The 57671-nt window shown below is 64.9% G+C and carries 51 protein-coding genes (1 of these 51 running past the window's edge); 33 read left to right on the forward strand and 18 right to left on the reverse strand.

The annotated features are described in order from the left end of the window. From AC1DMA_RS21105 to AC1DMA_RS21120, 4 genes are all read right to left on the reverse strand, one after another. Window positions 1-1517, reverse strand: a 1517-nt coding sequence (locus AC1DMA_RS21105) for an AMP-binding protein (RefSeq protein WP_478145408.1), incomplete at its 3' end; no start/stop codon positions are given. Continuing rightward, window positions 1508-3064 (reverse strand): ABC transporter substrate-binding protein, encoded by a 1557-nt coding sequence (locus AC1DMA_RS21110; protein WP_478145409.1) that lies wholly within the window; start codon window positions 3062-3064, stop codon window positions 1508-1510. The genes AC1DMA_RS21105 and AC1DMA_RS21110, both read right to left, overlap by 10 nt. Before the next feature lie 86 nt (window positions 3065-3150). After that, window positions 3151-3924 (reverse strand): SDR family NAD(P)-dependent oxidoreductase, encoded by a 774-nt coding sequence (locus AC1DMA_RS21115; protein WP_478145410.1) that lies wholly within the window; start codon window positions 3922-3924, stop codon window positions 3151-3153. A 289-nt stretch (window positions 3925-4213) separates the two neighbouring features. Next, window positions 4214-5791 carry an FAD-dependent oxidoreductase gene (locus tag AC1DMA_RS21120; RefSeq protein WP_478145411.1) on the reverse strand — a complete coding sequence of 526 codons (1578 nt, stop codon included), beginning with the start codon at window positions 5789-5791 and terminating at the stop codon, window positions 4214-4216. Between the two features lie 235 nt (window positions 5792-6026). Between AC1DMA_RS21120 and AC1DMA_RS21125 the strand changes: the two genes are divergently transcribed. After that, the gene (locus AC1DMA_RS21125; protein WP_478125965.1) at window positions 6027-6257 is read left to right on the forward strand and encodes a biotin/lipoyl-binding carrier protein; all 231 of its coding nucleotides are present in this window, start codon (window positions 6027-6029) and stop codon (window positions 6255-6257) included. Window positions 6258-6263: 6 nt separating this feature from the next. Here the strand turns inward: AC1DMA_RS21125 and AC1DMA_RS21130 are convergent, their stop codons facing one another. Together AC1DMA_RS21130 and AC1DMA_RS21135 are read right to left on the reverse strand one after the other, a co-directional pair. After that, window positions 6264-7040 (reverse strand): enoyl-CoA hydratase/isomerase family protein, encoded by a 777-nt coding sequence (locus tag AC1DMA_RS21130; RefSeq protein ID WP_478145412.1) that lies wholly within the window; start codon window positions 7038-7040, stop codon window positions 6264-6266. Window positions 7041-7050: 10 nt separating this feature from the next. Further along, the gene (locus AC1DMA_RS21135; RefSeq protein WP_478145413.1) at window positions 7051-8586 is read right to left on the reverse strand and encodes an acyl-CoA carboxylase subunit beta; all 1536 of its coding nucleotides are present in this window, start codon (window positions 8584-8586) and stop codon (window positions 7051-7053) included. Window positions 8587-8789: 203 nt separating this feature from the next. Between AC1DMA_RS21135 and AC1DMA_RS21140 the strand changes: the two genes are divergently transcribed. From AC1DMA_RS21140 to AC1DMA_RS21150, 3 genes are read left to right on the forward strand one after another with little or no spacing between them, the layout of a single operon-like run. Continuing rightward, entirely contained in the window at window positions 8790-10361 is a 1572-nt protein-coding gene (locus tag AC1DMA_RS21140) for an ABC transporter substrate-binding protein (RefSeq protein WP_478145414.1), read from the forward strand. A 53-nt stretch (window positions 10362-10414) separates the two neighbouring features. Next, window positions 10415-11971 (forward strand): ABC transporter substrate-binding protein, encoded by a 1557-nt coding sequence (locus AC1DMA_RS21145; protein WP_478145415.1) that lies wholly within the window; start codon window positions 10415-10417, stop codon window positions 11969-11971. An 18-nt stretch (window positions 11972-11989) separates the two neighbouring features. After that, window positions 11990-13429: an acetyl-CoA carboxylase biotin carboxylase subunit gene (locus tag AC1DMA_RS21150; protein WP_478145416.1), complete on the forward strand. Its 1440-nt coding sequence runs from the start codon at window positions 11990-11992 to the stop codon at window positions 13427-13429. Here the strand turns inward: AC1DMA_RS21150 and aqpZ are convergent. Further along, window positions 13372-14100, reverse strand: coding sequence for an aquaporin Z (gene aqpZ, locus AC1DMA_RS21155; RefSeq protein WP_478125971.1), 729 nt, complete (start codon window positions 14098-14100; stop codon window positions 13372-13374). The two genes, AC1DMA_RS21150 and aqpZ, sit on opposite strands and share 58 nt — an antisense overlap. Before the next feature lie 316 nt (window positions 14101-14416). After that, window positions 14417-15994, reverse strand: a complete 1578-nt coding sequence (locus AC1DMA_RS21160) for a SidA/IucD/PvdA family monooxygenase (protein ID WP_478145417.1) — start codon at window positions 15992-15994, stop codon at window positions 14417-14419. A 3-nt stretch (window positions 15995-15997) separates the two neighbouring features. On the opposite strand from AC1DMA_RS21160, the gene AC1DMA_RS21165 reads away from it, so the two are divergent. Continuing rightward, a complete protein-coding gene (locus AC1DMA_RS21165) occupies window positions 15998-16654 on the forward strand; it encodes a DsbA family protein (protein ID WP_478125973.1) in 657 nt (218 codons plus the stop codon). A gap of 11 nt (window positions 16655-16665) precedes the next feature. Here the strand turns inward: AC1DMA_RS21165 and AC1DMA_RS21170 are convergent, their stop codons facing one another. After that, window positions 16666-18057, reverse strand: coding sequence for an XVIPCD domain-containing protein (locus tag AC1DMA_RS21170; protein ID WP_478145418.1), 1392 nt, complete (start codon window positions 18055-18057; stop codon window positions 16666-16668). A 26-nt stretch (window positions 18058-18083) separates the two neighbouring features. After that, window positions 18084-18929 carry a hypothetical protein gene (locus AC1DMA_RS21175; protein ID WP_478145419.1) on the reverse strand — a complete coding sequence of 282 codons (846 nt, stop codon included), beginning with the start codon at window positions 18927-18929 and terminating at the stop codon, window positions 18084-18086. A gap of 68 nt (window positions 18930-18997) precedes the next feature. On the opposite strand from AC1DMA_RS21175, the gene dapF reads away from it, so the two are divergent. From dapF to AC1DMA_RS21310, 27 genes are all read left to right on the forward strand, one after another. Beyond that, window positions 18998-19873 carry a diaminopimelate epimerase gene (gene dapF / locus AC1DMA_RS21180; RefSeq protein WP_478145420.1) on the forward strand — a complete coding sequence of 292 codons (876 nt, stop codon included), beginning with the start codon at window positions 18998-19000 and terminating at the stop codon, window positions 19871-19873. Further along, window positions 19870-20559: a DUF484 family protein gene (locus tag AC1DMA_RS21185; RefSeq protein WP_478125977.1), complete on the forward strand. Its 690-nt coding sequence runs from the start codon at window positions 19870-19872 to the stop codon at window positions 20557-20559. The genes dapF and AC1DMA_RS21185 overlap by 4 nt, the downstream gene beginning before the upstream one ends. Further along, window positions 20556-21173, forward strand: a complete 618-nt coding sequence (locus AC1DMA_RS21190) for a YdcF family protein (RefSeq protein ID WP_478145421.1) — start codon at window positions 20556-20558, stop codon at window positions 21171-21173. The genes AC1DMA_RS21185 and AC1DMA_RS21190 overlap by 4 nt, the downstream gene beginning before the upstream one ends. Continuing rightward, a complete protein-coding gene (locus tag AC1DMA_RS21195) occupies window positions 21148-22197 on the forward strand; it encodes a tyrosine recombinase XerC (protein ID WP_478125979.1) in 1050 nt (349 codons plus the stop codon). The genes AC1DMA_RS21190 and AC1DMA_RS21195 overlap by 26 nt, the downstream gene beginning before the upstream one ends. Continuing rightward, complete coding sequence (locus AC1DMA_RS21200; protein ID WP_478125980.1) at window positions 22194-23396, forward strand: class I SAM-dependent rRNA methyltransferase; 1203 nt, start codon at window positions 22194-22196, stop codon at window positions 23394-23396. The genes AC1DMA_RS21195 and AC1DMA_RS21200 overlap by 4 nt, the downstream gene beginning before the upstream one ends. An 87-nt stretch (window positions 23397-23483) precedes the next feature. Beyond that, the gene (locus AC1DMA_RS21205) at window positions 23484-24536 is read left to right on the forward strand and encodes a CobW family GTP-binding protein (protein ID WP_478125981.1); all 1053 of its coding nucleotides are present in this window, start codon (window positions 23484-23486) and stop codon (window positions 24534-24536) included. 261 nt (window positions 24537-24797) lie between these two features. Continuing rightward, window positions 24798-25715 (forward strand): RNA polymerase-binding protein DksA, encoded by a 918-nt coding sequence (dksA, locus tag AC1DMA_RS21210; RefSeq protein WP_478125982.1) that lies wholly within the window; start codon window positions 24798-24800, stop codon window positions 25713-25715. A gap of 33 nt (window positions 25716-25748) precedes the next feature. After that, window positions 25749-27302, forward strand: coding sequence for an STAS domain-containing protein (locus AC1DMA_RS21215; RefSeq protein WP_478145422.1), 1554 nt, complete (start codon window positions 25749-25751; stop codon window positions 27300-27302). A gap of 59 nt (window positions 27303-27361) precedes the next feature. Beyond that, window positions 27362-27907 (forward strand): ATP-dependent protease subunit HslV, encoded by a 546-nt coding sequence (hslV, locus tag AC1DMA_RS21220; protein WP_478125984.1) that lies wholly within the window; start codon window positions 27362-27364, stop codon window positions 27905-27907. Window positions 27908-27930: 23 nt separating this feature from the next. Then, on the forward strand, window positions 27931-29256 hold the full coding sequence (gene hslU, locus AC1DMA_RS21225; RefSeq protein WP_478145423.1) for an ATP-dependent protease ATPase subunit HslU: 1326 nt from the start codon (window positions 27931-27933) through the stop codon (window positions 29254-29256). A 261-nt stretch (window positions 29257-29517) separates the two neighbouring features. Next, the gene (mraZ, locus tag AC1DMA_RS21230; RefSeq protein WP_478126314.1) at window positions 29518-29946 is read left to right on the forward strand and encodes a division/cell wall cluster transcriptional repressor MraZ; all 429 of its coding nucleotides are present in this window, start codon (window positions 29518-29520) and stop codon (window positions 29944-29946) included. A gap of 8 nt (window positions 29947-29954) precedes the next feature. After that, window positions 29955-30881 (forward strand): 16S rRNA (cytosine(1402)-N(4))-methyltransferase RsmH, encoded by a 927-nt coding sequence (gene rsmH, locus AC1DMA_RS21235; protein WP_478145424.1) that lies wholly within the window; start codon window positions 29955-29957, stop codon window positions 30879-30881. A gap of 7 nt (window positions 30882-30888) precedes the next feature. Next, the gene (gene ftsL, locus AC1DMA_RS21240) at window positions 30889-31230 is read left to right on the forward strand and encodes a cell division protein FtsL (RefSeq protein ID WP_478125987.1); all 342 of its coding nucleotides are present in this window, start codon (window positions 30889-30891) and stop codon (window positions 31228-31230) included. A 37-nt stretch (window positions 31231-31267) separates the two neighbouring features. Beyond that, window positions 31268-33016 (forward strand): peptidoglycan D,D-transpeptidase FtsI family protein, encoded by a 1749-nt coding sequence (locus tag AC1DMA_RS21245; RefSeq protein WP_478125988.1) that lies wholly within the window; start codon window positions 31268-31270, stop codon window positions 33014-33016. Further along, a complete protein-coding gene (locus AC1DMA_RS21250; protein ID WP_478125989.1) occupies window positions 33016-34509 on the forward strand; it encodes a UDP-N-acetylmuramoyl-L-alanyl-D-glutamate--2,6-diaminopimelate ligase in 1494 nt (497 codons plus the stop codon). The genes AC1DMA_RS21245 and AC1DMA_RS21250 overlap by 1 nt, the downstream gene beginning before the upstream one ends. After that, on the forward strand, window positions 34506-35960 hold the full coding sequence (locus AC1DMA_RS21255; RefSeq protein ID WP_478145425.1) for a UDP-N-acetylmuramoyl-tripeptide--D-alanyl-D-alanine ligase: 1455 nt from the start codon (window positions 34506-34508) through the stop codon (window positions 35958-35960). Before AC1DMA_RS21250 ends, AC1DMA_RS21255 begins: the two co-directional genes overlap by 4 nt. 18 nt (window positions 35961-35978) lie before the next feature. Next, entirely contained in the window at window positions 35979-37157 is a 1179-nt protein-coding gene (gene mraY, locus AC1DMA_RS21260) for a phospho-N-acetylmuramoyl-pentapeptide-transferase (RefSeq protein ID WP_478125991.1), read from the forward strand. 4 nt (window positions 37158-37161) lie between these two features. Beyond that, window positions 37162-38823 (forward strand): UDP-N-acetylmuramoyl-L-alanine--D-glutamate ligase, encoded by a 1662-nt coding sequence (gene murD, locus AC1DMA_RS21265; RefSeq protein WP_478145426.1) that lies wholly within the window; start codon window positions 37162-37164, stop codon window positions 38821-38823. Continuing rightward, window positions 38820-40118: a putative lipid II flippase FtsW gene (gene ftsW / locus AC1DMA_RS21270; RefSeq protein ID WP_478145427.1), complete on the forward strand. Its 1299-nt coding sequence runs from the start codon at window positions 38820-38822 to the stop codon at window positions 40116-40118. The genes murD and ftsW overlap by 4 nt, the downstream gene beginning before the upstream one ends. Beyond that, a complete protein-coding gene (murG, locus tag AC1DMA_RS21275; RefSeq protein ID WP_478145428.1) occupies window positions 40115-41188 on the forward strand; it encodes an undecaprenyldiphospho-muramoylpentapeptide beta-N-acetylglucosaminyltransferase in 1074 nt (357 codons plus the stop codon). Before ftsW ends, murG begins: the two co-directional genes overlap by 4 nt. Further along, window positions 41185-42639: a UDP-N-acetylmuramate--L-alanine ligase gene (gene murC, locus AC1DMA_RS21280; protein ID WP_478145429.1), complete on the forward strand. Its 1455-nt coding sequence runs from the start codon at window positions 41185-41187 to the stop codon at window positions 42637-42639. Before murG ends, murC begins: the two co-directional genes overlap by 4 nt. Further along, entirely contained in the window at window positions 42636-43631 is a 996-nt protein-coding gene (locus AC1DMA_RS21285) for a D-alanine--D-alanine ligase (protein ID WP_478125996.1), read from the forward strand. The genes murC and AC1DMA_RS21285 overlap by 4 nt, the downstream gene beginning before the upstream one ends. Further along, window positions 43628-44410: a cell division protein FtsQ/DivIB gene (locus AC1DMA_RS21290; RefSeq protein ID WP_478125997.1), complete on the forward strand. Its 783-nt coding sequence runs from the start codon at window positions 43628-43630 to the stop codon at window positions 44408-44410. Before AC1DMA_RS21285 ends, AC1DMA_RS21290 begins: the two co-directional genes overlap by 4 nt. A 32-nt stretch (window positions 44411-44442) precedes the next feature. Continuing rightward, on the forward strand, window positions 44443-45672 hold the full coding sequence (gene ftsA, locus AC1DMA_RS21295) for a cell division protein FtsA (protein WP_478104541.1): 1230 nt from the start codon (window positions 44443-44445) through the stop codon (window positions 45670-45672). Between the two features lie 261 nt (window positions 45673-45933). Then, on the forward strand, window positions 45934-47139 hold the full coding sequence (ftsZ, locus tag AC1DMA_RS21300) for a cell division protein FtsZ (protein WP_478125998.1): 1206 nt from the start codon (window positions 45934-45936) through the stop codon (window positions 47137-47139). Window positions 47140-47218: 79 nt separating this feature from the next. Next, the gene (gene lpxC, locus AC1DMA_RS21305) at window positions 47219-48142 is read left to right on the forward strand and encodes a UDP-3-O-acyl-N-acetylglucosamine deacetylase (protein WP_478125999.1); all 924 of its coding nucleotides are present in this window, start codon (window positions 47219-47221) and stop codon (window positions 48140-48142) included. A gap of 12 nt (window positions 48143-48154) precedes the next feature. Beyond that, window positions 48155-48331: a hypothetical protein gene (locus tag AC1DMA_RS21310; RefSeq protein WP_478126000.1), complete on the forward strand. Its 177-nt coding sequence runs from the start codon at window positions 48155-48157 to the stop codon at window positions 48329-48331. Between the two features lie 521 nt (window positions 48332-48852). Here the strand turns inward: AC1DMA_RS21310 and ruvC are convergent. The 8 genes from ruvC to AC1DMA_RS21350 all read right to left on the reverse strand — a co-directional run bounded on the left by ruvC (window position 48853) and on the right by AC1DMA_RS21350 (window position 56596). After that, complete coding sequence (gene ruvC / locus AC1DMA_RS21315) at window positions 48853-49401, reverse strand: crossover junction endodeoxyribonuclease RuvC (RefSeq protein WP_478126001.1); 549 nt, start codon at window positions 49399-49401, stop codon at window positions 48853-48855. A 7-nt stretch (window positions 49402-49408) separates the two neighbouring features. Next, window positions 49409-50473 carry a phosphatidate cytidylyltransferase gene (locus AC1DMA_RS21320; RefSeq protein ID WP_478145430.1) on the reverse strand — a complete coding sequence of 355 codons (1065 nt, stop codon included), beginning with the start codon at window positions 50471-50473 and terminating at the stop codon, window positions 49409-49411. Next, complete coding sequence (locus tag AC1DMA_RS21325) at window positions 50474-51268, reverse strand: lysophospholipid acyltransferase family protein (RefSeq protein WP_478145431.1); 795 nt, start codon at window positions 51266-51268, stop codon at window positions 50474-50476. 143 nt (window positions 51269-51411) lie between these two features. Beyond that, a complete protein-coding gene (locus tag AC1DMA_RS21330; protein WP_478145432.1) occupies window positions 51412-52161 on the reverse strand; it encodes a transglycosylase domain-containing protein in 750 nt (249 codons plus the stop codon). Then, window positions 52158-53000 carry a shikimate dehydrogenase gene (aroE, locus tag AC1DMA_RS21335; RefSeq protein WP_478145574.1) on the reverse strand — a complete coding sequence of 281 codons (843 nt, stop codon included), beginning with the start codon at window positions 52998-53000 and terminating at the stop codon, window positions 52158-52160. The genes AC1DMA_RS21330 and aroE overlap by 4 nt, the downstream gene beginning before the upstream one ends. A gap of 22 nt (window positions 53001-53022) precedes the next feature. Then, on the reverse strand, window positions 53023-53880 hold the full coding sequence (locus AC1DMA_RS21340; protein WP_478126005.1) for an energy transducer TonB: 858 nt from the start codon (window positions 53878-53880) through the stop codon (window positions 53023-53025). Window positions 53881-53896: 16 nt separating this feature from the next. Further along, window positions 53897-55957: a ribonuclease catalytic domain-containing protein gene (locus tag AC1DMA_RS21345; protein WP_478145433.1), complete on the reverse strand. Its 2061-nt coding sequence runs from the start codon at window positions 55955-55957 to the stop codon at window positions 53897-53899. Between the two features lie 48 nt (window positions 55958-56005). Continuing rightward, a complete protein-coding gene (locus AC1DMA_RS21350; protein WP_478145434.1) occupies window positions 56006-56596 on the reverse strand; it encodes a YqiA/YcfP family alpha/beta fold hydrolase in 591 nt (196 codons plus the stop codon). 103 nt (window positions 56597-56699) lie between these two features. Between AC1DMA_RS21350 and rodA the strand changes: the two genes are divergently transcribed. Beyond that, a protein-coding gene (rodA, locus tag AC1DMA_RS21355) for a rod shape-determining protein RodA (protein ID WP_478126008.1) crosses the window boundary here: on the forward strand, window positions 56700-57671 show its 5' portion. Its footprint extends 183 nt past the window's final position; only the first 972 of its 1155 coding nucleotides appear in the window; it begins with the start codon at window positions 56700-56702; its stop codon lies beyond the right edge, outside the window.

Consider the following 57671-nt stretch of genomic DNA (forward strand, 5'->3'; position numbering starts at 1 on the left):
CCCACCTCGCCCAGGCGCCGGTCCGGCACGCCCACCACCACGGCCTCGCGCACGCCCGGGTAGGTCTTGAGGAACACCTCGATCTCCTGCGTGGCCACGTTGAAGCCCCCGGGCTTGATCATTTCCTTGACCCGCCCGCGATAGATGAGGTAGCCCTCCGCATCCAACTCGCCCAGATCGCCGCTGTGCAGCCAGCCTTCGGCATCGAAAGCCTTCGCATCTTCTTCGGGGCGCTTGTAGTAGCCCTTCATGAGCACGTACCCGGCGATGCAGATCTCCCCGACCGTGCCGCTGGGCAGCGTCTGGTTGGTCTCCACGTCGGCAATGCGGATGCGAACCCCCTCGACCGGGCGACCGTTCGTGCCGGCACGCTTGTCCAGCGGATCGCTGCAGCGCGTGCGCACCACCGCATTGGAGGTCTCGGACATCCCGTAGGCGCTCACCAGTTGCGGTATGCCAATGACGTTCGTGAGCCACAGGAAGGAATCCGTCGGCAGCGGCGCACCGGTGCCCGTACGCAGGCTGGAGAGGTCATAGCGGCCGATGTCCGCGAAGGCCCGCAGGTCCTGCACGATGGTCTCGACGAAGAAGCTCAGCGTGATGCGTTCGCGCTCCACCGTCTCGCAGAACAGGCGCGGCTCGAAGTGGTCGACGATCACCATGGTTGCGCCCGAGAACCAGGTCGCCAGCGTGTAGAAGGTGCCGGTCGCGGAGAACAGCGGCACGCATGACAGGTAGCGGTCCGCCGGCGTCAGCGCGAGGCAGGTGCTGGCGTAGTAGTTGTTCTGCAGCAGAGGCCCATGGCACACCATGGCGCCCTTCGGGAATGACGTGGTCCCCGAGGTGTAGAGGATCTGTGCGACGTCCGAGCCGCGCACTGCCGCGGCGCGAGCCCGCAGGCGCTCGTCCATGCCGTCGCTTGCATCGGCCTCGGCCAGTCGGCGCCGGCCCAGCGTTTCAACGCCCTGGAAGCCCTGCATGCCTTCGGGTGCCGGTGACGCGGTGCACAGTGCGATGACCCGGCGCAGCGCCGGCAGGGCGCTGGTGGACCATGCGCCCTGCGGCTGCGTCTCGTAGTCCGGAACGACCTTGGCGAGGATGTCGAAGTAGCGGGTGCCGCGCGCCTCGTCCTGCATGATCAGCGTCACGCAGTCGGACTGCGCCAGCACATAGCTGACGTCGTTGTCGCGAAAGCGCGTGTTCACCGGCACCAGCACGGCGCCGATCAACGGCACAGCCCAGCGCGCGACCAGCCATTCGGGCCGGTCGCTCATCCACAGGGCCACGTGCTCGGCCGGCTGCACGCCAAGCTCGATCAGGCCGCGCGCAAAGGCGCGCACCCGCGCGGCGAGCTGTGCGAAGCTGTAGCGCTCGTTGCCATAGACGAGCGCTTCGCGGTCGCCGTGCACGGCTTCACCATGGGCCAGCGCGTCGGCGAAGGAACGCCCGAGCCAGGGCTGTTCCAGCGCGGCATCGCACGCGAGGGAGGGGCTGTCGATCACTGCGCTCACTTCCATCGCACGTTGCGCAGGTTGTAGTAGCCGCTCCCGGTCTGCGGGGCCCATTCGAGCTTGGCGTCCTGTGCAAAGGTGTAGTAGAGCTCGGTCAGCAGCACGGCATGTCCGTCGTCGTGCAGCACGTGGCCGATCTTGCGGAAGAGCTGGTCGCGCTTGGCGCGGTCGCTCTCCGCATCGGCTTCTGCGATCAGCTTCTCCACTTCGGGATTGCTGTAGTCCGACCAGGAGCCGTCCTTGCTGGCGGCGCCGAGGATCGGATGGATCGGGTCGTAGATGGCGTTGGAGAACTGCATCATCGACATCGGCCCGCCCTTGTGGGTGTTGTTGAGACGGCTCCATGCGGTGTAGTCCATGACCTTGACGCTGGCGCGCACGCCGATGGCCGACCAGTACGCCGAGATCACTTCGCACAGATCCTTCGGGATGTCGCTCGGGCACAGCAGCTCGCTGTCGAACCCCTTCGGGTAGCCGGCCTCGGTCAGCAGGCGCTTGGCGAGCGCGGGGTCGTAGGTGTAGGGCTTGAGCGCGGGATCCGCGCCATACGGATAGGACGACGAGATGTACGAGCCCAACGGCGCGCCGATCCCGTGAAGCACGTTCTTGATGATCGCGTTGGTGTCCAGCGCATGGTTGAGCGCCAGCCGCACCTTCTGCTTGGACAGGGGCGTGCCGGGCACGTTCGAGTAGAGCCGCACCGCCAGCGGGCTGCCGACCGGCACCGGCTTCACGATCAGGCCCGCATTGCCGCGCAAGCGCTGCGCATCGGCGGTGGGCACATAGTCGACGATGTCGGCCTCACCCGAGACAATGGCGTTGACACGGCTCGACGCGTCGGGGATCAGCTTGAAGACCAGCCGCTTGATGCCCGGCTTCGGCCCCCAGTAGCCGTCGAAGCGTTCCAGCTCGACCGACTGTCCGATCTTCTGCGACACGAACTTGTACGGCCCCGAGCCGACCGGCGCACGCGCAAAGGCTTCGGGATTCGGGAGCGACTCGGTGTACTCCTTGGGCACCAGCAACAGGTAGCCCGCCAGCTTGTTCACGAAGGCGCCGTCCGCACGCTTGAGGTGAAAGACGACCGTCGTATCGCCGGCAGTCTCGACCTTGTCGATGAGGTTCACGAAGTAGGGGCGGCGCGTGCTCTTGATCTCCGGCTGGAGAATTCGCTCCATCGAGTACTTCACGTCCTTCGAGGTGAGCGGCGCGCCGTTGTGGAACTTCACGTCCTTGCGCAGGGTGAAGGTGTAGGTCAACCCGTCGTCGGAGATCTTCACCGCCGTGGCGACGCTCGGCTGCAGGTTGCCCTTGAGGTCGAACGCATAGAGCGTGTCATACAGCTGGAAGCCATAGCGCTGCGAATCGCCGGTGGCGGCGACCTGCCCGTCGAGGTTGCCGATCTCCTTGCCGATGCCGAAGACCACCGTGTCGCGGTCCACCGCGGGCTTGCCGTCGATCGCAAGGGCCGGGCTCGCCATCAGGGTGAAGGAAGCCGCCACGGCAGCCCATGCTGCCGCGCGTAGGGAGAAAGAGAAATCGGGAAACGACATGGATGGATTTCCGGCGCAACGGCGCAATGGCTATTTCGTGAACAGAAAGCAGGCGGCCGTCGAAGGCCGCGCGCGGACGGAGGTTTTCAGCGCACCGTCTCCGGACCACCCTTGACGTAGAGGATCTGGCCCGAGACGAAAGAGGCTTCCTCGCTGCAGAGGAAGGTGATGACGTTGGCGATGTCCTTGGGCACACCGACGCGGCCGAGCGCAATGTTCTTGGCGCGCATCTTCATGTACTCCTCGGGATCGATGCCCCGGCGCGCGGCGGTCTGGCGCGTCATTTCGGTGTCGACGAAACCGGGCGCCACCGCATTCACGTTGATGTTGTAGGGGCCGAGCTCGATGGCCGCGGTGCGGGTGAAGGCCTGCAGGCCGGCCTTGGCCGACGAGTAGTTGGCCTGGCCGCGATTGCCGAGCGCCGAGGTGGACGAGAGATTGACGATCTTGCCGCTGCGCTGCTCGACCATGTGGCGTTGCGCCGCGCGCGTGCAGAGAAATGTGCCGCGCAGATGCACTCCCATCACGAGGTCCCAGTCGGTCACGCTCATCTTGAAAAGCAGGTTGTCGCGCGTGATGCCGGCGTTGTTGACGAGGACGTCCAACCCGCCGAGTTCGGCGACCACGCGTGAGACGAAGGCATCGACCTGGGCTTCGTCCGCCACGTCGCAGGCCAGGCCGAGGGCGCGCACGCCGTAGTCGGCAGTCAGGCCAGCGGCGGCGCTCACCGCTGCATCTTGCGCCAGGTCGCAGACCGCGACGGCCGCACCTTCCTGGGCAAAGGCCTGGGCCGTCGCGAGGCCGATGCCTCGGACGCCGCCCGTGACGATGGCCACCTTGCCTTCGAATCGCTTGCTCATGAATCTTGTCTCCAGATCGATGCAGATGCTTGCTTCGGAACGAGTCTAGGCGGGTGCATCTTGGAGTGTCAATATATGAAATTCAGATATCGATAGGTAGTTTTCCGGAGCCTCAAAAAAAGGCTGATCGCGGGCAGCGAAACTGCCACCGGCTTCGACCTGCCTCGAACTGCACGGTTCATTGGGGAAATATCCCTGAAGATCGGGGGAGATGAGCACTCGGCGCGGCCTGTATTCCGTCTGGATTCCGAGCGCTTTTTAAGCATCTACTATGTGGAACAGTGCAAATTCAGTTGTACAAAACGTCGTCGACGAGCGGCTCTTGCAAGACCGCACGCGCCGCGTTTCGGCCTCCGACGAAGCACTCGGCCAGATTCCCGCCGGCCATGTAGACGTGGCCGAACACGCTGCCGAGTTCGCCGGCGGCGTAAAGCCGGCGCACGGGTTGCCCGAAGGGATCGAGCACGCGCTGGCTGGCGTCGTGCACGGGGCCCCCTTGCGTGTTGATGACGACCGGCCAGAGCTTCGCGGCATAGAAGGGAGGTGTGGCGAGGTTCATCATGGTTTCGGGTCGCCGGCCGAAGTCGCGATCGGCGCCCGCCGCCACATTGGCGTTCCAGCGTTCGACCGTGGCAATCAGCGCGGCGGCGTCGAGCCCGAGCTGCGCAGCGAGTTCCTCCAGCGTGTCCGCGCGCACCAGGATGCCGTTGTCGACTTCGCGCAGGTTGTCGGCGCTCCACTCGTAGTAGGCCTCGCGGTCATTGGTGATCGAGCGGCCCATCGGATAGAGCTTGCGGCCCGCCTCGTCGAACAGCAGGAATGACGGCAGGCGCGTATGGCGGCCGGTCGCGGGGTCGAAATGGTCGAACTGCCGCACACCGGTGTCCGACATGTACGGCGGGTATTCGTCGACATAGCGCCGTGCCTTCTGGTCCACGATGATCCAGGCCATCCGGGGCAGCGGGCGTCCCTTGCGCTCCGGCGTCCACATGGGCAGCAGCTTGACGTAGAGCCCGAACGGAAAGTCCGGATCCGGATGCCGCATGCCGTAGGGGCCGTGGCAATGCCACATGTGCCAGAGCGCCGCATTCGCCGCCTGCGCCATCCGGATGCCGTCGCCGGTGTTGCCCCTGAAGCTGCCGGTCAGCACCGGCGTCGACACGAGGTATTGGCGCTTCATCTCCTCGTCGGCCTCGAAGCCGCCGCAGGCGAGGACGACGCCGCGCCGAGCCCGCACACGCACCGCTTCGCCGTCGCGCCGTGCCGCAACGCCCAACACACGGCCCTGCGCATCCTGGAGCAGACGCTCCACGGACGTGGACAACCAGACCTCGATGCGCCCGGCCGCCGCGTGATGGTCGACCTGGTCGGCCAGCACCTTGAACAGGAAGCAGCCGGGCCGAAGCGGGCGCGCGGCCAGGTAGCCGTCGGCCTCCGGTCCGCCGGGCTCGCCGAAGCCGGGGATCGATTCGATTTCGGCATAGCCGAGCGAATCGCACCCGGGGAAGGGATAGTTGCCGACGGCGGGTTCCACCTTCACCCGCGCGCCGTTGATGCGAGCGAGATCGCGAAGGTACTCCGGCATCTCCGCCATTCCCTCTGCCAGCGTGCGCAACACGTCGTCCGGCGTGCGACCGCCGCAGGTGTGCTGCAGGTATCGAAATCCCTCCTGTGGGTCGTCGCAGACGCGGATGCCGCCCGCCGAGAGGATCGATATGCCGCCGGGATCGGCCATCTTCTCGATCAGCAGCACGTGCGCGCCTGCGCGTGCTGCCTCGATCGCGCAAACCGCGCCGGCCGCGCCATACCCCACGACGATCAGGTCGAACGATCGGGCCCTGTCGCGAAGCTCATTTGGTGATTCCATTATGTGGTCCTGTGATTTGAGTATTCGAATGCGAATGTCTTCATCGATCTCGACTTCAGCGAGATTGGATAAACAACATCTTGCTCGAAAATGCGCGATTCTGCCAATGGAGAAGCCAACTTCATCCCGCGATAACCCGTGTCGGGTTATAGTTCTTCAACGCTGGTCGGAGTGATTCTGGCGATTCCACATAGTTTTCATTTGCTCAAACATTCCATCTTTGGAGACATCAGAAATGGCATCGATCAAGATCACGTCCGACATGGCAGGCACGGTCTGCAAGGTCTCGGTCGAAGTGGGCAGCCAGGTCGGCGAAGACGACACCCTCGCGATCCTGGAGTCGATGAAGATGGAAATCCCGGTGGGCACGCCCCGGCCCGGCCGTGTCGCTTCGATCCACGTCACCGAAGGCGACATGGTCAACGAAGGCGACCTGCTGCTCACCATCGAGACCAGCGCCGGCTGATCCAGCCTAGCGGCCGCGATAGACGGGCTTTCGCCGCGCCGCGAACGCCGCACGGCCTTCGCGGCGATCCTCCGTATCGCGCAGCAAGCCCCAGGTCAAGCGCTCGGACTCGAGCGCCTGCGGCAACGGCAGGTCGAGCCCGCTCAGCACGAGCCGCTTCACGGCGCGCACCGCCAGGGGCGCATTGGCCGCGATGCGCAGTGCGATCGATTCCGCGGCCTGCTGCAATTGCGCGGCCGGAACGACTTTGCTCACCAGGCCGATCCGCAGCGCCTCGGCGGCATCGACCGAATCGCCTGTGAGCAGCATCAGCATGGCGTCCGAGCGGCCGATCAAGCGGGGCAGGCGCTGCGTGCCGCCCGAGCCCGGCAGTGTTCCGACGCGCACCTCGGGCAACGCGAAGCGCGCACCCTCGGCCGCGATGCGGATGTCGCAGGCGAGGCCGATCTCCAGGCCGCCGCCGAACGCCAGCCCGTTGAAGGCGCAGATCAACGGCTTGTGCATCTCGATGCCGTGGGTCAGCGAGCCGTTGCTCGCATCACCGAAAGCCTCGCCGGCAAACGACTGCGCTGGTTGCGCCGCATCCTTGAGGTCCGCTCCCGCAGAAAACGCCCGATCGCCGACGCCGGTGACGATGACGACCTGGACGTGGTCGTCGGCGGCCAGCTGCCGCCATGCGGCCTGGATGTCGCGGCGCATCCGGCTGTCGATCGCGTTGAGCGCCTCCGGTCGATTGAGGCGCACCGTGGCGATGCCGTCGCGGACCTCGATGTCGATGCTCATGGTTCGTCCGTCAGGGATCGATGCGATGCTTGAAGCCCGGCGTGCGGGCGGCCTTGACTTTGGCAAGCGAGCGAATGATGACCTCGCGGGTTTCGCCGGGGTCGATGACGTCATCGATCAGCCCCATGGCGGCAGCCTCGTAGGCGCTCGATTCGACTTCGAGTTTCTGCATGATTTCGGCGCGCCGCTGCACGGGATCCTCGGCCGCGGCGATGTCCTTGCCGTGCGTCAGCTCGACGCCGGCTTCGGGGCCCATAACGTCGAAATGCGCCATGGGCCAGGCCACCAGCGTGTCGGGGTTCATCACCCGCCCGCAGAGCGCGAGGTAGGCCAGCCCGATCGCCTTACGCGCGACGATCGTGATCTTCGGCACTGACGCCGCGCAGACGACGTTGAGCAAGCGCCCTGCGAGGGCGACCATGCCCTGGCGCTCGATGGCCGGCCCGACCAGAAAGCCCGGCGCGTCGGTGATGAAGACAAGCGGCACATGGAAGGCGTCGCACAGCTCGATGAATTTGCGTGCTTTGCGCGCGGTCTTCTCGTCGAGCACGCCGCCGCGCACGATGGGGTTGGAGGCAACGAAGCCGACAGGCTCGCCCTCGATGCGGCCGAAGGCGGTGATCAGGTTGCCGCCGTAGCGCGGGCGCAGCTGGAAGAGCTCGCCGCCATCGACGATGAGCGCCAGCACCTTGCGCATGTCGTAGGCCTGGCGACCGAGGTCCGGGATCAACGCGCGAAGACGCTCGCGGCCTTCGGGCGTGTCCAGCGCCGCGGGCCGCGGCGGGGCGACTGGCGGCAACTCATCGCAATGGCTCGGAAGAAAGGATAGAAAAGTGCGGATGGCCGCCAGGCTCTCCCGCTCCGTTTCGCCGACGTGATCGGCCAGGCCCGTGACCTCGCTCGACATCTCAGCGCCGCCGATCTCGTCACTGGTCACGACTTCGCCGGTGCCGACCTTGACCACCAGCGGACCCGACATGCCGAGAAAGCCGGTGCCGCGCGCCAGCGTCACGAAGTCCGATTGCGCCGCAGTGAACGAGGGTCCGCCGAACGCCGAGCCCAGCGCGGCCGCGACCTGGGGCACACGCCCCGACATGCGGAAGTGGTCGCCGAAGCGCGACCCGACACCGGCCGCCATCGCGCCGAACGTTTCCTGAGTGCGTGCCGCACCGGCCTCCATCAGCGCAATGAACGGTGCGCGGTGGGCGAGCGCAGCCGCGCGGATGCGGCTGATCTTGACTTCGCCCACCCTGCCTCGCGTGCCGCCGATGACCGCCGCATCGTCCGCGGCCACATACACCACGCGCCCATCGATCGTGCCGTGGCCGACCACGACGCCATCGGCCGGCGTGCGATCGCGCAACGCCGGGTGGCCACTGCGGCCGAGCAGGCCCATCTCGACAAAGCTGCCCGCATCGAGCAGGGCATCGATGCGCTCGCGCGCACAGAGCTTGCCGAGCGCATGCAGCTTTTCGAGCGCCTCGGGGCGGGTTTCCTGGGCTTCGCGGCGCCGCGCGCTCAGTTCGTCTAGAACACTCTTATCCATGGATTTCCATATATTGATATTTGCTTTCCGACTATGCGGCTGAGGCACCATATAGGCCTGAACGGTGTGAGATCAGAGGGTATTCCAGTGATTGACATCGTGCGGACAAGATTTTAGGGTCAGGCCCCTTGTCATGAACAGCGCCGATTCAAGCCATCATAGACTTTATAAGTCCACTTAGTGGACCTAGAAGGAGACAGTGAATGATCACAGCGACTCGTCATGGGCGCATGCGCGCGTGGGTCACCGGATGGATGTTCGGAGCCGCACTGTTGCTCGGGCTGACGGGCGGCGGTGCCGCTGCCGAGTACGAACCGGCCATCGATCGCGACACGCTGGTGGTCGGCCTCGAGAAATCGATCAGCAACCTCGATGCCCAGGTCACCTCCACCGGCGATTCGCTGCTTTATGCATGGCAGGTCTACGACACGCTCTATGGCTTCGATCAGGTCGGGAATCTCGTTCCGCGCATGGCCAGCGCGGTGAAGGTGGCGCCCGACCAGAAGAGCTACACATTCACCCTGCGACCAGGGCTCCGCTTCCAGAACGGCGATGCGCTGACGGCGCAGGACGTGAAGTACTCGCTGGAGCGCATCCTCGACCCGGCCACCAAGAGCACGCGCCGCGTCTATTTCGCGCCGGTGGTAGAGCGTGTGGATGCCAGCGGCAACGCCGTCACGATCGTGCTCAAGCAGCCCGACGGCGCCTTCCTCAACAAGGTGGCCGGCTTTCTCTTCATCGTTCCCAAGGACTACACCACGCGTCTTGGAACCCCGGAGGCATTCGCCGCCGCACCCATCGGCTCCGGGCCCTTCCGCGTCAAGGAATTCAAGGTCGGCCAGTACCTCGAACTCGAGCGCTTCGATGGCTACTGGGGCAAGGATGCCGGCGAGATGCCCGGCGTGAAGCGGTTGGTGCTGCGCTTCATCCCTGAGGCGGCCAGCCGCGTCAACGCGCTCGTGAATGGCGAGATCGACCTGGCGACCGTGCTTCCCCTCCAGGACGCCAGCCGCCTGAAGGCCGACAAGCGACTGGAGGTCGTCACGAATCCGAACGGCGGCCCGCTGCACGTGCGGCTCTATTCGAACGTGGCCGGCCATCCCTTCGCGAATCGCGATGTGCGCCGCGCGCTGAACTACGCGGTCGACAACGACGCGATCATCAAAGGTGTTCTGCACGGCGTCGGCAGCCCGATGGCGTCCTTCATCTCACGCTACTACCCGTACGGCGCCGATCCCGACCTGAAGCCCTATCCGTACGACCCGGCCAAGGCCCGCGAGCTGCTGCGCAAGGCGGGCTACGCGAACGGCATCGACGTCAAGCTCTACAACGGTACCGACCAGCCGAAGGAATTCGCCGAAGCCATCGCCGCTTACTGGACCCAGGTCGGCGTACGGACGGAACTGGTGCGCATGGACTATCCGGCATTCATCCGCCTCAACAACACGCACAAGGCCGGCCCGGCGACGGTCACCATCTTCTCGAACGTGATCTACGACCCGGTGCATCCGATCGTCGGCACCTTCTCGAAGGAAGGCACCTGGTCGGACTACTACAACCCCGAGGTCGAGGCGCTCATCGGGCAGCTCGAAGGCACCCTGGGGCCCGAGGCGCGCGGCGCCATCTTCCGCAAGATCGGACGGCTCCTCCACGAGGACGCGGCATCGGTCAATGTCTCCGAGCAGTTCTACGTCTATGGCCGCAAGAAGAACCTGCAATGGCAGGTCCAGCAGGGATCGGGCTTCCTGAACTTCCGCCGCGTCGCATGGCAGTGACGGCATCGCGCGGCCACCCCCATTCATCCATTCCTCACACAGGAGCATTACGCATGAACCGATCGACATCGCGGGCGCGCATCGGCCGCTTCCTGGCCGGCGCCGCGCTGGCCCTTCTGGCGCCGGCCTTTGGCGCCATGGCGGCCAGCAAGACCGCACCGGCCGTGAACAAGGAAACGCTGGTCGTCGCGCTCGACAAGGAAATCCAGAACCTGGACGCGCAGATCACTGCCAGCGGCGACTCGCAGCGCTACGCCATGCAGATCTACGACACGCTCTACGGCTTCGACCCCAAGGGCAACATCGTTCCGCGCATGGCCGACGCCTACAAGATCTCGCCCGACGGCCTGACCTACACCTTCACGCTGCGCAAGGGCATCAAGTTCCACAACGGCGACATCTTCAGCTCGGCCGACGTGAAATACTCGATCGAGCGGATCATCGACCCGGCATCGAAGAGCACGCGCCGGCCCTACTTCGCGCCGGTGGTCGACAGCATCGAGACACCCGATGCGCAGACTGTCGTCATCAAGCTGAAGCAGCCGGACGGCGCCTTCATGAACAAGATCGCCGGCTTCCTCTTCATCGTCGGCAAGAACTACACGTCGAAGCTGCCGAATGCCGAAGCCTTCGCGGCAGCCCCCATCGGGACTGGTCCCTTCCGAGTGAAGGAAAACAAGATCGGCCAGTACCTGGAATTGGAGCGCTTCGACGACTTCTACGGCGAGAAGCCCGGGATCAAGACGCTGACCTTTACCTATATTCCGGAGCCGGCCAGCCGCGTCAACGCCATCCTCACCGGCGAGGTCGATGTGGCTTCGATGGTGCCGCTGTCGGACGTCGAGCGCCTGCGCAAGGACCCGGCGTTGAGCGTCATCACCAATCCGGTGTCCTCGCCGATGCACGTGCGCCTCTATTCGAACGTGCCGGGCACGCCGCTGTCCAAGGTCGAGGTGCGCAAGGCCCTCAACCATGCGGTGGATGCCAACGCGATCATCAAGGGCGTCTTCCATGGCGTCGGCGCGCCGATGGGAACCTTCATCTCGAAGTACTTTCCCTACGGCAGCAGCCCCGACATCGCGCCCTATGCCTACGACCCAGCGAAGGCGCGGGCGCTGCTCAAGCAGGCTGGCTATCCGAACGGCTTCGACATTGAACTCAACGATGCCGTCGGCACGCCCAAGGAGTTTGCCGAAGCGGTGGCGGCCTATCTCGGGCAAGTCGGCGTGCGCGTCAAGATCAACCGCATCGACTATGCGGCCTGGAGCCGGCTCAACAACACGCACAAGTCGGGTCCGATGACGACCACGCAGTTCACCAACGCCATCTACGATCCGATCCATCCCGTGGCGGGCTCGTTCTCCAAGAACGGCACCTGGTCCGACTACTACAACCCCGAAGTCGAGAAGCTGATCACCGAACTCGACAGCACGACCGGCGCCGAAGCGCGCGGCGCGCTCTTCCGCAAGATCGGCCGCGCGCTGCACGACGATGCTTCGGCGCTGCTCGTGACCGAGTTGTTCAATGTCTTCGCAAAGAAGAAGGACCTGTACTGGCAGGTTCAGGAAGGTTCGGGATTCCTGGATTTCCGCAAGGTGGCCTGGCGATAGGAAGGGGAAGGCGACCGAATGACCAAGCCCACACTGCTCATCGCCAATCGCGGCGAGATCGCCTGCCGCGTGATTCGCGCGGCGCGGAAACTGTCGCTTCGAACGGTCGCGATCCACTCCGAGGTCGACCGGGACCTGCCGCACGTCGAGATGGCCGACGAGGCGGTCGCGATCGGACCGGCGCGCGCTTCGGAAAGCTATCTGCGCAAGGATGTGATCCTGGAGGTCGCCCGGCGCACCGGCGCGACGCTTCTGCATCCCGGCTACGGCTTCCTGGCCGAGAGCGCGTCATTCGCCCGCGCATGCCAGGAAGCGGGCGTCCGTTTCGTCGGCCCGAGGCCCGAAGTCATCGCGCTGATGGGCGACAAGGAACAGGCGCGGCAATCCGCTGTCCGCGCCGGTGTCCCGGTGCTGCCCGGCACCGGAAAGCTCGACCCGACCGACGAACCGGCGCTGCACGCCGCCGGTGCCGCGACGGGGTTTCCGCTGTTCGTCAAGGCGGCGGCCGGCGGTGGCGGCATCGGGATGCGCCTGGTCACGCAGCCGGACGAACTCGTGGCTTCGGTGCGCACGGCCAGCAGCTTGGCGCACAAGGCCTTCGCCGATGGCGCGGTGTACCTGGAGCGCGTCGTTCAGCGCGCGCGCCACGTCGAAGTGCAGGTCTTCGGCTTCGGCGACGGCACCGCCGTGCACCTGTTCGATCGAGATTGCTCGATGCAGCGGCGCCACCAGAAAGTCCTGGAAGAAGCCGGTGCGCCGCTGATCGCCGACGAGATTCGCCGCAAGATGGCGCAGGCCGCGATCGGCCTGGCTGCATCGTGCCGCTACGAAGGCGCGGGCACGGTCGAGTTTCTCTTCGACACGGTGACCGGCGAATTCTTCTTTCTGGAAATGAACACCCGCATCCAGGTCGAGCATGCGGCGACGGAGATGCTCACAGGTGTGGACCTCGTGGGTGCGCAGTTGCGGCTGGCGATGGGCGAGGTGCTCCATGCCGAACTCGCCCAGGAGAACATCCGCGCCGAGGGCCACGTGGTCGAAGCCCGTGTGTATGCCGAGAATCCGGCCAGGAACTTCATGCCCAGCCCGGGACCGCTGACCGAACTGGTGCTGCCGGCCATGGCGGGCGTGCGCATCGACTGCGGCTATCGGCAGGGCAACGTCATGACGCCTTACTACGACCCGTTGGTGATGAAGGTGCTGGCCCACGCCGCCGACAGGCTGACAGCGATCGACAAGCTCCGCTCGGCGCTGGCTTCAGTCCGCCTGAGCGGGCTCACCAGCAACCTGGGCTATCTCGATGCCGTGCTCGCGCATCCGAGATTTCGCGAAGGCGACGTGCACACCGGGCTCCTGGCCGAACTGCATGGCGCCCTACACGGTGAACGATCGAGCCAGCTTCAGGCGGCCCGTATTGCCGGTGCTTCCGTCCGCGCTTCGGCCAGTGCCAATCTGTAGATCACCGCACCGACAAGCGCGCCGACGAGCGGAGCGACCCAGAACATCCAAAGCTGATCCACCGCCCATGCCGGCGCGAACAAAGCCGGGCCGGTGCTGCGCGCCGGATTGACCGACGTGTTGGTCACAGGAATGGAAACCAGGTGAATGAGCGTGAGGCAGAGTCCGATCGTCAGGCCTGCGAAGCCCGGCGCCGCGCGCTTGGCGGTCGCGCAGAGAATCACGATCAGGAACACGGCCGTCAGCACGACTTCGCAGAGCAACGCGGCCGCCATGCCGTATTGCCCTGGCGAGTGCTCGCCAAAACCGTTGGCCGCAAATCCGCCCAGGTCGGCGTCGGGCTTCCCCGAGGCGATGAGGTAGAGGACGCCCGCGGCAAAGCATGCGCCCGCCACCTGGGAGACCACGTAACCCGCAAGCTGGCTGGCGGGCATGCGGCCGGCCGCCACCAGGCCGAGCGAGACGGCGGGATTGAAGTGGCCGCCCGAGATCGGCCCGAACGCATAGGCGCCGGTGATCACAGTCAGCCCGAATGCGACCGACACCCCGAGAAAGCCGATGCCCAGGTCAGGGAAGGCCGCGGCGAGGACTGCGCTGCCGCAACCGCCGAAGGTGAGCCAGAAGGTGCCGAGGAATTCGGCCGACCAGATTTTGAAATTGTTGTTGTTCATGAGAGCTCCCGAAAACATGACCGGCAACCGCACGTCTGAAGACGCGCTGATCACCGGCAATTGACTGCGTTTGAAAAAGCGCCAGCGCCACGTTGGCCATGGGTGGCCGTGACAGGCCGTGGCGTGCGCCGAGATGCGGAGGGCAGGCGTTGCCCTCGCTTGAAGCGTGATTCGTTCTTTTGTCCTTCCTGGTTCCGAAACGGCTTACGTGGAGCGCAAGCCGGGCCTGGAATATAACGAGCGCGGGGCGCCGACTTCGCCGAGAAGAAGCGCCGATCGCGCGCAAATGTCACGAAAGCCGCTGGGCGGCTCTGGCTCATTCGTTCGGCGTGCCTGGTACGTACCAGCGTGTCGCGATCAGTTCGGGCTCATCGTGTGCTTGCAGGCGCTCCCAGTGCCGGTCGGCGTCTTCCACGAACAGGTCGCGCGCGATGGCCTGCGCCAGCCGCGTCGCGCCGATGGCGAGGCCCGGAATATCGCCGGCCAGTGCGCCATGGCTCATGGTCGCGCCCCAGTTGAACAGGCGCATTCGCGCCAACGCATCCGCTTGCGGGCTCGACGGATCGGCACTGCGCAGTTCAAAGCCAGGGCCCAGGTACGGAAAACGCGCCGGCTCGGGGTGATGCTCGGCTTCGGTCGCCGAAACATGGTTTGCCCAGGTGTCGATCTGCGATGTGTACGCGGCGATTTCGGGCCGGTCAAGCAGGTCGACGTCGAAGCCGGTGCCGAAGATTACCGCGTCGAAGCGCTCCATTCCGCCGTTCGGCAGGGTGACCGTCACGCCGTCCTCGTCGGGTGCGACATCGTCCCACGGGGTTCCGAGGCGCAGATCGAAGGCATCGTGCGCATCGCAGCGGCGCACCGTTTCCCAGGGCGGCGGGACTTGCTCGTCGAAGATGTAGGTATAGACGCGCCACTTGCGCGCGTCGTCCAGTCCCTCGAAGCCGCGCAGGAAGCCGTGGCTGGATGCGGCCTTGCTCTTGTTGACTTGCGGCAGTTGGGCGCGGCGCGCGAAGAGTGTCACCTTTGCGGCACCCGCTTCGAGCGCGCAGGCGGCGTTGTCGAACGCCGACGCCCCAGCGCCGAGCACGCCGATGCGTTGGCCTTCGAAAGCCGCGAAATCGATCGTATCGGCGGAATGGAATACGCGCCCGGCTGCGAAGGGATCGTCACGCTGCAACGAAGGAAACGCAGGCCAGCGCGCCGCGCCGCTGCCGTCGCGTCCCAGCGCCAGTACCAGTTGCCGCGTGCGCACCGATTCGCGCCTGCCGTGGGCGTCTTCGACTTCGACTTCAAGCACCCGTCCGTCCTGCGTGTGCGACACGGAGCGCAGCGAGACGCCGTTTTCCACCGCAAGGCCGACCGTTTCGCGCACCCAGAGCAGGTAGTCGCGCCAGTCGACACGCCCGATCTTGTGCAGCGCCTCCCAGCCGGGCACGCCCTCTTTGGACGTCGAACCGCCTTCGCCGTGCTGCGCCTCGTACCATGCACGAAAGCTGAGCGAGGGCACGCCGAGTTCGGGGCCGCCCACGTGCTTGGGGCTGCGCAGCGTGAGCATGCGCGCGTAGGTGCCCCACGGGCCTTCTTCGCCCCGCGGGGCGCGGTCGATCACGCGTACCCGCGTGACGCCTTCGCGGCGCAACGCGTAGGCAGCCGTTTGGCCGCACATTCCGGCGCCGGCAATCAGGACGTCGAGAATCGGTGCCTCGGCAGTGGACGATTCCGCTGGAAGCACCCATGCCGGCGGCGGCACGTTGATGCGTTCGAGATCGGCGCGTGCCTGGGCCGCGAGGCGCTCGAGCGCGGCGGTGTCGCGCGGACTTGCGATGAATTGCAGCGGCACCGGCGGAAGTTCGCCGGAGCGTGCGTCGGAAAAAGAGTCGTCTGAGGCCATGGCGTGAAGATAATCCAGAACATGATCGCGCTCGACTGCTACTACAGCCTCTCTTCTCCCTGGGCCTACCTTGGAGGGCCGCAACTTCAGGACATCGTCCGCCGACACCATGTGCGGCTCACGCTCAAGCCCTACGACTTCCAGGCGGTGGTCCCGCAGACCGGCGGCATTCCGCTCAAGACCCGGCCGGAACCTCGGCGCACTTACCACGCGCTTGAACTTGCGCGCTGGCGCGAGCACCTGGGCATGCCGCTCAACCTTGAGCCCGCGCACTACCCGAAGGGGCAGGCGAGCGATCCCAACTGGAACAAGTACCCCGGCTGGATGGTGATTGCGGCGCAGTTGCAGGGCCTGGACGCCCAGCCGCTTTCGCATGCGCTGCTGCGTGCCCTGTGGGCGGAAGAGCGCGACACCGCGGACGCCGCGGTGCGCATCGCGGTGGCCGACGAGAACGGCTACGACGGCGCCGCGTTGCAAGCGCTGGAGCAGACGGCCGAGACACAGGCCACTTACCGGGCGAACAGCGCTGAAGCCGTCGACAGGGGAGTCTTCGGCGCGCCCACATACATCCTGCACGAGGAGCGCTTCTGGGGCCAGGACAGGCTCGTGTTCCTGGACCGTGCGCTGGATCGGCTGCGCGGTTCGGGTCCTGTTGTTTAGGGGCTTGAGGGCTAGAGCCTCATTGCCCGTGCTTCGCGCTGCGTGGTCTGCGGGTGGTCCAGCGCTCGGTCCTGGACTTGTTGCCTGTTCAGTTCAGATGCTTGCTCGCACGCCTGCGTACTTAGGGCGATGGGCGTGTTGAGGGCCTCCACCGTCGGAATACTGGCGATCCGCTTGAGAGCCGAGTCCAACGCGCCTTCGACGGCGAACACCTTCGAAGCGTCGGTGCTCAGGACCACATGGTCGATGCGATTGATTCCGTTTGTACGGGCAGCCACGACCAGGGCGGCAGCCAGCTGATCGCTCTTCTGATCGGGCGTGCGGCCTACCTTTGCGTCGAGCAAATTCACTCCCGCTTGGGCTTGGCCGAATAGCTTGTGATCGGGATGCGTCGCCTCGTCAAGTCGGGCGGCCGGCGGCTCGCCATTCAACCGCAGAGGCAGTTGCGTCGGACTTGGCAGGCCGTGGATCGGCAGGTGCTGATGGCTGTCTGCAGTGTGGTCGAAATGTGCTGTGAGGTTTGGAGCGCGCACGTCGTAGTAAGGACAACGCGCACCGGACTTGCCGAGCGAAATGCCGTTCCGCTCGAGCAGTTTCTCCTCCAGCTTGAGCCCGCGCATGTCCAGTTGTACCTTGGCAGCGAAGGCGGGATTGTTGATTTCATACTGGCAGATCGATCCGACCAGGCCGACCGCATAGTAGTTGGTGTAGTCGGAATCGCCGCCGAGGCCCAGCCGAGCGTCCCTCGGCTCCTTGTCGAAATAGTGCTTTCCGGCCGCCTCGATGTTCAGCGGATCGGGCGTGATTGAAAGATCGGCGTTGAGGGTAAAGCCGTCCTTCACGACGAATTGCTGACGCCCGTCGATTTCCTTGCTCTCGACAAACTCGTTCACGTAGTCGACATGCACCAGCAATCTGGCGACATCGAACAAATCGGCTTGAGGATTGGCGTGCTTTACACGGCTGACCAGCGCATTCCAGCCAGCAATATGCGCACTGGCTTCGTCGCTCCGATTGATTGCGAGCATCTCGTCCAGCGCCGAGCTGTAGTCATGGACCGCGCGACCGCTCTGCAGCACACGTCGGACGTCGCCATCAAACTGTTCGAGGGCTTCTCTGGTGCGCTCACGGTTGACGCCATGCTGGATTTCGTGGCCCAGCAGGAAGGTGAGCACATCGCGTCCACTGGCTTCCGAGAGATTGATGTGCTTCAGATTGATGGTTTGCGTGTCAGGGCTGTAACTGGCGCCGGCGTTCTCGCCGGTGGGCATAAGGGCGAAATGCTTCAGATGACCTTTCTCTACAGCATCGTTCATTTGCCGCATCAACACGGGGGATTCTTCGATGACAGCACGAAGGTTTTGATAAGCCTGTGATGTGGGCTCTCCGAGTTCGCGGAGCACGCTCTCGAGCTTGGGGCTCACGGCGCTCATCGGGTGGCTGCTCGGCCTGCGAATTCCGCACGGAAGCTCACGTGGACTCTCTTGATGCAATCATGTGAAATCTTCTCGAGACTTTCACTGCTTTCGCCAACGATGCCGATCTCAACCTGAACCAGGCCGCGCTGGTACTGTCTGGCCGGACTTGCGCGACGAGTGTTGCCGACATGCCGGTAGCCCATGTCCAGGAGCGCGGCGTGAAACTCAGCGACGTCAAGTGCGCACACAGCCGTCATGGGAAGACGTCGTTTGGGATCTCGTTCATAGAACCCCAGGCCCAGATCGGGCAGGCGCGTCGCGCTGTTGGGCGCCCAGATGTACCAGTACCTCCACAGCTCCGTCAGTGGCTGCCATATCTCGTACGCGTCATTGGTGGGCTTGTCGGAAAACGGCGTCATGGCGTAGCCAGTGAATTGCTCGACCCGTTCAGTCGTCAGATCTTGCGGTTGATGCAATGTGTCGATCAGCGCCAGCAACCGGCGCAGCACTTCGGGCGCGTCGGGGATTGGTTTCGCTTCGATGGCGGGACTGGACATTTTTTTTTCTTCCGGATGAAGTTGGTGTGTGCCGGCCGCAACCGAGCAGGCGCCCAGCACAAATCCCGCCGACAAGCCAAGGAGACCGCGAGCCAGATACCCTGGCGAGGGTCCTGGCGACTGCCTTTGTGAATCGTAAAAATCGTTCGAGCCGAGAGAATCCGCGAAGCGCTCGGTTCGTGGTTCGCGTCTGAACGTTGATTGAAGCTTCCGCAGAAGCTTCCGGCCAGCCATGCCGTGGCCCACGGCGATGCGTTGAATCACCTTTTTCCTCCCTGCACTTGAAATCGTTTGGATCATTCTAGGCAGCGCCCTCGCCATTCAGCGGGATGCAAGAGCATCCGACGCGAGCAGCAGATAATCCCCCGATGCGAATTCGCTTCACCAAGATGCAAGGAGCCGGCAACGACTTCGTCGTGCTGGACGAAACCCGCAATCCGCTCGGCCTCAAGTCAGCGCAATACCGCTTCCTGGCCGATCGCCACTTCGGCGTCGGCGCCGACCAGATCCTTTCGGTGCGACCGTCTACGGGCGAAGGCATCGACTTCCAGTACGTGATCCACAACGCTGATGGCGGCGAAGTCGAACAGTGCGGCAACGGTGCGCGCTGCTTCATGCGCTTCGTACGCGAGCATGGCCTGACACCCAAGGACACCGTGCGCGTGCAGACGCTTTCGGGCGTGATCGAGCCGCGGATGGGCGCCGATGGCCGCGTCACGGTCGACATGGGCGCGCCCATCTTCGAACCCGCGCTTGTGCCTTTCGACACTGCAGGGCTCGATCCGGTGCACGAGGGCGGCTGGCAGAAATGGCATCTGGCGCTCGGCACGCATGCCGGAAGCGCCATCGTGTCGGTGGCAGTGCTGTCAATGGGCAACCCGCATGCCGTGCAGATCGTCGACGACGCCGACACGGCGCCTGTTCAAGCTCAAGGGCCACTGATCGAGCACCATCCGCGATTTCCGCAGCGCGTCAACGCCGGTTTCATGCAGGTGGTCGATCGCTCACGCGTGCGCCTGCGGGTCTATGAGCGCGGCGCCGGCGAAACCCTCGCTTGCGGCACCGGCGCGTGTGCCGCAGTGGTCGCAGGCATCCGGCTCGGCCTGCTCGACCCCCGTGTCGATGTCGAGACCCACGGTGGCCTGCTCACCATCCAATGGGCCGGCGACGGCGCTCCGGTGCTGATGACAGGTCCGGCAGTCACGGTGTTCGAAGGCGAGATCGAGGTGCCGGACCAGCCATGAACCATTTCAACCAAACCCCCATGAATCCGATCACCGAAGACGACATCGCCAACTACCTGGCCAACACGCCGGACTTCTTCGAACGCCATGCACAGCTGTTGAGTCAGGTGCAGCTGACGAGTCCGCACGGTAACCGCGCCGTGAGCCTGCAGGAGCGTCAAGCGGAGATGCTGCGCGAGAAGATCAAGGCGCTGGAGCACCGGGTCATGGACATGGTGCGGCATGGCACCGAGAACATGGTGACGGCCGACCGTCTCCAGCGATGGACCCGCGGGCTGCTGACCCTGCGCGACCCGCGCCATCTGCCCACGCAGATCGCCTCACAGCTGGAGACGCTTTTCCTGGTGCCCCAGACCGCCATCAAGATCTGGGATTGCGACAGCGCCTACCTGAACGAGCCCTACGCGCAGTGGGTGAGTGACGACGTGAAGGCACTCGCGACTTCGCTGACGGCACCTTATTGCGGCCTGAATTCCGGCTTCGAGGTGTCCGGCTGGCTCGCCGAGCCGCATGCGGCCGTGTCGATCGCCCTGATTCCGTTGCGCCCGGAACCCGAGGCGCCGGCTTTCGGCTTGCTGCTGCTCGCGTCGCCTGACGCGCAGCGCTACAACCCCGACATGGGCACCGACTTCCTGGATCGCATCGCCGAGCTCGCCTCGGCCGCGCTGTCGCGGCTGCGGCCTTGAACCGCGCGCTCCGGCGCGGTTTGTGGGGCGCGCTGCTGATCCTGCTGGTCGGCTATTTCGCGATCGCTTTCATCGTGTGGCGGCACGCCCGCTGGGTGCTGGACCATCCGCCTCAACGCGCCGCCGATGCGGCCTTGATCCTGGGCAATCGCGCCTACCGCGACGGAAAGCCCAATCCGTGCCTGACCGGCCGCGTCGATGCCGGCATCGCCCTCGCCAATGCGGGTCAAGCGCAGCGGCTGCTGCTGAGCGGCGGCGTGGACTGGGAAGACGGCCGCGTCGAGGCTGAGGTCATGGAACGGCACGCGCGGGCCGCCGGCTACGGCGGGCCCTTGCTGCTGGAGTCGGTCTCGTCGTCGACGAGGGAGAACCTTTCGATGTCGCGCAGCGTGCTGCAGACAGCCGGCGTAAAGAGCGTGATCATCGTGACCGAGCCCTACCATTTGTGGCGCGCGGAACGGCTCGCCCGGGCCAGCGGCTTCGACCGGGCCTTCGAGGTCCAGTACGCTGCGGCGTCGACTTCCTGCTGGCAGCGCTGGGGCATGGTCTTCAAGGGTGCTTTGCGCGAGCCCCTGGCCATCGTGAACAATGCGGCCCGTGGATACCTCTTCTGAAGCCGCGCCGCGCATGGACTTGATCGAGAGATATCTCGAGCACGTGCGCGTCGAGCGTCGCCTGGCGCCGCGCACGGTCGAGCTCTATGCCATTCACCTCAAGACGCTGGCCGAGAAGGCGCAGGCAGCGGGGCTGGCGCTCGACAAGGTCCAGACGGCGCACGTTCGTCGCTGGACAGCCCAATTGCATGGCGCCGGTCGCGAGTCGCGGGGGATCGCGCTGGTGCTTTCGTGCTGGCGAAGCTTCTACCGCTGGCTGGGCAACGAGCGGCTGGTGGGTTCGAACCCCGTGCAGGACGTTCACGCGCCCAAGTCCGACCGGCCACTGCCGAAGGCGCTTGCCGTGGACGACGCGGTCCGATTGGCGGACCTCCACGATGCGGACGCCGACCCGTGGTCCGAGGCGCGCGACAGTGCGATCGTCGAACTGCTCTATGGATGCGGTCTGCGCGTCAGCGAGCTGACCGGGCTGGACGTGCGAGCGAGCGGCACGGCGCGGGGCTGGATCGACCTCGACGCCGCGGAAGCCAATGTGCTGGGCAAAGGCAGCAAGCGAAGACTGGTGCCGGTGGGCAGCAAGGCAATCGAAGCCTTGCAGGCTTGGCTGGCGGTGCGAGAGGATTGCCCCGCGCTCGAATCGGCGCGGCTGCGCGAGCCTGCGAGTGCGGCGGCGCTCTTCATTGGCCGCAACGGCCTGCGCTTCTCCAACCATTCGGTATGGAAGCAATTGCGGCGGCGCAGCCTCAAGGCCGGCTTGGCGACGCCGGTGCATCCGCACATGCTGCGGCACTCGTTCGCAAGTCACGTGCTGCAATCGAGCAGCGATTTGCGCGCGGTGCAGGAACTGCTGGGGCACGCCAACATCTCCACGACTCAGGTTTACACGCGGCTGGATTTCCAGCATCTGGCGAAGACCTACGATGCGGCGCATCCCCGGGCTCAGGCGCGCGAGGAACCCGCTCGTCAGAACAGCGTGAACAGCCAGAACAAACAAAACAATCAGAACAAGGGCAGGAAAGCATGAAGAACCTCCGTCTCAGGCCCGGCAAGGAGCGCTCGCTGTTGCGGCGGCATCCCTGGGTGTTCGAATCCGCGATCGCCAAGGGCGGCGGCGATGCGGGTGAAACGGTGCGCATCGAATCTGACGAAGGCAATTTCCTTGCATGGGCCGCTTTCAGCCCCCATTCCAAGATCCGCGCGCGTGCATGGAGCTTCGATGAAAAGCAGCGCATCGATGCATCCTTCTTCTCGGGGCGTGTGGCGAGTGCGGTCGCGGCACGCGGATTGTTCGACATCCAGAGCGACGGCGTACGCTTGATCCACGGGGAGGCCGACGGCCTGCCGGGCCTCATCGTCGACCGGTATGGCGACACATTGGTCGCGCAATTCCTGTCGGCCGGCGTCGAGCGCTGGAAGGCCGTGCTGGCGGATGCGCTGCTCGCAGCGACCGGGCTTCAGAAGCTCTATGAGCGCTCCGACGCCAGCGGCCGCGAGCGCGAGGGATTGCAGCCCGTCACAGGCTGGCTGCGAGGGACGGGCGCAACCGAGCTCACGATCCGCGAGCACGATTGGCAACTCGGGCTCGACGTCGCGACCGGCCACAAGACCGGCTTCTACCTGGACCAGCGCGACAGCCGCAAGCGATTTGCCGAACTGGCCGCGCAACGCCGTTTTCGGCGGGTGCTCAACTGCTTTTGCTACACCGGTGGTTTCACCGTCGCGGCGCTTTCGGGCCTGAAGGCGGCCGGCGCCATAGAGGGTGCCGAACTCACGTCCATCGATTCGTCGATGCCCGCGCTGGAGCGCGCACGGGCGCATCTGGCGATGAACGGCTTCAGCGATGTGCAGGCGCAGTTCCTCGATGCCGACGTCAATGCTTCATTGCGCCGCTTCGTCGAAGAGGGACGAAGCTTCGACGCGATCGTGCTCGATCCGCCTAAATTCGCGCCCACGGTTGCACATGCCGAGCGTGCCGCGCGCGCCTACAAAGACCTCAACCGTCAGGCGTTCAAGCTGCTCGCGCCGGGTGGGCACCTTCTGACCTTTTCGTGCTCGGGCGGCATCGGCGCAGACCTGTTCCACAAGATCGTGGCCTCCGCGGGTATCGACGCCGGTGTGGACGGCTACATCACCGAGCGCCTCGGCGCCGCCCCCGACCACCCGATGACGATCGAGTTTCCGGAAGGGGAGTACTTGAAGGGGCTGGTGGTGGTGCGCAAATAGCGGTTGACCCTGGCAGCGCATGGCCGGCTGGCCGTGGCTAAACTTTCTGTCCCCGATCTCTCTCGATCCTGATCCCCGGAGCATTCAATGGCCCTCATTCCCGCCACCATCCTCACTGGCTTCCTCGGCGCCGGCAAGACCACGTTGCTCAAGCGCATCCTGAGCGAATCCCACGGCCAGAAGATCGCCGTCATCGAGAACGAATTCGGTGAAGAGAACATCGACAACGACATCCTGGTGACCGAATCGAAGGAGCAGATCGTGCAGATGAGCAACGGTTGTATCTGTTGCACCATCCGTGAAGACCTGCGCGAGGCCTTGCAACTGCTGGCGGCCAAGAAGCGCAAGGGTCTGCTGGATTTCGATCGCGTGGTGATCGAGACGACCGGCCTCGCCGACCCCGGTCCGGTGGCGCAGACCTTCTTCATGGATGACGAAATCGCCGAAAGCTACCTGCTCGACTCGATCCTGACGCTGGTCGATGCCAAGCATGCCCCTCAGCAGCTCAACGACCGGCAGGAAGCTCGCCGCCAGGTGGGGTTTGCCGACCAGATCTTCATCAGCAAGAGCGACCTCGTCGCCGCCGAAGAGACCGAGGCGCTGATCCATCGGCTCAAGCACATGAACCCACGCGCACCGCAGCAGAAGGTGCACTTCGGTGAAGTGCCCCTGAAAGACGTGTTCGACCTGCGAGGCTTCAACCTCAATGCCAAGCTGGACATCGACCCGGACTTCCTGAAGGAGGAAGACGAGCACGGTCACGACCACGATCACGCGCATGGCGAGCATTGCGACCATCCATCGCACGAACACGAAGGCCACGGGCATCACCACCACCACGACGACGACGTGAAGAGCTTCGTCTATCGCGCCGATCGCGCCTTCGATCCGGCTCGCCTCGAAGATTTTCTCGGAGCGATCGTCAACATCTACGGCCCCCGCATGCTCCGCTACAAGGGCGTGCTGCATATGCAAGGCACTGAGCGCAAGGTGATCTTCCAGGGCGTGCATCAACTCATGGGCAGCGACCTCGGACCGGCCTGGGGCCCGGACGAAAAGCGCAACAGCCGCATGGTGTTCATCGGCATCGACCTGCCTCGCGAGATCCTGGAGCAGGGCCTCGATCAGTGCCTGGTCTGAGGCCTGCGCCGGGCCGCCGGTGATTCCGGCGGACGATTACGCCGCCCGCTTCGACTTCTCTATACAATCGCGCGCCTGTTCCGGGGTGACCCTGTCCTTTTTTTAGAGGCGGTGTGTGACTTCCGGTATAGGACTGCACGCGTTTTCGGGCCGTTTTCAGGGGTATAACCCCTGGGTTCGCGAACGGCGAGCGCCCGTGGTTTCCACGGGGGAGACACCACTGAGAATGTGCGTTCGAGTTCGTCGAAGGAGCCAGTCACTGTGAAGCAACCTGTCGCCAAAGCCAAGCCAGCGTCGAAGCCGGCCGTCAAGAAGACGGAGGTTGCCCAGCAGGCTGTGCCCGCCGCGAAGAAGGTTTCCGCCGAAAAGCCCCCCCAGTCCGCAGCGCAGTCCAAGGTCCCCGCCACGAGCAAGACCAAGGTCGTGAGCGCGGGCGTCTCGTCATCCAAACCGGCCGGCCCTCACACCGCGCCACCTGCACCACCGACTCCCATGAAAAAAACGGCTGCCGCCTCCGATTCTTCTTCCGCCACGGTGACCTCTCCGGCAACCGCCACGACTGCCCCGACCCCCACGCCCGCACCCGCGCGCGGCGGACGCGTCTCGCGGCTGTCACAGCTGACCGTGCCTTCCATGCCCCAGACGGTGGCCTCCACCGCGGCGAAATCCAGCTTCGTGCAGATTTCGTCCAACCCGCTGGTGCCGCCGCCGCCCGTCGCGATCAAGAAAGATCCCAAGCTCGCCAACAACTGGAAGTCCAAATCGGCCGAAGAGTTGACCGATGCCGAAGTCATCGCGATGCCGGATTCCGAATACATGAACGAAAAGCAGATGGCGTTCTTTCGCCTGAAGCTGCAGGAACTCAAGCGCGGCATCCTTGAAAACGCCGGCGAGACGACCGAGCACCTGCGTGAGGACACCGTGGTCGTGCCCGATCCGGCCGATCGGGCCACCATCGAGGAAGAGCACGCGCTCGAACTGCGCACCCGCGACCGCGAACGCAAGCTTCTCAAGAAGATCGAGCAGTCGATCCAGCGCATCGATGCCGGTGACTACGGCTACTGCGACGAAACCGGCGAACCCATCGGTGTGGGCCGCCTGCTGGCCCGCCCGACGGCCACGCTGTCGCTAGAGGCCCAGCAGCGCCGCGAACTCAAGCAGAAAATGTTCGGCGACTGATCGCCGCGGCAGGCGAAGGAGAAAACGAAGCGCATGGCCAAGGAAGAAACCGGTCGCCTGCTGTCCAAGGTTGCGAAGTTCGTGCGCAATCCGCTCAAGGATTGGTCCGAACTCGATGCCGACGACTCCTCCACGCTCGAAAACGGCTACAGCCGTGAAATGCTCAAGGAGATGATCGAGCGGCGGCAGCGCAACGACTTCGTGCGCCGCCGTGAATTCGACATGCTCCGCAAGCTCCGGCAGCGCGAAGCGGCCGGCGGAGGCGATGCCGCCGGTACGGCGTCCTCCTTCAACGTCAGCAGCACCTCGGGCAAGTCCGACGGCAGGGCACTCACGCTCAAGAAGATCGACGAGATCGAAGAGCAGATGTCCCAGCAGTGGTGGAAGGCCCGCGGCGGGCAAGGCGAGGCAAAGGCCGACGGTGCTCCCAGCGGCGGGGCGCCCATGGCTGAGCAGCATGCGCGTGCCTACGCCGACACCGTGCCCGGCGTGCCGCAGCGCGGGGTTCCCGGACAGGCCGTCCCGGCTCCGGCTCAGGCTCAAGACGGCTGCATCGAGGAAGCTTCGATCCGCTTCGCCCATGGGGACGATGCCGGAGCCGAGGCGATCCTGCTGCAGGCGCTGGCTCCGGACAGTCCGAGCGCCGATCAGGACGATGTCTGGCGGACGCTGCTCGACTTCTATCGAGCCACCGGCGATGCCGAGAAGTATGTGGTCACCAGCACCCGTTATGCCCAACGCATGAAGCGCTCGGCGCCCGAGTGGATGTCATTTCGGGCGTTGGCAAGCACGGCTCGCGCGGCGACCGCTTCGCAGGCCAGACCCGTCGCCGCTGGCGGCGGCACCGCCGACTGGTCGAGCCCCGCGCGCCTTTCGCGCGAAGGCCTGATCGAGCTCACGCGCGCACTGGCGGCCGCCGGTCCTTTCTGGAAGCTCGACTGGAGCGCGCTGGGCGCCATCGAGGCCGAGGCCGCAGGCCCGCTGCGCGCCTTGTTCAATCATTGGGCAGATTCGGCCGTCCAGCTGCGGTTTTCCGGCGCCGATCAGTTGCTTCTGGTGCTTGCCGAAGCGACACCGGCCAACGACCGAGGCATCGATGCCATCTGGTGGCAGTTGCACATGGCGGCGCTTCGGGTGATGCATCGGGCCGACGAGTTCGAGCTGCTTGCGCTCAATTACTGCATCACCTATGAAGTGTCACCGCCGCCCTGGGAAGATCCCAAGGGCGACTATGCGGCGCTCGACACCCCCAAGATTTCCAAGCCATCCCTGAGCATCACGTCTGGCGAGGCCCACCGTTCTGGGGAGCCGCCCGCCAGCGCGGCGCTGGCGGGCGATCTCGTCGGTGAATCGCTCTCGACCCTGCAGCGGCTTGATGACGAGCTGGGCGACGCGGCGGCGCCGAGCATTTCGTGCGCGGCTCTCGTCCGGGTCGACTTCACAGCGGCTGGTTCGCTGCTGAATTGGGTGACCGGCCGCCACGCGCGCGGCCAGAACGTCCAGTTCACGCAAGCCCACCGCCTCGTTGCATGTTTCTTCGGCGTCGTCGGCATCACCGACCATGCGAGCGTCAAGACGAGGGATTGACCCCTGGCGACGGTAGGCTGCCCTCGGAAGTGGGCAGGCCTCGGGCGGGATAATGCCCCATGGAACAATTTCACGGAACCACCATCATCAGCGTGCGTCGCAAGGGCGCCGGTGGCGACCAGGTTGCAATCGGCGGCGACGGTCAAGTCACGTTGGGCAACATCGTCATCAAGGGCAGCGCACGCAAGGTGCGACGGCTCTATCACGGCAAGGTGCTTGCCGGCTTTGCCGGAGCCACGGCTGACGCCTTCACCCTGTTCGAGCGCTTCGAGGCCAAGCTCGAAAAGCACCAGGGGCACCTGGCGCGCGCGGCCATCGAACTCACCAAGGACTGGCGCACCGATCGCGTGCTGCGCCGGCTCGAAGCCATGCTGGCCGTGGCCGACGCGACGACTTCGCTGATCATCACCGGCAACGGCGACGTGCTGGAGCCCGAGAACGGCATCATCGCGATCGGCTCCGGCGGCGCCTATGCGCAAGCTGCCGCCAAGGCGCTGGTCGATCACACGGACCTGCCCGCCGACCAGATCGTCAAGAAGGCGCTGGAGATCGCAGGCGAACTCTGCATCTATACGAACATGCACCACACGGTAGAGACCCTGTGAAAGCCTGACTGAGAAACGCTCCCATGCCAATGACCCCCCAGGAAATCGTTTCCGAACTCGACAACCACATCGTCGGCCAGCCCGACGCCAAACGCGCCGTGGCGATTGCACTGCGCAATCGCTGGCGTCGGCAGCAGGTCGAGGAAAAGCTGCGCGCCGAGATTACGCCCAAGAACATCCTCATGATCGGCCCGACGGGCGTCGGCAAGACCGAGATTGCGCGCCGTCTGGCGCGGCTGGCCGACGCGCCCTTCATCAAAGTCGAGGCGACCAAGTTCACCGAGGTAGGCTACGTCGGCAAGGACGTGGACTCCATCATTCGCGACCTCGCCGAAATGGCGGTCAAGCAGACCCGAGAAGCCGAAAGCGGCAAGGTCCGCATGCGCGCCGAGGATGCTGCAGAGGATCGAATCCTGGACGTACTGCTGCCCCCGGCCCGCCTCCCTGACGGCGGCGGCGCTTCCGACGCCGGCAGCACGACCCGGCAGGCTTTTCGAAAGAAGCTTCGCCAAAACGAACTCGACGACAAGGAGATCGAGATCGACCTTGCCGAAACCCGCACGCCCCTCGAGATCATGGGGCCTGCCGGCATGGAGGAAATGACCGAGCAGTTGCGCGGCATGTTCGGCCAACTCGGCCAAGTCAAGCGCAAGACGCGCAAGCTGAAAATCGCGGAAGCCATGCGCCTGCTGATCGACGAAGAGGCAGCCAAGCTGGTCAACGAAGACGAAATCCGCAGCCAGGCCATTCAGAACGCCGAGCAGAACGGCATCGTCTTCATCGATGAAATCGACAAAGTGGCCACCCGCAACGAGACGCAGGGCACCGACGTTTCCCGGCAAGGCGTGCAGCGCGACCTGCTACCGCTCGTCGAAGGTACGGCGGTGAGCACCAAGTACGGTGTGGTGCGCACCGATCACATCCTCTTCATCGCCAGCGGTGCTTTCCACCTGAGCAAGCCCAGCGACCTGATTCCCGAACTGCAGGGGCGGTTTCCGATTCGCGTCGAACTGCAGTCGCTGTCGGTGTCCGACTTCGAGAGCATCCTGACGCAGACGCGCGCATCGCTGGTCAAGCAATATCAGGCGCTGCTCGCCACCGAAGGCGTGACGCTCGAATTCGCGCCCGACGGCATCACCCGGCTCGCCAGCATCGCCTTCGACGTCAACGAACGCACCGAGAACATCGGCGCGCGCCGTTTGTCGACGGTGATGGAGCGCTTGCTCGACGAGGTGAGCTTCGATGCGGCCAAGCTCGGCGGCCGGACCGTGCACATCGATGCGGCCTACGTGGATGCGCGTCTTTCGGCACTTAGTCACGACGAAGACCTTTCGCGTTTCATCCTCTGATCGGCACCTGCCCGGATACACGCTTCACGCAACACATTCATTGCGCGAGCTAAGTGCTTCACTTACAACGAAATTCGCGGTTTTGCCGGTTGCAAAAACACCGCTAAGTTGTTGATTCCATTACAAAAAATACAGACGACCGTGGGTTGCGAGGTAGGCGTTTCCTGCTACAGTGCAAAAAAGTGCAGTTAAGTGGGAAAAAGTGTCGGGGAATGCCGCGTTCAGGTACGCGGCGGCCTCCGCAACCGGGGTTTCGTGGTCGTGTTTCAAGGCGCTTCATCGCTCAGTCTGGATGCCAAGGGGCGGCTCTCCGTGCCGACCCGGCATCGTGACGTCCTGAGCGCGACGGCAGACGGCCAACTCACGATCACCAAGCACCCTCACGGCTGCCTGATGGTGTTCCCGCGCCCCGAATGGGAGAAGTTCCGCGATCGCATCGCGGCCCTCCCGATGTCGGCGCAGTGGTGGAAGCGCGTCTTCCTTGGGAACGCCATGGACGTCGAGATGGATGGCACCGGCCGTGTGCTCGTGTCGCCCGAACTGCGCGCCGCGGCGGGCATCTCCCGCGATGCCCTGTTGCTCGGCATGGGCAATCATTTCGAACTCTGGGACAAGGCCACCTACGACGCCAAGGAAGCCGAAGCAACCCAGGGGCAGATGCCCGATGTGTTCCAGGACTTCTCGTTCTGAGGCCCCAAGTGGAACAGCCATGGACCCATACGACCGTCTTGTTGAAAGAGGCGGTGGAAGCCCTCTTTCCCGAAGGATCGGACAGCACCGGCACGTATGTCGACGCAACTTTCGGGCGAGGCGGCCACAGCCGGGAAATCCTGGCAAGGCTGGCGCCGGAGGGCCACCTCATCGCGTTCGACAAGGACGCGGAAGCGGTGGCCGAAGCAGCGCGCATCGAGGATGCGCGTTTTTCCATCCGCCACCAGGGATTCAAGGACCTTGGAGAGCTGCCGCCTGCGAGCGTGTCAGGCCTGCTGATGGACCTCGGTGTCAGCTCTCCCCAGATCGACAACCCCGCGCGGGGTTTTTCTTTTCGTTTCGACGGCCCTCTGGACATGCGCATGGACACCACGCGCGGCGAGAGTGTGGCCGAGTGGCTGGCAACGGCCGAACCACAGCAGATTGCGGAGGTGATTCGTGACTATGGCGAAGAACGGTTTGCTGTTCAGATTGCAAAGGCGATTGTTGCTCGCCGACAAGAACGGGGCCCAGTTTCAACCACCGCCGAGTTGGCCCAGCTCGTGGCTGGCGCGGTCAAAACCCGCGAGCCGGGCCAGAACCCTGCAACGCGCACATTTCAGGCTCTTCGGATTTTCATCAATGCCGAGCTTGAAGAGTTGCAACAGGCGCTAGAAGCGAGTCTCGTCGTGCTGCAACCCCAGGGCCGGCTCGCGGTGATCAGTTTCCATTCGCTGGAAGATCGCATCGTGAAGCAGTTCATCGCGAAGCATTCACGCGAGGTCTACGACCGTCGCGCGCCCTTCGCCGTGCCCAAGGCAATGAAACTGCGCTCTGTTGGCCGGGTCAAGCCGTCCCAGGCCGAGGTCGATGGCAATCCGCGCTCGCGCAGCGCGATCCTGCGCATCGCCGAGCGCACTTCGGACGAGGGCTGAGCAGATCATGGCTCGACTCAACCTGCTCCTGTTGATCGCCGTGCTGGGCTCGGCGATCTATCTCGTGCACACGCAGTACATGTCGCGCCAGCTCTTCACCGAGTTCCACCGGGTCGAGCTCGAAACGCGCCGGCTCGAACTGGACCACGATCGCCTGCAGGTAGAGAAACGGGCGCAGGCCACGCCGCTGCGCGTCGAGAAGCTCGCCAAGGAGCAGCTCAAGATGCGCACGACCACGCCGGCCATCACGCAGTACGTGCGCGAAGACGGCACCGTGATCCCCGCCATCGCTGCGCCCGCGCCCACCGCGTCCGCGCCGCGAACTGCTGCTACGAAGGGGGCGCATTGATGAGTTCGATGTCGAGCCGCCTCAAGTCGGGGGGCCTATGACCCGTCGCAGCGTTCAATACACGACCAGCCCACTGCTCGCCAGCAAGACCCCGGTCTGGCGCAGCAAGTTCATCGTCGGCGGCATCGCGCTGGGCTTTGTCGTGCTCGCGGGCCGCGCCGCCTATGTGCAGGTGATCGGCAACGACTTCTTCCAGCGCCAGGGCGAGGTGCGCTTCACGCGCACGCTCGAGCTGCCGGCCAATCGCGGCCGGATCATCGACCGCAACGGACTGCTGCTTGCGCAGAGCGTGGTTGCGCCCAGCATCTGGGCGATCCCCGAGGACATCGAGCGCGACGATGCCGAGGTCAGGGCCAAGCTCAAGCAGGTGGCCAAGCTGCTCGGTATGCCGCAGAAAGACTTCGACAAGAAGCTCGAAGACGAAGACAAGACGTTCGTCTGGATCAAGCGGCAGGTGGACGAGCCGATCGCCAAGCAGATTGCCGAGCTGAACATCAAGGGCATCTACCAGCGCAAGGAATACAAGCGCCAGTACCCCGAGGGCGAGGCGGCCGCGCACGTGGTGGGTTTCACCAATGTCGAGGACAACGGCCAGGAGGGCATCGAACTCGCCTTCAACAAGGACCTGGCGGGCAAGCCCGGTTCGCGCCGCGTCATCAAGGACCGGCTCGGGCGCGTCGTCGAAGGCGTCGGCGAACAGGTGCCGCCGGTCGAAGGCAAGGACATCCAGCTCAGCGTTGACAGCAAGGTGCAGTTCTTCGCCTATCAGAAGCTGCGCGACGCAGTCACGCTGCACAAGGCCAAGGCGGGCAGCGTGGTTGTGCTCGATGCAATCACGGGCGAAGTGCTGGCGCTGGCCAACTATCCGAGTTACGTGCCCGACAAGCGGCAGAACCTCACGGGCGAGCAGTTGCGCAATCGCGCCATGACGGACGTTTTCGAGCCAGGATCGACCATGAAGCCGATCACTGTTGCCACGGCACTTGAAGCCGGCCGCATTACGCCGAAGACCGTGATCGAGACCTCGCCCGGCCGCTACAGCTTGGGCGGCTTCACCATCAGCGACACGCATAACTACGGCTCGCTGACGGTCGAAGGCGTCATCCAGAAGTCGAGCAACATCGGCGCGCTCAAGATCTCGCAGAAGATGACCCCACACGAGATGTGGGACACCTACACGGCGCTCGGCTATGGGCAGAAGCCGCAGATCCAGTTCCCGGGTGCCGTCACGGGGCGCCTGCGTCCATGGAAGTCATGGAAACCAGTCGAGCAGGCGACGATGGCATATGGCTACGGCCTGTCGGCGTCGCTGTTCCAGATGGCGCATTCGTACACGGCCTTCGCGCACGATGGCAGCGTCATCCCGGTCACCATCCTCAAGAGCTCGGAGCCGGCGGTCGGCGTCAAGGTTTTCTCGGCCCAGAACGCGCTGGCGGTGCGCAAGATGCTGCAGATGGCTGCCGGCCCGGGCGGCACGGGCCCGCTCGCGCAGACCGTGGGCTACTCGGTGGGCGGAAAGTCCGGCACGGCGCACAAGCAGGTGGGCCGGGGCTATGCCAGCAAGCAATACCGCTCGTGGTTCACGGGCATGGCGCCCATCGACAAGCCGCGCATCATCGTGGCGGTCATGATCGACGAGCCGAGCAACGGCCAGTATTTCGGCGGCACCGTGGCCGCTCCGGTGTTCAGCGAGGTCGTGCAGCAAACGCTGCGCATGATGAACGTGGCGCCGGATCTCGCTGTCAAACCCCTGGTCGTGACCACGGGCGTGGATGAGAGCTTCTGATGACGACGATGCTTCGCAACCCCACTGAAGCCGCGCGCTGGCTGCAGGCCCGCGTGCGCGGGGTGCTGCACGCCGACAGCCGTGCCGTGGGCGCGGGCGACGGATTCATCGCGTGGCCCGGCGCCGCCACCGACGGGCGGCGCTTCGTCGCCAATGCCCTTGCGCAGGGCGCTGCGGCTTGCCTCGTCGAAGAAGAGGGCAGCGATGCATTTGCATTCGATGGCGAGGCCATCGCCACCTACGCCGGCCTGAAGGCCGCCACCGGGCCGATCGCAGCGGCGTATTACGACAACCCGTCCGAGCAACTCGACGTCCTCGCCGTCACGGGCACCAACGGCAAGACCTCCACCGCGTGGTGGCTGGCGCAGTCGCTGTCGCGCTCCGGCCGCGCGCCGTGTGCCGTCGTGGGCACGCTGGGCGTCGGTGTGCCGCCCGAACTCACCTACACCGGGCTCACAACGCCCGATCCGGTGCTGCTGCAGCGAGAGTTGCGCGGGTTCGCGGACCGCGGATACGGCGCCTGTGCCATCGAGGCATCGTCGATCGGCATCGTGGAGCGCCGGCTTGACGGCACGCGGATTGCTGTCGCGGTCTTCACCAATTTCACGCAGGACCATCTCGACTATCACGGCAGCATGGATGCGTACTGGCAAGCCAAGGCGGAGTTGTTCCGCTGGCCAGGCTTGCGCGCCGCAGTGGTCAATATCGACGACGTGCATGGCGCTGCGCTGGTGGGCAACCTGATCGAAACCGGCGTCGGCGCGCTCGACGTGTGGACGCTGTCGGCCGCCGGCTCTCCCGCCCGCCTGATGGCGCAAGACATCGGCTATGACGCGCAGGGCCTCACCTTCTCCGTGGTGGAGCAGGGCCATTTGCCGGTGCGGCTTTCAACGCAGTTGATCGGCCAGTACAACGTCGCGAACCTGCTGGGCGTGCTGGGCACTCTGCGCGCTCTCGGCATGTCGCTCGACGAAGCCGTTGCCGCCTGCACGGGCCTGGACAGCGTGCCCGGCCGCATGGAAAGCCTGAGCATCGCCGGCCATCCGCTGGCGGTGGTCGACTATGCGCACACGCCCGACGCGCTCGACAAGGCGCTCGCAGGTTTGCGTCCGTTGGCGCAACAGCGCGGCGGTGAGCTGTGGTGCGTGTTCGGCTGCGGCGGCGACCGCGATACGGTCAAGCGCCCCATGATGGCGGCGGTGGCCGAGGCGCAGGCCGATCGTATCGTCGTGACCAGCGACAACCCGCGCAGCGAAAAGCCTGCCGCGATCATCAGCCAGATCCTGCTCGGCCTGGCGCGTCCGGAGGCAGCGCAGGTCGAACCCGATCGCGCGAAGGCAATTGCAGATGCGCTCGCGCAGGCCCGTCCCGAGGACGTGGTCTTGATCGCCGGACGCGGCCATGAGGCATGGCAGGAGATTGCGGGCGAACGCATCGCGTTCTCGGACCGAGCGCATGCCATTGACGCGCTCACCAGAAGGAGCGAGGCATGAACACCATGTCCGCTTCCGATTCGATGATGACGCTGGCCCAGGCGGCGAACTGGATTCCAGGCGCGCGCCTGATCGGCGACCCCGCCACACCGATCCTTCGCGTCCATACCGATACGCGGACGCTGGCAGCTGGCGATCTCTTCGTGGCGCTCAAGGGCGAGCGCTTCGACGCGAACGCGTTTCTTGCCGACGCGCGCGCGCGCGGCGCGGTTGCCGCGATTGCACACGGCGGCCTCGAAGCGGCCGGTCTCGCCGGCCTGGAAGTGCCCGACACCCTGGCCGCGCTGGGCGCGCTGGCCGCCGGCTGGCGCTCGCAGTTCGACCTGCCTTTGATTGCAGTGACCGGCAGCAACGGCAAGACCACCGTGACGCAGATGATCGCGTCGATTCTTCGCACGGCCTGCGGCGAAGGCGCCCTCGCGACGGCGGGCAACTTCAACAACGAGATCGGTGTGCCGCTGACGCTGCTGCGGCTTCGCGCGCGGCATCAGCGCTCTGTGGTCGAACTCGGCATGAACCATCCGGGCGAGATCGCCCGCCTGTCGGCCATCGCGCGCCCGACGATCGCATTGGTCAACAACGCCCAGCGGGAGCATCAGGAATTCATGGCGACGGTCGAGGCCGTGGCGCGCGAAAACGCTTCCGTCCTTTCGGTGTTGCCCGATGGCGGAACGGCGGTGTTTCCGTTCGGCGATGAATTCACGCCGCTGTGGCAGTCGATTGCGCGCGAAGGTGCGACTCGCCGCTGTCTCACCTTCGGTGAACACGAGGACGCGGACATCGCGCTCGCCACTGCCGAATGGACGCGGGGCGCCTGGCAGTTCAAGGCTCGGACACCGGTGGGCGATGTTCGCTGCGCATTGCGCATCGCGGGCCGCCACAACGTCGTCAATGCGCTGGCGGCCATTGCCTGTTCGCTCGCGAGCGGTGTTTCGCCCGACAAGATCGCCGACGGGCTCGCCGCATTCGAGCCAGTGAAAGGCCGTTCCAAGGCCATCGAGTTGCATGTGGCCGAAGGTCGCACGATCACCGTCATCGACGATACGTACAACGCCAATCCCGATTCGATGCGCGCGGCGATCGATGTACTCGCCAGCCTGCCTGGACCGCGCATGCTGGTGATCGGCGACATGGGCGAGGTCGGCAACCAGGGACCCGAGTTTCATGCCGAAGTCGGCGCCTGGGCCGGCGAGCGCGGCATCGAGACCGTCTATGCGCTCGGCGAGGAATCGAAACACAGCGTGGCTGCATTCGCCGGCAATGAGGCCAGCGAGGCCCGGCATTTCGGTGACATCGAATCGCTGAACGCGGCAGTGATGGCGGGTTTGCCCCGCGCCGCGAGCGTGCTCGTGAAGGGTTCGCGTTTCATGCAGATGGAGCGGGTGGTCCAGGCCATCGTCGCTTCGGCTGCACCACAACAACAAGACAAGGGGGTCGGTCATGCCGCATGAGCCGCGCCCATTCACAGCATGCTGATGACCTTCGCCCAATGGCTGCAGACGGTCTCGCCGGAGTTTGGTTTCCTGCGCGTCTTCCAGTACCTCACCTTCCGCGCGCTGATGGCGGCGTTGACCGCGCTCCTCCTCGGCCTGCTCGCCGGGCCTTACGTCATTCGCCGCCTCGCCGCGCTCAAGATCGGCCAGCAGGTGCGCAGCTATGGCATGGAGACGCATCTCACCAAGAGCGGAACGCCCACGATGGGTGGCGTGCTGGTGCTGTTCTCGATCGCGCTTTCGACATTGCTGTGGTTCGATCTCTCGAACCGCTTCGTCTGGATCGTGCTCTGGGTGACGCTCGGCTTCGGCGCCATCGGCTGGGTCGATGATTGGCGCAAGGTGGTGCGCAAGGACCCCGAAGGCATGCGTTCGCGCGAGAAGTACTTCTGGCAGTCGGTGGTCGGGTTGGTCGCGGGCTTCTATTTGCTCTTCAGCATCTCCGAAAGCTCCAACTGGCGCGTGCTGGAACTGTTCGCCACCTGGGTGCGTTCGGGCTTCGACCTGGACTTTCCGCCCAAGATCAACCTGCTGGTGCCCTTCTTCAAGGAAGTGAGCTATCCGCTCGGCGGCATCGGCTTCGTCATCCTCACCTATCTGGTGATCGTCGGCGCGAGCAATGCGGTGAACCTCACTGACGGGCTCGACGGCCTGGCGATCATGCCGGTCGTGATGGTGGGCTCCGCGCTGGGCGTGTTCGCCTACGTCACGGGCAGTGCCGTGTACTCGCGCTACCTGCTTTTTCCGCACATTCCGGGCTCGGGCGAACTGCTGGTGTTTTGCTCGGCCATGGCCGGCGCGGGTTTGGCCTTTTTGTGGTTCAACACGCATCCGGCGCAGGTTTTCATGGGCGACGTGGGCGCGCTCGCGCTCGGCGGCGCACTGGGAACCATCGCCGTCATCGTGCGCCAGGAAATCGTGTTCTTCGTCATGGGCGGCATCTTCGTGGTCGAGGCGATCTCGGTGATGGCGCAAGTCACCTATTTCAAATACACCAAGAAGCGCTTTGGCGAAGGGCGGCGCGTGCTCAAGATGGCACCGCTTCACCATCATTTCGAGAAGAGCGGCTGGCGCGAGACGCAGGTCGTGGTGCGCTTCTGGATCATCACGATGCTGCTGTGCCTCGTGGGTCTTTCCACCCTGAAGCTCCGGTAAGACGATGCGGCATCTCCAAGACCTTCACGTCCTGATCATGGGCCTCGGTGCGTCCGGCCTGGCGATGGCGCGCTGGTGTGCGCGTCACGGCGCGAAGATCACCGTGGCGGACACGCGCGAGACGCCGCCGCAACTCGCCATGTTGCGCGAAGAAATTCCCGAAGCGCAATTCGTTGGAGGACCTTTGGCGGCTTCGCTGGTCCAAGGTACTTCCGTGCGCGCGGTGTATCGCTCCCCCGGTCTCTCGCCGGCGTCAATTGCTTCGGTGCTCGATGCGGCGCGCGCGATGGGGCTGCATGTTGGCGGGGAACTGGATCTCTTCGCGCACGCTCTTGCGGATTTGCGCATTGCCGAAGTTGCAGAAGGCGTAGAAGTCGCAGAGCCTGCGACCCTGCCCGAGGCGGCCCCGTCGACGGAGCCGGAGACGCAGCAGCCCGACACCGAGGCGGCCGACGAGGACGACGATTCGCCCGCACCGGCACCGGTCATCGTTCCGCCACCGGCGACCAAGGGCTACACACCCGCGGTGCTGGCGATCACCGGCACGAACGGCAAGACGACCGTCACCGCACTCACCGGCCAATTGGTCGAGCGCGCTGGCAAGTCGGTCGCCGTTGCCGGCAACATTGGCCCGACCTTGCTCGACACCCTTTCAGAGCGCATGGACGCGGACACGCTGCCGGATGTCTGGGTGCTGGAGTTGTCGAGCTTTCAACTCGATGGCGTGCAAGGTTTCGAACCGACCGCAGCCACGGTGCTGAACGTGACCCAGGACCATCTGGACTGGCACGGCGACATGGCGGCCTATGTCGCAGCCAAGGCTCGCATCTTCGGCAAGCAAGGAGTGATGCTGCTGAACCGCGACGACGAAGCCGTCATGGCCATGCGGCCGGCGGCCGTCAAGCTGGCCCGCGGCCAGACCGCACGAAGCATCGTCACTTTCGGCGGCGACATGCCGACACGGCCGGGCGACTACGGCATCGAGCGCGTCAACGGCATGGCATGGCTGGTGCGCGCGCTCGAAGCCGACGAGACCCAGAAGCGCAAGCGCGGTGCCGCCGTCGAGGAAGAGGAGATCCACTTCCAGCGCCTGATGCCCGCCGATGCGCTACGCATCCCTGGCCGGCACAACGCGCTCAATGCGCTGGCGTCACTCGCGCTTGCGACGGCGGCAGGCTGCCAGCTTGCGCCGATGCTCTACGGCTTGCGCGAATACCGCGGCGAGCCGCACCGCGTCGAGCCGGTCGCGATCATCAACGAGGTCGAGTACTTCGATGACAGCAAGGGAACCAACGTAGGAGCGACCGTCGCCGCATTGATTGGGCTTGGCGAGGAGCGCCGCGTGGTGGTCATCCTCGGCGGCGAGGGCAAGGGACAGGACTTTGCGCCGCTTGCAGAGCCGGTGCGTCAATATGCACGCGCCGTGGTGCTGATCGGCCGCGACGCGCCGATCATCGAAGCCGCAGTGGCGTCCACAGGCGTCTCGATGCAAACCGCCGCCTCATTGCCCGAGGCCGTGACGCTGGCCGCCAGTCTCGCGCAGCCCGGCGATGCGGTGCTGCTCTCGCCGGCCTGCGCGAGCTTCGACATGTTCAAGGACTACGCGCATCGCGCGACGGTGTTCTGCGAGGCCGTGCAGGCGCTCGCCGATGGGGGGCCTGCGTGAGCACGACGTCCGCCACCTCGGGCACCTCAGGCAAGACCAGCCGCTTCGCCGGCTGGTTCAGCCGCGCCAAGAGCGGCATCGACGCATTGCCGATGCACTTGCCCGTGCGTCTCGGGAACGCGGGCATGACGCAGACGAAGGCAGCGCCGGTGCGCGTGCTGGGATTCGACCAGGCGCTGGTGTGGGTCACCGTCGCGCTCCTGGCGTGGGGTCTGGTGATGGTGTATTCGGCGTCGATCGCATTGCCGGACAACCCGCGCTTCGCGCGCGCCGGTTACAGCCCGACCTACTTCATCTCGCGGCACGCGGCTTCGCTGGTGGTCGCATTCGTCGCCGGCCTGCTGACCTTCCAGATTCCGATGAAGACCTGGGAGAGGACGGCGCCGTGGCTCTTCGTGGCGTCGCTGTTGCTGCTGGTGGCCGTGCTGATTCCGCACCTGGGCATCAACGTCAATGGTGCGCGCCGTTGGCTGCCGCTCGGCATCATGCGTTTCCAGCCCTCGGAATTGGCCAAGTTCGCGATGGTTCTCTATGCGGCCAGCTACATGGTGCGCAAGATGGAGATCAAGGAGCGCTTCTTCCGCGCCGTGCTGCCCATGGGCATTGCCGTGGTGGTGGTCGGCATGCTCGTAATGGCGGAGCCGGACATGGGCGCCTTCATGGTGATCGCAGTGATCGCGATGGGCATCCTGTTCCTGGGCGGCGTGAACGCGCGCATGTTCTTCGTGATCGCTACCCTGGTGGTGGTGGCCTTCGGCACGATCGTGGCGACCAGTCCCTGGCGGCGCGAACGGATCTTTGCCTACCTCGACCCCTGGAGTGAAGAACATGCGCTCGGCAAGGGCTATCAGCTTTCGCATTCGCTGATCGCGATCGGCCGCGGCGAAGTCTTCGGGGTGGGCCTGGGTGGTAGCGTCGAGAAGCTGCACTGGCTGCCGGAGGCGCACACCGACTTTCTGCTGGCGGTGATCGGCGAGGAGTTCGGCCTCGTGGGCGTGTTGCTCGCCATTGCGCTGTTCCTGTGGCTCACGCGCCGGATCATGCACATCGGCCGTCAGGCGATCGCGCTCGACCGCGTCTTCTCGGGGCTCGTGGCACAGGGCGTCGGCATCTGGATGGGCTTCCAGACATTCATCAATATGGGTGTGAACCTGGGCGCGTTGCCGACCAAGGGGCTGACCCTGCCGCTGATGAGTTTCGGCGGCTCGGCCATCTTGATGAACGTCGTTGCGCTGGCTGTGGTGTTGCGCATTGATTACGAGAACCGCGTCCTCATGCGCGGAGGCCGAGTATGAGCAGGACGGCACTCGTCATGGCTGGTGGCACTGGTGGGCACATCTTCCCGGGGCTGGCCGTGGCCGAAGCATTGCGTGAGCGCGGCTGGCGCGTGCACTGGCTCGGCGTGCCCGGCAGCATGGAGCACCAGCTTGTACCGCCGCGTGGCTTCGCCTTCGAGCCCGTGCAGTTCGGCGGTGTGCGTGGCAAGGGTCCCGTCACGCTCGCCCTGCTGCCGATGCGACTGCTGCGCGCCTTCTGGCAGAGCATCGGTGTCGTGCGGCGTGTGAAGCCCGATGTGGTGGTGGGCCTGGGTGGCTACATCACCTTTCCGGGTGGAATGATGAGCGTGCTGCTGGGCAAGCCGCTGGTGCTCCACGAGCAGAACTCCGTGGCGGGACTTGCCAACAAACTGCTTGCGAGCGTGGCCGATCGCGTCTTCACCGCTTTTCCGAATGTGCTGAAGAAGGCGCAGTGGGTCGGCAATCCGTTGCGCGCGGCATTTACAGCGCAGGGCGAACCTGCCGAGCGTTTCGCGGCCCGTACCGGTCCGCTGCGACTGTTGGTCGTTGGCGGCAGCCTGGGCGCGAAGGCGCTCAATGCGGTGGTGCCGAAAGCATTGGCCATGATCACGCCCACGCAACGGCCGAAGGTGACGCACCAGAGCGGCGCGAAGCAGATCGACGAACTCCGCGCCAACTATGCAGCGGCCGGCGTCGACGGCGAACTCACACCTTTCATCGAAGACACCGCCCGCGCGTACGCCGATGCCGACTTGATCGTCGCGCGTGCCGGCGCGAGCACCGTCACCGAAATCGCGGCCGTCGGCGCAGCAGCGCTGTTCGTGCCTTTCCCCTCCGCTGTGGACGACCACCAGACCACCAATGCGCGCTTTCTTGTCGACGCGGGTGGTGGCTGGCTCGTTCAACAGTCCGAACTCACACCAGAATTGTTGGCCGACTTGCTACAGAAAACCGGGCGCGACGCGCTCCTGCAACGGGCCTTGAAGGCCCAGACGATGCGCAAGACCGAGGCGGTAGATGCCGTGGTCCGCGCGTGCGAAGAACTCAGCCGCGGAGGCCGCTCATGAAGCATGCGATCCGTCATATTCATTTCGTGGGTGTCGGCGGCTCCGGCATGAGCGGCATTGCCGAAGTGCTGCTCAACCTCGGCTACAAGATCTCGGGCTCAGACCTGGCGGACAGTGCGACGCTGCGGCGCCTGGCCGGTCTCGGCATCGCGACCTACGTCGGACACGACGCCGCGCACATCGCGGGCGCGGACGCCGTCGTCACCTCGACCGCCGTGCACGCGAACAACCCCGAAGTCTTGGCCGCGCGCGAGAAGCGCATCCCCGTGGTGCCGCGCGCGCTGATGCTGGCCGAGCTGATGCGCCTCAAGCAGGGCATCGCCATCGCTGGCACGCACGGCAAGACCACGACGACCAGCCTCGTGGCGAGCGTGCTCGCGGCTGCGGGGCTCGATCCGACCTTCGTCATCGGCGGTCGTCTCAACAGTGCGGGCGCCAATGCCCAGCTCGGCAGTGGCGACTACATCGTGGTCGAGGCGGACGAATCCGATGCGTCGTTCCTGAACCTGCTGCCGGTCATGGCCGTGGTCACGAACATCGACGCCGACCACATGGAGACCTACGGGCACGACTTCGCGAAGCTCAAGAAGGCTTTCGTCGACTTCCTGCATCGCATGCCTTTCTATGGCGTCGCGATCTTGTGCACCGATGATCCGGCGGTGCGAGAGATCGTGACCGAGGTGTCATGCCCCGTCACGAGCTATGGCTTCGGCGAGGACGCGCAGGTGCGTGCAGTCAACGTGCGGGCCGTCGGCTCGCAGATGCACTTCACTGCGCAGCGCCGCAACGGCGTCACGCTGCCGGACCTGGACATCGTGCTGAATTTGCCGGGCGAGCACAACGTGCGCAATGCGCTGTCGGTCATCGCCGTGGCCGTCGAACTCAATGTGCCGGACGAGGCCGTGCAGCGCGGGCTCGCCGACTTCAAGGGCGTGGGGCGGCGCTTCCAGCGTTACGGCGAAGTGCCTGCGCGGGGCGAGGCCGGCGCAGGCAGCTTCACGCTGATCGACGACTACGGTCATCACCCGGTGGAGATGGCCGCGACCATCGCCGCCGCTCGGGGTGCATTTCCGGGCCGCCGCTTGGTGCTTGCTTTTCAGCCGCACCGCTTCACGCGAACGCGCGATTGCTTCGAGGATTTCGTCAAGGTCATCGGCCAGGCGGACGCCGTGCTGCTCGGCGAGGTCTATGCGGCCGGCGAGCCGCCGATCGTGGCCGCCGATGGTCGCTCGCTCGCCCGCGCATTGCGCGTGGCCGGCAAGGTCGAGCCGGTGTTCGTCGATGAGATCGGCGCCATGCCGCAAGCCATCCTGGACAACGCGCGCGAAGGCGACGTGGTGATCTGCATGGGGGCTGGCTCGATCGGCGCGGTGCCAGCAAAAGTGGTTGAACTCGGCGCGATGGCGTCCGGCAAGTCCGAGCAGGTTGCTCGAAAGGGGAGTGGGCTGTGAACGTGATTGATCCAAAATCCTTCGGCAAGGTGGCCGTGTTGTTCGGCGGCAGTTCGGCCGAGCGCGAAGTCTCGATCATGTCGGGAACGGGTGTATTGGATGCGCTGCTTTCGCAAGGCGTCGATGCGCATGCCTTCGATCCGTCCGAGCGCGAGCTGGTCGAGCTCAAGCGCGAAGGCTTCGCGCGTTGCTTCGTCGTGCTGCATGGCCGGCATGGAGAAGACGGCACGGTGCAGGGCGCGCTCGAACTCCTTGGCATTCCATACACCGGCTCTGGCGTGATGGCGTCGAGCGTGGCGATGGACAAGGTCATGACCAAGCGCATCTGGGAGGCTGACGGCCTGCCGACGCCGCGCTATGTTCGCCTGGCCTTTGACCAGCAGAGCCGCGAGCAGATCAACGCAGTGCCGGATGTGCTTGGCCTGCCGCTGATCGTCAAACCGCCGCGCGAAGGTTCGTCCATCGGCGTGACCAAAGTGATGGGTCCAAATGACGTGGACAGGCAGATGCAGGATGCGGTGTCGCTCTCGGTGCGGTACGACTCGGATGTGCTGTGTGAAGAGTTCATCGAAGGCGAGGAAGTCACCTGCGCAGTGCTCGGCAGCGGCCTCGATGCCGTGGCAATGCCCGTGGTGCGCATCGCCGCACCTGAGGGGGCGTACGACTACCAGAACAAGTACTTCACGGACGACGTCAAGTACCACTGCCCGAGTGGCCTGCCTGCCGACGAAGAGCAGGAGATCCGACGCATTACGCTGGCCGCCTATCACCAACTCGGCTGCCGCGGTTGGGGTCGCGCCGACCTGATGATCAGGGCCAGCGACCGCAAGGCCTTCCTGCTGGAAATGAACACGTCGCCCGGGATGACGAGCCACTCGCTCGTGCCCATGTCGGCGCGGGCGGCCGGCATCTCCTATGAAGAGCTTTGCGTGCGTGTGCTGGCTACGGCGACTCTCGATTCGAAACCGGCCAGAGACGAAGGAGCGGCATGACCAATAGCATCCCCGCGCCCTTCGACGTCAAGCTCATGAACGTGACCGCGAGCCTGGTGTTCGCGCTGTTCTCGCTCATGCTGCTGGCGGCGGGTGCGTGGTGGGTGCTGCGCCAGCCCTTCTTTCCGCTCTCCGGCATCAAGGTTGATGGCGAAGTCACGCACAACAACGCGGTGACGCTGCGCGCCAACGTGGCGCCGCAACTGGCCGGCAATTTTTTCACGGTCGACCTCTCGCGCGCACGCACGGCTTTCGAATCGGTGCCGTGGGTGCGCAAGGCGGTCGTGCGGCGTGAGTTTCCCAACAAGCTGCGCGTGACGCTCACCGAGCACCAGCCTGTTGCACATTGGGGCGACGAAGCCGAGTCCAAGCTGATCAATGGCTTCGGCGAAGTGTTCGAAGCCAACGTGGCCGAAGTCGATGACGACCTGCCGCACCTCGATGGTCCGGCCGAACAGGCCGGACAGGTGCTTGGCATGTACCGCGTGCTGTCGCCGCTGTTCCAGCCCTATGACCTCTCAATCGACGCGCTGGCGCTGTCGAGTCGCGGGAGCTGGCGCGTGACGCTCGATACCGGTGCGACGGTCGAACTCGGGCGCGGGCGAGGCGAAGAAGTGGTGGCGCGTACGCAGCGTTTTCTGCGCACCGTGACGCCGGTGGCGAGCCAGTACGGAAGAACGATGGCGGCGGTCGAGGGCGCCGATCTTCGGCACAACGAAGGGTATGCGCTGCGGCTGCGCGGCGTCACCACGGTCGTTCCCGACCTGAAGAAAAAGTAGAGCAGCAAGAGAGAGCGAACAGAGGAAGCTTCATGTCCAAAGATTACAAAGATCTCGTCGTCGGGCTAGACATCGGCACTGCCAAGGTGATGGCGGTGGTTGCCGAGGTGCTGTCCAACGGCGAGCTCAAGCTGGCGGGGCTGGGCATTGCGCCCAGCAACGGGCTCAAGCGTGGCGTGGTGGTGAACATCGACGCCACCGTGCAGAGCATCCAGCAGGCGCTCAAGGAGGCCGAACTGATGGCCGACTGCAAGATCAGCCGCGTCTACACCGGCATCACCGGCAGCCACATCCGAGGCATCAATTCGAGCGGCATGGTGGCGGTCAAGGACAAGGAAGTCACGCCGGCCGATGTCGCGCGCGTGGTCGAGACGGCGCGTGCAATCAACATTTCCAGCGACCAGCGGCTGCTGCTGGTGGAGCCGCAAGAATTCGTGATCGACGGCCAGGACGTGAAGGAGCCGATTGGCATGAGCGGCATGCGCCTCGAAGCCAAGGTGCACATCGTGACCGGCGCCCAGAGCGCGGCTGAAAACATCATCAAGTGCGTGCGGCGCTGCGGCCTGGAAGTCGACCAGCTGATGCTGAACCCGCTCGCGTCGAGCCAGGCCGTGCTGACTGAGGACGAGCGCGAACTCGGCGTGGTGCTGGTCGACATCGGCGCCGGCACGACCGACGTTGCGATCTTCACCAACGGCGCGATTCGCCATACGGCTGTGATCCCGATCGCCGGCGATCTCATCACCAGCGACATCGCGATGGCTTTGCGCACGCCGACCAAGGACGCCGAGGACATCAAAGTCGAGAACGGCTATGCCAAGCAACTGCTGGCCGACCCGGACACGCAGGTCGAAGTGCCCGGCCTTGGCGACCGCGGTCCGCGCTTGCTGAGCAAGCAGGCGCTGGCCGGCGTGATCGAGCCGCGCATCGAGGAAATCTTCTCTTTGGTCCAGCAGGTGATTCGCGAGTCGGGCTATGAAGAGGTGTTGTCCTCGGGCGTGGTGCTTACCGGCGGCAGCGCGGTGATGCCGGGGATGGTCGAACTGGGCGAAGACATCTTCCTGAAGCCGGTGCGGCGCGGTATTCCGAAGTATTCAAGCGCGTTGTCTGACATGGTTGCACAACCGCGTGCGGCGACCGTGATGGGCTTGCTCGAAGAAGCGCGTTATGCGCGTTTGCGCGGATTCAAGGTGGCGCAGAAGAACGGGTCGGTCAAGACCGCTTTCGGCCGCTTCAAGGACTTCATCGTGGGGAACTTTTGATGACCCCCATGCTTGCCCACTGCGTGTGGCCGCACACCCCCTTCAAGGGGGCAACGCCGGCGGCCCGGCGGAGCCGGTTCCGCGGCGTTCCTGGAATGGGAGCTTCGCTATGAATGGCGCATCACTCTGGTTGGCGCGTGCCGGGCCGCCCCTTCATTTCAACGAGCGATGGCGAAGAACCGGGCCACCTTTTCATCGTTCACGGTTCCAACAACAAATTTATTCATAAACATGGCAACTGCATATTCAAGGAGTCAGAACATGGCTATCGAAATGATCGAGATCGAAGAGTTCAACCAGGGAACGCAGATCAAGGTGATCGGCGTGGGCGGAGGCGGCGGCAACGCCGTCGCGCACATGATCGAGCGCGGCGTACAGGGCGTTCAGTTTGTCTGCGCGAACACCGACGCGCAGGCGTTGTCGCGCAGCAATGCGCACAAGACCATCCAGCTCGGCACCAACGGGCTGGGCGCCGGAAGCAAGCCGGAGAAGGGTCGCGATGCGGCGGAAGCGGCAGTCGACGACATCCGCGAATCGATCGCGGGCGCGCACATGCTGTTCATCACGGCCGGCATGGGCGGCGGCACGGGCACGGGCGCCGCGCCCGTGATCGCGCGGGTCGCCAAGGAAATGGGCATTCTCACCGTCGGTGTGGTGACCAAGCCTTTCGACTGGGAAGGCGGCCGTCGCATGACGAACGCCGACTCCGGCCTGGCGGAACTCGAAGCCAACGTCGATTCGCTGATCGTTGTGCTCAACGAGAAGCTGCTCGACGTGCTGGGCGAGGACGTCACGCAGGACGAGGCCTTCGCGCATGCCAATGATGTGCTGAAGAACGCCGTCGGCGGCATTTCGGAAATCATCAACGAGTACGGCGGCGTGAACGTCGACTTCGAAGACGTGCGCACCGTGATGGGCGAACCCGGCAAGGCCATGATGGGCACGGCTGCGGCCAGCGGCCCGGATCGCGCCCGCATCGCCGCCGAGCAGGCGGTGGCCTGCCCGCTGCTGGAGGGCATCGACCTGTCCGGCGCCAAGGGCGTGCTGGTGCTGGTGACGGCATCGAAGGGATCGCTGAAGCTGAGCGAATCGAAGCTGGCGATGAACACGATCCGCGCCTATGCCTCGCCGGACGCGCATGTGATCTACGGCGCCGCCTACGACGACAACCTCGGTGACGAGATGCGCGTGACCGTGGTTGCAACCGGCCTCTCGCGCCAGGATGCTCGTCGTCAGGCGCCGACGCTGGAGGTGATCCGCACTGGCACCGACAACATCCCGTTCACCGTTCCGACGCTCGGCGGCGGTGTGGGCCATGCGGCCGGCCAGCCGAACTACGACGGCATGGCAGTGCCCAGCGTGTGGCGTACCAACCGCACGATGGCCGCCGCCAAGGTGGACGCGCTGTCGTCGGGCGGCATGGACGATTTCGAGATCCCCGCCTTCCTGCGCCGTCAGGCGGATTGACGGGGCGGCAGTGGAAGCTATCGGGGACATAGCGAGGCGGGCGGTACGCCGGACGTCTCGCGCTCCTAAAATCGCGCCCGTGCTTCCACAACGTACCCTCAAATCGATCACGCGCGCGGTCGGCGTCGGACTCCACAGCGGACAACGCGTGGAGCTCACGCTTCGCCCGGCGCCGGTGAACCACGGCATCGTGTTCCGGCGCGTGGACTTGCCCGAGCCGGTCGAGATTCCGATGACTGCCGAGGCGGTCACGGACACGCGGCTTGCATCCACCGTGTCTTCGCGCGGCGCCAAGGTGCAAACGGTCGAGCATCTGATGTCGGCCTGCGCCGGCCTGGGCATCGACAACTTGCTGATCGACATCACGGCCGACGAGGTGCCGATCCTCGACGGCTCGGCATCGTCCTTTGTTTTTCTGCTGCAGAGCGCAGGCATCGAGTTGCAGAGCGCGGCTCGCCGCTTCATTCGCGTGACGCGAATGGTCGAGGTTCGCGAAGGCGAAGGCCCCGACGAAAAGTGGGCGCGCCTGGAGCCGTATCACGGGTTCAAGCTCAGCTTCGAGATCGACTTCGACCATCGCGTCGTGAATTCGACCGGGCAGCGCGTCGAATTCGACCTGGGCAGCGGCTCGTACAGCCGCGACATCGCGCGCGCCCGGACTTTCGGGTTCACCAAGGAAGTCGAGTACATGCGCTCGAAGGGGCTGGCCCTCGGTGGTGGTCTCGACAACGCGATCGTGATGGACGACACCAAGGTGCTGAATGCGGGTGGATTGCGCTATGACGACGAGTTCGTCAAACACAAAATCCTCGATGCCATGGGCGATCTCTACGTCATCGGGCAGCCATTGCTCGCTGCGTACAGTGCCTTCCGTTCGGGGCACGCACTCAACAACAAGCTCCTGCGCGAGCTTCTGGCGCACGATGATGCGCATGAGATCGTGACCTTCGATGACGAGCGGCGTGCGCCGGTCGGGTTTACCGAAGTCGCCCGCGCCTGGTAGCAAGACGCGCAGATGCTGCTGTTTCGCTGGGCCATTCTGTTGCTTCTGCTCGTGGCCGGGGCCTCGTTCGCTTTTTATGCGGGGACGGGGCAGGTGAAGTACCGGCGATTTGGGTGGATCGTTCTTAAATGGACTTTGCTTGCGGCGTTTGGATTCTTTGCTGTGCTGATTGCTGAGCGGGTGTTTTAGGGGGTTGGGTGGGGTGGGCGGTGTGCCCTGGGCCGGCCGACGTCACCGGCCGCTGCGCGGCTTCCCTGCGCTGCTCACGGTACGCGGGGTCTCGCTCAAACTCGCCTTCGGCTCAAACAGTCGCGAGCCCTGATCCGCGTACCGCTGCGCTGCTCGGCGGTGCCTCAACGGCCGGCCCAGGGCACACCGCCCGCCTCCGCCGGTAAGGTGGGGGTGATTGGTCCGCCGCCGTGGCTGTGACCAGCTGGCATGCCGTGGACGTTCGAGACGCGCGCATCGGCGCACAACCACTGAGCCCGGTATGCCCTGTGGGCTGTGGCGACCCTTCTGCGCCGCCGAAGCGCGCAGACTCAGGCGGATCAGGGCCGCGTGTGTCTGAGCGAAGCGAGTTTCACGCGGACCCCGCCTGAGTCGAGCACTGCAGGGAAGTCCGAAGGACCGGCGCAGCGGGGTCGCCACAGCCCACAGGGCATACCGGGCGGCCCCCCACAAAGGCCCCTCAACAACATCAACCGCACCCCCTACCGAGTCCGCCCCTGCCGATACATCCCACTCGTACTCCGAGAAAGCACAGTAGCCTGCCCGAGTCGCGCCATCGAGCTCCCCACATGCGCATGCGTGATGGCGATACCTAGCGCATCCGCAGCGTCGCTGCCCGGCACACCCGGCAATTGAAGCAGCCGCTTCACCATCTCCTGCACCTGCGCCTTGGCAGCGCGTCCGTGCCCCGCGACAGCCTGCTTCATCTGCAGCGCCGTGTACTCGGCCACCGTGAGATTGCAGGTGACCAGTGCCGTCAAGCACGCGCCCCGCGCCTGTCCCAACAATAGGGTCGATTGTGGATTCACGTTGACGAACACGATCTCCACCGCAGCCGCATCCGGCTTGTAGCGTTCGTTGATTTCGCCAATGCCGTCGAAGAGCACCTTGAGCCGCGTCGGCAACTCGCCCTTTGTCAGATGACGGGTGCTGATGGTTCCGCTCGCCACATAGCGCAGCGAATGGCCGTCCACGTCGACCACGCCGAAGCCCGTCGTTTGCAGACCGGGGTCGATACCTAGGATGCGCATTCGATGCTCACGCGTTGAAATACCAGCGAACGGCGTGGAAGAACACCGGTGCTGCAAAGCAAAGTGCATCGACGCGATCCAGGAGACCGTTGGCCCCGGTGACGCCGACACTCCGCTGCCCCCAGTTCGGGATCCCGCGATCGCGCTTCAGCGCCTTCATCACCAGATGGCCCATCGAGCCCGCCACGCAAGCGATCAACGACATCGCGAGCGCCTGTCCGTATTTGAACGGCGTGATGAACGAGAACAGCGCTCCGACAAAGCTCGCGATGACCATGCCCAGCGCCCAGCTCGTCCAGTTGAAGCTGCGGCTCACATGGGGCGCGACCGGCGGCTGAAAGAACAAGCGGCGCCTGATGGCACCCAGCCAGCCCTTCGGAGGCTCAGGCATGGGTTCGCCCGCTGGGGGCATCGATTTTCTTCGCGACACCAGATGCTGCACCAGCATGCATGTCTGCACCACGAACACCAGGTAGAACACCAGAAAGGGATTTTTGCCCTCGTAGCCCGAGAACGACAACAGCAGCAGCGCCGGCACATGGCTCATGCCATAGACACAGACCATGATTCCCCACTGCAGCTTGGCATTGCGTTCGAGAAAGTGGCTCGGATCGTCTGCCAGCGCACTGACCACCGGAATCGCAAGGAAGACATAGACCGGGATGAACACCGTGAACAGATCGAAGTGCGCCGTCGCGACCAACCAGAACTGGATCGGCAGCACGACAAAGAAGGCCAGGATCAGGCTGCGGTGATCGCCCCGCCGCGTCGGCGACAAAGTGATGAACTCCCGCAGCGCGAGGAAGGAAATGATCGCAAATAGCAAGGTCGCAACAGTTTCGCCCAGCGCCCATCCGATCCAGAACACGACCACCATCACCCAGGTCGTTCGCAGCAGCGAGCGGAAATGCCGAAGCTCGCGCTGCCAGACCTCGTCGTGCATCGGATTGCGCTGCTCCCTGAAAGTCAGCATGAACGCCGCGGTACTCACCACGAACAGCAGACCGAAAACAATGAAGAAGAGGGCGGCGACCTGATGGGTCGATGAGAGGTTTCGAAGGTATTCGTTCATCTAGACATCTCGCAGCGCAATCACGGCACCGCGAGCGCGGTCGAGAAAGGGACGACGCTCCTCGCCTTCTTCAAGCCCGATTGGCGCGCCAAAAGTGACAGAGCAAAGGATAGGCACCGGAACCACTTCGCCCTTTGGCATTACGCGCTGCACATTGTCAATCCATGCCGGCACCAGCACCACGTCAGGAAACATCTGGGCCAGCGTGAAAAGGCCTGACTTGAATTTTTGCGGCTCGCCAGTGTGGCCGCGTGTGCCCTCGGGAAAAATGATGATCGAGTCACCGCTTTGAAGCGCGTCGATCAGCGGTTGCAGCGGCGCCAGCGCCTCTGCGCTTCCGGGCGGGATGCTGGGCGGCTCTGGGCTTGCGGCAGGCTGGGCGAGCGGCAACTCGGCTTGAACCGACCACGGCTCGGCGACAGGCTCGACGGGCGAAGGTGGCGCATCGTCGAACGAGGGCTCGATGCGTTCGGGCTGCATGGGCGCCGGTGGCGCGGGCGGCACGGTCGCAGGGCCGCCGCCTCTTTCGACGTAAATGGCATTGAAGACTTCGGTCGTGATCCAGCGCTTGAAGGGTGTCGTGGCCCAGTAATCGCGCGCTGCGATGGGGCGCGTGATGCTGCGCAGCTCTTCGGGCAGCGCAGCCCAGATCATGACGAGGTCCAGATGGCTTTGATGGTTGGCGAAGTAGATACGCTGCTCGGCCTTCGGTGGGCAACCCCACCAGCGCGCTTGTGCGCCGGTGAGCAACCTGATCATGGCCAGCAATCCCCATCCGGTGAACTTGGCAAGCATGGGGTATTTTGACTCGCCCCCAGGCTCGCGCACTTCGTGTCGCTCTCCACCCCCTGCCGGGGGCAACACCGGCGGCCCGGCGAAGCCGGTTCCGCGGTGTTTCACGAGGGGGCCTGGCTTCGCCGGCCGCTGGGGTGGTCGGGTCAGGGAAGGTCTGCGGCGGGCATGCGGGCGGCTATGGTGCCGGAGCGGGTTGCCAAGTAGCCTGAGGATTGGCGGCGTTCGAAGAACTTGGGGCTGGGGAGCATGACGGCGAGTTTGGCTGACTCGCTGACGCTTAGTTTCGAGGCTGGCTTCTTGTAGTAGCGCTGGGCAGCGGCTTCGGCGCCGAAGATGCCTTCGCCCCATTCGACGTTGTTGAGGTAGATCTCGAGGATTCGCTCCTTGCTGAGGAGCAGTTCCAATGCGGTGGCGAGCATCAATTCCTGCGCTTTGCGCAGCAGGGTTCGTTCGCCGGAGAGCAGGAGGTTCTTGGCAATCTGCTGCGTGATGGTAGAACCACCGCGCAGTTGGGCCGGGCGGGGTTCCTTGCCGCGGGCTCGCATCTGGGCAGCACGTTTCGCGGCAATTTCTTCGGCCTTGGCGTTGCGTTGGCGGGCGCGCTCGATGGCTTCCCACTCGACGCCCTGGTGATAGATGAACTCGCTGTCTTCGCTGGCGATCACTGCGCGCTTGAGAGAGTCGGAGATCTGCGCGTAAGGAACCCAGCGCTGCTGCCATTCGCTGCCGCCGTTGGTGCGGCCCTGGGTTGCGAGCCGCCACGCTTCGGAGCGTTGAAATGCGGTCGACTGCGGATCGATGACCGCAATGGCCGCGATGCGGACGATGAAGAAGAATTGCAGGGCGAAGGCGGCGATCAGCACACAGCCGAGCCAGCGAAGGACCGGTTTCACTTCGCCTCGACGATGGCTCGCAGTTCGGCGAGCACCGGAGCGGTGGGTGGGCGCACGCCGCGCCAGATCTCGAAGGCTTCGGCGGCTTGTTCGACCAGCATGCCGAGGCCGTCGCGCGGCACGGCGCCCTGTTCGCGAGCCCAGTTCATGAAGCCGGCCGCGGAGGGGCCATACATCATGTCGACCGCGAGTGCGCCAGGCTTCAGGACACCGGCCGCGACCGGCACTTCTCCACCGCCGAGGCTCGACGCGGTCGCATTGATCAGTACGTCGAATGTGCCCGGTATGGCGTCGAGTTCTTGCGCCTCCAGTGCGACGTGGTGCTGCAACGCGAGCGCCGCGTGGCGCTGCACCAGCGCGATGGCCTTGGCGAGCGTGCGGTTGGCGACCACGAGCCGGCGCGGTCGTGCCTCGATCAGCGGACCAAGGACGCCGGCGGATGCGCCGCCTGCGCCGAGCAAGAGCAATTCGCTGCCCGCAATGGATACGCCCGCGTGCAAGGTGATGTCGTTGACGATCCCGATGCCGTCGCTGTTGTCGCCATGGATGCCGTCATCGCGAAAGCTCAGCACGTTGACGGCGCGGGCCAGCGCGGCGCGCGGCGTCAGGTGCTGAGACAACGCAGCCGCATCGAACTTGAAGGGCACGGTGACGTTGCAGCCGCGCGCGATGCCCGATGCGTCGCCGCGAAAGGCGGCCACGGCATCGGCAAAGCCGTCGATGGGCGCAAGGCGGCGGCCATAGTCCAGCGTCTGTCCCGTCAGTGCGGCAAAGCGCGCATGAATCCACGGCGAGCGGCTGTGCTCGACCGGGTTGCCCATCACGCAGTACAGGTCCATGTTGCCTCTCCCCTTCATTCAGTCATTGCCTCGACGAAAGTTGCGTCTCCAGCGTCTCGTCGTGCGTGAACTTGAAGCGCGACGGCAGCACGATCTGGTCGGTCTGGCGACGCATCGCGTCGTTGAACTTGCCGAAGCCGCCGATGCTGCGCACGATCGCTTGCGCGCGCCGGTCGAGTGTCTTGTCCCCCGAGCTTTCGACGATCTCGGTTCCAAGGATCGTGCCGTCGAAGTTGACGGTCACCAGCATGGTGAGTTCGCCGTAGAGCTTCTTGCCCGCGGCTTCGGGGAAGTTCTCGGTCCCTCGCGCTTCGATCTTGCGGCGCAATGCATCGACATACGACGCGTAGGCGGCTTCGCGCGTGGCTGGGCTGAGATAGCGCTTCTTGGGGCGCGCGTTCTCCTCGTTCACGCGGCGTTCGATCGCGGCCAGCATATCGATCAGCTGCCGGCGCTTTTCCTCGCGCGCAGCTGCTTCGGTGGGGTTGCCCTGGCTGCGCGGGTCAGGTGCCGGCATGGTGGCCAACTGCTGCTTGATCTGCGCCAGCAAAAGCATCTGCTGCTCTTGCATCGATTCGACCTGGCGCTGCGCGTCTTCCATCGAGTCGCCGATGGTCCTGAAGGCCGAAGGCGGCAGCGGGCTCGTGGCATGGCCCTTGTCCAGATCGCCGCCGCCCGCGAGTGAAGCCTGTGCAATGGCCTTGGCCTTGTCGGGCCGTTCGTTGCTCTTGGCGTTGACCAGAATGACTTCAAGCGGCGTTTCCTTGAAGACGCGATTGAAGGATTCCGGATCGACGAAGCGAACGGTCAGCAGGGCCGCATGGGCAATGACCGACAGGCCGAGCGCGATCTGCAGCGTGCTGAAGTCACGCAGGTTCATTGACGGGCTTCTCCCCTCATGCGGGCGTGTTTTCGGGTGCCGCCTCGCTGTCTGCGAGATCCACGGCGATCGCGATGGGGCCGGCGACTTCTTCCTCGTCCTCGCCGCTCTCTTCTTCGGTCGCGGCTTCGGCGGCCGTGTCGTCGAGACGCGCGATGACGGTGCCGTGCACGTCGAGCGCGATCTCGTCGATTTCGCCGAGCTTGACGCGCACGTGCGCCCCGCGCTGGAGGCCCTGCGTTCCGGTCACCTGGAACACCAGCGGCAGCGTGTCGGCACGGACCAATGCGCCGTTCGGGACATCCTTCACCAGCGTGGCGTCGAGCTCGGTGATGCCCTGCTGCTGGATGTACTTGAGCGTCCAGAAGCGCTCCATGCCGCCCTGGTGCGCGTTGTAAGCGCTGTAGGCAGCGTCGAAGCCGGAGAGGATGGAGAACAGGTCGGCATCCTTCGGCTTGAAAGGCGCTGCCAGTGCTGCCGTCTTGCCGTGGCGCGCGGCAGCGATGATCTGCCACTGATTGACCAGGTCGATGTAACGGCGCAGGGGCGACGTGCTCCAGGCGTAGCTTTTGACGCCGAGCCCGGCATGCGGCAGCGCTCGCGTCCCCATGCGAACCTTGATGCCGGGCGCGAGGCTCGCCTGGCTCCGGTAGAGCCCGGGAACGCCGAGTTCTCCGAGCCAGCCGCCCCAACTGCTGTTGGCGAGGATCATTGCTTCGGAGACGATCAGGTCGAGCGGCGCGCCGCGGCGCCGCGTGCCGATTTGCACCTGTTCATTGCCGGTGGGTTCGCCTTCGTTGCCCACCAGGCGGAATGTGTAGTCCGGCCGGTTGAAGCTTTCGGGCTTGCCCCGGATCACTTCCCGCTGCCCCTTCAATTGCTTGGCGAGGCGGAACAGGAAAGTCAGCGGCTCGCGCACTCGGCTGGCGATTTCAGGTGTGCCGTCAGCGTTCACCGCGGGGTCTTCGAGCCATTCCTGCGTGACCACCGCATCGAGCTGGTCGTGGCGCAGGTTGGCAATGACGGGCACGCGCTCGATGCGCGTCTCGGTCGTCTTCAACGCCAAGGTGGTTTCGTCGAAAGTCGCGTAGAGAGAAACCGCCGGGCAATTGCGGCCTTCCTGCAAGGTGTAGGCCTCGACCACATGGTCGGGCAGCATCGTGATCTTGTGGCCCGGCATGTAGACGGTGGACATCCGCGTGCGCGCGACCTGGTCGATGGCGCTGCCCGGCACGAGCGCGAGGCCCGGCGCGGCGATGTGGACACCGACCGTCACCGTGCCGCTGCCGAGGCCCTGCACTGACAGCGCATCGTCGATTTCGGTCGTCTGCGAGTCGTCGATCGAAAAAGCCTGGACGTCAGCGACCGGCAACTCGTCGTCAATTTCCGGCGCGTTGAGCGTCGGAAAGCCGGTGCCCTTGGGGAAGTTCTCGAAGAGGAATCGCCGCCAGTGGAATTCATACGACGAGTCGATCGCACCCGCCTGCTTCAGGAGTTCGAGCGGCGGCCGCTGCGTGGCGCGCGCGGCTTCGACGACTGCCTTGTATTCGGGGGCATTCTTGTCCGGCCGGAACAGGATCTTGAAAAGCTGCTCGCGCACAGGCGCCGGGCACTCGCCCGCTGCCAGTTGACCCGACCATTCGGCAATCTGCGCCTGAACCGCCTTTTTCTTCTCGATCGCCGCCAGCGCCTGCTGGACGATTTCGGCTGGCGCCTTCTTGAAGCGGCCCTTGCCGGCGCGGCGGAAGTAGTGCGGAGCATCGAACACAGCCAACAGCGCCGCCGCCTGCTGTACGAGCGTCGGATGCGCCTGGAAGTATTCGGTGGCCAGTTCGCCGAAACCGAATTCGCCTTCGGGAGCGAATTCCCAGGCGAGGTCGAGGTCGATGCCGGCCGCCAGGGTGCGCGCTTCCGCGATCAGTTCCGCGGGCGCCGGCTTTTCAAAGCGCAGCACGATGTTGGCGCCCTTGACCTTGACGCGCTTACCGGTCTCGAGCTCCACCTGCGCAGAGGCATCGCTCTCCGACAGGACGCGGCCGCCGAGGTACTTTCCGGCTTCTTCGAACAAAACAAACATGGCGCGGATTGTCCCACGCAGCGCAGCGCATTCCCGTTGCCAAAGCGCTCAGGGGAGGTCGAGAAATCCGAGCACGTCCCGCAGGTGAGAGCGCTCGAAGTTCGACAGGGCGTGGTCTTCGCCCTCGATGAGCTTCACGCGACTTCCGGGATAGCGGGCGGTCATTTCCCGCCAGTCGAGCACTTCGTCCCCCTTGGCGATCACCGCGAACACCCGTTCCGGGTGCTTCAGGAGGCCGACCTCCAGCGCGCGCAGTTCACCGATGCATTCGGCGCGGAAATAGAAATGCTCGCCCGGATCGTGCCAAAGCGTCTGGTCGCCCACGTATCGCGCGAGATCGCGCGCCGCGTTCACCGCGGGATTGAGCAGCACGGCGCGGCAGCCGGTCTTTTCAGCGACGAAGGTGGCGTAGAAGCCGCCGAGCGACGAGCCCACCACGGCCATGGTCGCGGCTGGCCAATCGGCAATTCCGTCCATCACCAGATCCATCGCCTCGCGCGGCGAGGGCGGAAGCTGGGGGCACCACCACTTCACGCTGGGGTGTCGCTCCGCGATGCAGCGGGCCATCTGGCTCGCCTTGGTCGAACGTGGCGAAGAACGAAAGCCGTGCAAATAGAGCAGGTGGGTCACAGGGGCCATGCATTCATTATCAGGAGGCTGCCGGAAGGAGTTGCGTTCGAACGAGCAATTACAGAGCCCCTGGCGGCCCTCAGGAGTGCTGTCGGCCGGATAATCCCGGCCCATGTCTGCCGTGTTCCAACAACCCTCGCTCGCGCGACGTCTGTTGCCCGTGTTCCAGGGTTTCGACGGATTTCTTGCCTTCGCCGTGCTGCTGCTCGCCTGTGCAGGCATGCTGACCATGTATTCGTCGGGTTACGACCACGGCACCCGCTTTGCGGATCACGGCCGCAACATGCTGCTGGCGGCCTTCATCATGTTCGTGGTGGCGCAGATTCCGCCGCAGCGGCTGATGGTGTTCGCCGTTCCGCTCTATACGTTGGGCATTGGGCTGCTGGTGGCGGTGGCAGTCTTCGGGATCACCAAGAAGGGTGCACAACGGTGGATCAACGTGGGCGTCGTGATCCAGCCGAGCGAGATTCTCAAGATCGCGATGCCGCTGATGCTTTCGTGGTGGTTCCAGCGGCGGGAAGGCCAGCTGCGCCCGCTCGATTTCGTCGTCGCGACCATTCTGCTGGCCATACCGGTGGGCCTGATCATGAAGCAGCCCGACCTCGGGACCGCACTGCTGGTGCTGGCAACGGGACTGTCGGTGATCTTCTTCGCGGGTCTTTCGTGGAAGCTGATCGTGCCGCCGGTGGTGATCGGGCTGATCGCCGTCTCCCTCATCGTCGGCTTCGAATCGCAGCTCTGTGCCGACGGCTTCGACTGGCGGATCCTTCACGACTATCAGAAGCAACGCATCTGTACCTTGCTCGACCCGACGAAAGACCCTCTCGGCAAAGGCTTTCACATCATCCAGGGGATGATCGCGATCGGCTCCGGTGGCGTCGGCGGCAAGGGGTTCATGCAGGGCACGCAGACGCACCTGGAGTTCATCCCCGAGCGCACGACCGACTTCATCTTCGCTGCCTATTCCGAGGAATTCGGTCTAGCGGGCAACCTGGCGCTGATTGCGTCCTTCATTTTCCTGATCTTCCGCGGGCTGGTGATCGCCATGAATGCGCCCACGCTCTTCTCGCGGCTGCTGGCTGGT

This window comes from Variovorax sp. 05N34, assembly GCF_056397405.1.

Excerpts from the sequence above, each read along its gene's own strand:
- AC1DMA_RS21135 (WP_478145413.1), bottom strand. The coding sequence starts at position 8,586 with ATGGATAAGAGTGTTCTAGACGAACTGAGCGCGCGGCGCCGCGAAGCC.
- AC1DMA_RS21115 (WP_478145410.1), bottom strand. The coding sequence starts at position 3,924 with ATGAGCAAGCGATTCGAAGGCAAGGTGGCCATCGTCACGGGCGGCGTC.
- AC1DMA_RS21195 (WP_478125979.1), top strand. The coding sequence starts at position 21,148 with ATGCGGCCCGTGGATACCTCTTCTGAAGCCGCGCCGCGCATGGACTTG.
- ftsL (WP_478125987.1), top strand. The coding sequence starts at position 30,889 with ATGGCTCGACTCAACCTGCTCCTGTTGATCGCCGTGCTGGGCTCGGCG.
- ftsA (WP_478104541.1), top strand. The coding sequence starts at position 44,443 with ATGTCCAAAGATTACAAAGATCTCGTCGTCGGGCTAGACATCGGCACT.
- AC1DMA_RS21245 (WP_478125988.1), top strand. The coding sequence starts at position 31,268 with ATGACCCGTCGCAGCGTTCAATACACGACCAGCCCACTGCTCGCCAGC.
- AC1DMA_RS21185 (WP_478125977.1), top strand. The coding sequence starts at position 19,870 with ATGAACCATTTCAACCAAACCCCCATGAATCCGATCACCGAAGACGAC.
- AC1DMA_RS21205 (WP_478125981.1), top strand. The coding sequence starts at position 23,484 with ATGGCCCTCATTCCCGCCACCATCCTCACTGGCTTCCTCGGCGCCGGC.
- murC (WP_478145429.1), top strand. The coding sequence starts at position 41,185 with ATGAAGCATGCGATCCGTCATATTCATTTCGTGGGTGTCGGCGGCTCC.
- aqpZ (WP_478125971.1), bottom strand. The coding sequence starts at position 14,100 with ATGAACAACAACAATTTCAAAATCTGGTCGGCCGAATTCCTCGGCACC.
- hslU (WP_478145423.1), top strand. The coding sequence starts at position 27,931 with ATGCCAATGACCCCCCAGGAAATCGTTTCCGAACTCGACAACCACATC.
- AC1DMA_RS21350 (WP_478145434.1), bottom strand. The coding sequence starts at position 56,596 with ATGGCCCCTGTGACCCACCTGCTCTATTTGCACGGCTTTCGTTCTTCG.
- AC1DMA_RS21145 (WP_478145415.1), top strand. The coding sequence starts at position 10,415 with ATGAACCGATCGACATCGCGGGCGCGCATCGGCCGCTTCCTGGCCGGC.
- AC1DMA_RS21160 (WP_478145417.1), bottom strand. The coding sequence starts at position 15,994 with ATGGCCTCAGACGACTCTTTTTCCGACGCACGCTCCGGCGAACTTCCG.
- AC1DMA_RS21325 (WP_478145431.1), bottom strand. The coding sequence starts at position 51,268 with ATGCTTGCCAAGTTCACCGGATGGGGATTGCTGGCCATGATCAGGTTG.
- AC1DMA_RS21120 (WP_478145411.1), bottom strand. The coding sequence starts at position 5,791 with ATGGAATCACCAAATGAGCTTCGCGACAGGGCCCGATCGTTCGACCTG.
- AC1DMA_RS21125 (WP_478125965.1), top strand. The coding sequence starts at position 6,027 with ATGGCATCGATCAAGATCACGTCCGACATGGCAGGCACGGTCTGCAAG.
- AC1DMA_RS21320 (WP_478145430.1), bottom strand. The coding sequence starts at position 50,473 with ATGAACGAATACCTTCGAAACCTCTCATCGACCCATCAGGTCGCCGCC.
- AC1DMA_RS21310 (WP_478126000.1), top strand. The coding sequence starts at position 48,155 with ATGCTGCTGTTTCGCTGGGCCATTCTGTTGCTTCTGCTCGTGGCCGGG.
- AC1DMA_RS21200 (WP_478125980.1), top strand. The coding sequence starts at position 22,194 with ATGAAGAACCTCCGTCTCAGGCCCGGCAAGGAGCGCTCGCTGTTGCGG.
- dapF (WP_478145420.1), top strand. The coding sequence starts at position 18,998 with ATGCGAATTCGCTTCACCAAGATGCAAGGAGCCGGCAACGACTTCGTC.
- murD (WP_478145426.1), top strand. The coding sequence starts at position 37,162 with ATGCGGCATCTCCAAGACCTTCACGTCCTGATCATGGGCCTCGGTGCG.
- AC1DMA_RS21110 (WP_478145409.1), bottom strand. The coding sequence starts at position 3,064 with ATGTCGTTTCCCGATTTCTCTTTCTCCCTACGCGCGGCAGCATGGGCT.
- murG (WP_478145428.1), top strand. The coding sequence starts at position 40,115 with ATGAGCAGGACGGCACTCGTCATGGCTGGTGGCACTGGTGGGCACATC.
- ftsZ (WP_478125998.1), top strand. The coding sequence starts at position 45,934 with ATGGCTATCGAAATGATCGAGATCGAAGAGTTCAACCAGGGAACGCAG.
- AC1DMA_RS21140 (WP_478145414.1), top strand. The coding sequence starts at position 8,790 with ATGATCACAGCGACTCGTCATGGGCGCATGCGCGCGTGGGTCACCGGA.
- AC1DMA_RS21215 (WP_478145422.1), top strand. The coding sequence starts at position 25,749 with ATGGCCAAGGAAGAAACCGGTCGCCTGCTGTCCAAGGTTGCGAAGTTC.
- aroE (WP_478145574.1), bottom strand. The coding sequence starts at position 53,000 with ATGGACCTGTACTGCGTGATGGGCAACCCGGTCGAGCACAGCCGCTCG.
- ruvC (WP_478126001.1), bottom strand. The coding sequence starts at position 49,401 with ATGCGCATCCTAGGTATCGACCCCGGTCTGCAAACGACGGGCTTCGGC.
- AC1DMA_RS21150 (WP_478145416.1), top strand. The coding sequence starts at position 11,990 with ATGACCAAGCCCACACTGCTCATCGCCAATCGCGGCGAGATCGCCTGC.
- AC1DMA_RS21255 (WP_478145425.1), top strand. The coding sequence starts at position 34,506 with ATGAACACCATGTCCGCTTCCGATTCGATGATGACGCTGGCCCAGGCG.
- AC1DMA_RS21290 (WP_478125997.1), top strand. The coding sequence starts at position 43,628 with ATGACCAATAGCATCCCCGCGCCCTTCGACGTCAAGCTCATGAACGTG.
- AC1DMA_RS21340 (WP_478126005.1), bottom strand. The coding sequence starts at position 53,880 with ATGAACCTGCGTGACTTCAGCACGCTGCAGATCGCGCTCGGCCTGTCG.
- AC1DMA_RS21130 (WP_478145412.1), bottom strand. The coding sequence starts at position 7,040 with ATGAGCATCGACATCGAGGTCCGCGACGGCATCGCCACGGTGCGCCTC.
- AC1DMA_RS21345 (WP_478145433.1), bottom strand. The coding sequence starts at position 55,957 with ATGTTTGTTTTGTTCGAAGAAGCCGGAAAGTACCTCGGCGGCCGCGTC.
- AC1DMA_RS21175 (WP_478145419.1), bottom strand. The coding sequence starts at position 18,929 with ATGATCCAAACGATTTCAAGTGCAGGGAGGAAAAAGGTGATTCAACGC.
- mraY (WP_478125991.1), top strand. The coding sequence starts at position 35,979 with ATGCTGATGACCTTCGCCCAATGGCTGCAGACGGTCTCGCCGGAGTTT.
- AC1DMA_RS21250 (WP_478125989.1), top strand. The coding sequence starts at position 33,016 with ATGACGACGATGCTTCGCAACCCCACTGAAGCCGCGCGCTGGCTGCAG.
- hslV (WP_478125984.1), top strand. The coding sequence starts at position 27,362 with ATGGAACAATTTCACGGAACCACCATCATCAGCGTGCGTCGCAAGGGC.